This is a genomic window from Streptomyces sp. NPDC050704 (assembly GCF_040654355.1).
Lineage (GTDB): Bacteria > Actinomycetota > Actinomycetes > Streptomycetales > Streptomycetaceae > Streptomyces.
Genome location: NZ_JBFAHW010000010.1, coordinates 114216 through 169750 on the forward strand (window position 1 = coordinate 114216; position 55535 = coordinate 169750).

Annotated in this window: 49 protein-coding genes and 1 riboswitch (1 of these 50 only partly in view); of the genes, 26 read left to right on the forward strand and 23 right to left on the reverse strand. The window is 68.6% G+C overall.

Annotated elements, in window-relative coordinates; genetic code table 11:
- The 5 genes from AB0I18_RS08005 to AB0I18_RS08025 form a co-directional block, all read left to right on the forward strand.
- Nucleotides 1-366: the final stretch of a metal-dependent hydrolase gene (locus tag AB0I18_RS08005; protein ID WP_363104521.1), read on the forward strand. It extends 537 nt beyond the left edge of the window; the window shows 366 of its 903 coding nt (coding positions 538-903); its start codon lies beyond the left edge, outside the window; it ends in the stop codon at nt 364-366.
- Between the two features lie 65 nt (nt 367-431).
- On the forward strand, nt 432-1376 hold the full coding sequence (locus AB0I18_RS08010) for a MerR family transcriptional regulator (protein WP_363104522.1): 945 nt from the start codon (nt 432-434) through the stop codon (nt 1374-1376).
- A 212-nt stretch (nt 1377-1588) separates the two neighbouring features.
- A complete protein-coding gene (locus AB0I18_RS08015; protein WP_363104578.1) occupies nt 1589-2137 on the forward strand; it encodes an RNA 2'-phosphotransferase in 549 nt (182 codons plus the stop codon).
- A 104-nt stretch (nt 2138-2241) separates the two neighbouring features.
- On the forward strand, nt 2242-3153 hold the full coding sequence (locus AB0I18_RS08020) for an LLM class flavin-dependent oxidoreductase (RefSeq protein ID WP_363104523.1): 912 nt from the start codon (nt 2242-2244) through the stop codon (nt 3151-3153).
- A gap of 135 nt (nt 3154-3288) precedes the next feature.
- The gene (locus AB0I18_RS08025) at nt 3289-4176 is read left to right on the forward strand and encodes an HAD-IIB family hydrolase (protein WP_363104524.1); all 888 of its coding nucleotides are present in this window, start codon (nt 3289-3291) and stop codon (nt 4174-4176) included.
- 143 nt (nt 4177-4319) lie between these two features.
- Here the strand turns inward: AB0I18_RS08025 and AB0I18_RS08030 are convergent, their stop codons facing one another.
- From AB0I18_RS08030 to hisC, 6 genes are all read right to left on the reverse strand, one after another.
- A complete protein-coding gene (locus AB0I18_RS08030) occupies nt 4320-5366 on the reverse strand; it encodes a M23 family metallopeptidase (protein WP_363104525.1) in 1047 nt (348 codons plus the stop codon).
- Between the two features lie 171 nt (nt 5367-5537).
- Nucleotides 5538-7058: a GAF domain-containing protein gene (locus AB0I18_RS08035; protein ID WP_363104526.1), complete on the reverse strand. Its 1521-nt coding sequence runs from the start codon at nt 7056-7058 to the stop codon at nt 5538-5540.
- 95 nt (nt 7059-7153) lie between these two features.
- Nucleotides 7154-10660: a thiol reductant ABC exporter subunit CydD gene (cydD, locus tag AB0I18_RS08040; RefSeq protein ID WP_363104527.1), complete on the reverse strand. Its 3507-nt coding sequence runs from the start codon at nt 10658-10660 to the stop codon at nt 7154-7156.
- A 122-nt stretch (nt 10661-10782) separates the two neighbouring features.
- Nucleotides 10783-11787, reverse strand: coding sequence for a cytochrome d ubiquinol oxidase subunit II (gene cydB / locus AB0I18_RS08045; RefSeq protein WP_363104528.1), 1005 nt, complete (start codon nt 11785-11787; stop codon nt 10783-10785).
- A gap of 20 nt (nt 11788-11807) precedes the next feature.
- Nucleotides 11808-13313, reverse strand: coding sequence for a cytochrome ubiquinol oxidase subunit I (locus AB0I18_RS08050; protein ID WP_363104529.1), 1506 nt, complete (start codon nt 13311-13313; stop codon nt 11808-11810).
- A 275-nt stretch (nt 13314-13588) separates the two neighbouring features.
- On the reverse strand, nt 13589-14671 hold the full coding sequence (hisC, locus tag AB0I18_RS08055; protein ID WP_363104530.1) for a histidinol-phosphate transaminase: 1083 nt from the start codon (nt 14669-14671) through the stop codon (nt 13589-13591).
- Nucleotides 14672-15103: 432 nt separating this feature from the next.
- Between hisC and AB0I18_RS08060 the strand changes: the two genes are divergently transcribed.
- The 3 genes from AB0I18_RS08060 to AB0I18_RS08070 all read left to right on the forward strand — a co-directional run bounded on the left by AB0I18_RS08060 (nt 15104) and on the right by AB0I18_RS08070 (nt 18666).
- The gene (locus AB0I18_RS08060) at nt 15104-16216 is read left to right on the forward strand and encodes a LacI family DNA-binding transcriptional regulator (RefSeq protein ID WP_363104531.1); all 1113 of its coding nucleotides are present in this window, start codon (nt 15104-15106) and stop codon (nt 16214-16216) included.
- Nucleotides 16217-16407: 191 nt separating this feature from the next.
- Entirely contained in the window at nt 16408-17610 is a 1203-nt protein-coding gene (locus AB0I18_RS08065; RefSeq protein ID WP_363104532.1) for a metallophosphoesterase, read from the forward strand.
- 183 nt (nt 17611-17793) lie between these two features.
- Entirely contained in the window at nt 17794-18666 is an 873-nt protein-coding gene (locus AB0I18_RS08070) for a hypothetical protein (RefSeq protein ID WP_363104533.1), read from the forward strand.
- 444 nt (nt 18667-19110) lie between these two features.
- Here the strand turns inward: AB0I18_RS08070 and AB0I18_RS08075 are convergent, their stop codons facing one another.
- Both AB0I18_RS08075 and thiC read right to left on the reverse strand, forming a co-directional pair.
- Nucleotides 19111-20520 carry a VWA domain-containing protein gene (locus AB0I18_RS08075; protein WP_363104534.1) on the reverse strand — a complete coding sequence of 470 codons (1410 nt, stop codon included), beginning with the start codon at nt 20518-20520 and terminating at the stop codon, nt 19111-19113.
- A 134-nt stretch (nt 20521-20654) separates the two neighbouring features.
- Nucleotides 20655-22484: a phosphomethylpyrimidine synthase ThiC gene (gene thiC, locus AB0I18_RS08080; RefSeq protein ID WP_363104535.1), complete on the reverse strand. Its 1830-nt coding sequence runs from the start codon at nt 22482-22484 to the stop codon at nt 20655-20657.
- A riboswitch (TPP riboswitch) is annotated at nt 22477-22633 on the reverse strand. (Overlaps the previous gene by 8 nt.)
- Before the next feature lie 71 nt (nt 22634-22704).
- Here thiC and AB0I18_RS08085 point away from each other — a divergent pair.
- Nucleotides 22705-24192 (forward strand): YibE/F family protein, encoded by a 1488-nt coding sequence (locus AB0I18_RS08085; RefSeq protein WP_363104536.1) that lies wholly within the window; start codon nt 22705-22707, stop codon nt 24190-24192.
- A gap of 131 nt (nt 24193-24323) precedes the next feature.
- Here the strand turns inward: AB0I18_RS08085 and AB0I18_RS08090 are convergent, their stop codons facing one another.
- The 4 genes from AB0I18_RS08090 to AB0I18_RS08105 all read right to left on the reverse strand — a co-directional run bounded on the left by AB0I18_RS08090 (nt 24324) and on the right by AB0I18_RS08105 (nt 26648).
- The gene (locus AB0I18_RS08090) at nt 24324-24764 is read right to left on the reverse strand and encodes an SsgA family sporulation/cell division regulator (protein ID WP_363104537.1); all 441 of its coding nucleotides are present in this window, start codon (nt 24762-24764) and stop codon (nt 24324-24326) included.
- A 100-nt stretch (nt 24765-24864) separates the two neighbouring features.
- Nucleotides 24865-25659: an IclR family transcriptional regulator C-terminal domain-containing protein gene (locus tag AB0I18_RS08095; protein WP_363104579.1), complete on the reverse strand. Its 795-nt coding sequence runs from the start codon at nt 25657-25659 to the stop codon at nt 24865-24867.
- Between the two features lie 289 nt (nt 25660-25948).
- On the reverse strand, nt 25949-26161 hold the full coding sequence (locus AB0I18_RS08100) for a DUF5326 family protein (protein ID WP_363104538.1): 213 nt from the start codon (nt 26159-26161) through the stop codon (nt 25949-25951).
- 169 nt (nt 26162-26330) lie between these two features.
- Nucleotides 26331-26648: a cupin domain-containing protein gene (locus tag AB0I18_RS08105; protein WP_363104539.1), complete on the reverse strand. Its 318-nt coding sequence runs from the start codon at nt 26646-26648 to the stop codon at nt 26331-26333.
- A gap of 59 nt (nt 26649-26707) precedes the next feature.
- On the opposite strand from AB0I18_RS08105, the gene AB0I18_RS08110 reads away from it, so the two are divergent.
- The 5 genes from AB0I18_RS08110 to AB0I18_RS08130 all read left to right on the forward strand — a co-directional run bounded on the left by AB0I18_RS08110 (nt 26708) and on the right by AB0I18_RS08130 (nt 30368).
- On the forward strand, nt 26708-27085 hold the full coding sequence (locus tag AB0I18_RS08110; protein WP_363104540.1) for a phage holin family protein: 378 nt from the start codon (nt 26708-26710) through the stop codon (nt 27083-27085).
- 9 nt (nt 27086-27094) lie between these two features.
- Nucleotides 27095-27586 carry a low molecular weight protein-tyrosine-phosphatase gene (locus AB0I18_RS08115; protein WP_363104541.1) on the forward strand — a complete coding sequence of 164 codons (492 nt, stop codon included), beginning with the start codon at nt 27095-27097 and terminating at the stop codon, nt 27584-27586.
- Nucleotides 27583-28722, forward strand: coding sequence for a cystathionine gamma-lyase (locus AB0I18_RS08120; protein WP_363104542.1), 1140 nt, complete (start codon nt 27583-27585; stop codon nt 28720-28722). Before AB0I18_RS08115 ends, AB0I18_RS08120 begins: the two co-directional genes overlap by 4 nt.
- Nucleotides 28723-28937: 215 nt before the next feature.
- On the forward strand, nt 28938-29843 hold the full coding sequence (locus AB0I18_RS08125) for a LysR family transcriptional regulator (RefSeq protein WP_363104543.1): 906 nt from the start codon (nt 28938-28940) through the stop codon (nt 29841-29843).
- Nucleotides 29844-29885: 42 nt separating this feature from the next.
- Nucleotides 29886-30368 carry an NUDIX hydrolase gene (locus AB0I18_RS08130; RefSeq protein ID WP_363104544.1) on the forward strand — a complete coding sequence of 161 codons (483 nt, stop codon included), beginning with the start codon at nt 29886-29888 and terminating at the stop codon, nt 30366-30368.
- Nucleotides 30369-30381: 13 nt separating this feature from the next.
- Here the strand turns inward: AB0I18_RS08130 and AB0I18_RS08135 are convergent, their stop codons facing one another.
- Nucleotides 30382-32046, reverse strand: a complete 1665-nt coding sequence (locus tag AB0I18_RS08135) for a globin domain-containing protein (RefSeq protein ID WP_363104545.1) — start codon at nt 32044-32046, stop codon at nt 30382-30384.
- Between the two features lie 417 nt (nt 32047-32463).
- Entirely contained in the window at nt 32464-33096 is a 633-nt protein-coding gene (locus tag AB0I18_RS08140; protein ID WP_363104546.1) for an HAD-IB family phosphatase, read from the reverse strand.
- A gap of 76 nt (nt 33097-33172) precedes the next feature.
- Here AB0I18_RS08140 and AB0I18_RS08145 point away from each other — a divergent pair, with 76 nt between their 5' ends.
- Together AB0I18_RS08145 and AB0I18_RS08150 are read left to right on the forward strand one after the other, a co-directional pair.
- Nucleotides 33173-33709: a DUF2269 domain-containing protein gene (locus AB0I18_RS08145; RefSeq protein WP_363104547.1), complete on the forward strand. Its 537-nt coding sequence runs from the start codon at nt 33173-33175 to the stop codon at nt 33707-33709.
- Between the two features lie 5 nt (nt 33710-33714).
- On the forward strand, nt 33715-34581 hold the full coding sequence (locus tag AB0I18_RS08150) for a GNAT family N-acetyltransferase (RefSeq protein WP_363104548.1): 867 nt from the start codon (nt 33715-33717) through the stop codon (nt 34579-34581).
- A gap of 144 nt (nt 34582-34725) precedes the next feature.
- Here AB0I18_RS08150 and AB0I18_RS08155 read toward each other — a convergent pair whose 3' ends face one another.
- On the reverse strand, nt 34726-35934 hold the full coding sequence (locus tag AB0I18_RS08155) for an MFS transporter (RefSeq protein ID WP_363104549.1): 1209 nt from the start codon (nt 35932-35934) through the stop codon (nt 34726-34728).
- Nucleotides 35935-36075: 141 nt separating this feature from the next.
- On the opposite strand from AB0I18_RS08155, the gene AB0I18_RS08160 reads away from it, so the two are divergent.
- Both AB0I18_RS08160 and AB0I18_RS08165 read left to right on the forward strand, forming a co-directional pair.
- Nucleotides 36076-36540, forward strand: coding sequence for a MarR family transcriptional regulator (locus AB0I18_RS08160; RefSeq protein WP_363104550.1), 465 nt, complete (start codon nt 36076-36078; stop codon nt 36538-36540).
- Between the two features lie 33 nt (nt 36541-36573).
- Nucleotides 36574-37026, forward strand: a complete 453-nt coding sequence (locus tag AB0I18_RS08165) for a GNAT family N-acetyltransferase (RefSeq protein ID WP_363104551.1) — start codon at nt 36574-36576, stop codon at nt 37024-37026.
- Between the two features lie 140 nt (nt 37027-37166).
- Here AB0I18_RS08165 and AB0I18_RS08170 read toward each other — a convergent pair whose 3' ends face one another.
- Both AB0I18_RS08170 and dnaB read right to left on the reverse strand, forming a co-directional pair.
- Nucleotides 37167-38552 (reverse strand): serine hydrolase domain-containing protein, encoded by a 1386-nt coding sequence (locus AB0I18_RS08170; RefSeq protein ID WP_363104552.1) that lies wholly within the window; start codon nt 38550-38552, stop codon nt 37167-37169.
- A 58-nt stretch (nt 38553-38610) separates the two neighbouring features.
- Entirely contained in the window at nt 38611-40086 is a 1476-nt protein-coding gene (gene dnaB / locus AB0I18_RS08175) for a replicative DNA helicase (RefSeq protein ID WP_363104553.1), read from the reverse strand.
- A 454-nt stretch (nt 40087-40540) separates the two neighbouring features.
- Here dnaB and AB0I18_RS08180 point away from each other — a divergent pair, with 454 nt between their 5' ends.
- On the forward strand, nt 40541-41884 hold the full coding sequence (locus AB0I18_RS08180) for an MATE family efflux transporter (protein ID WP_363104554.1): 1344 nt from the start codon (nt 40541-40543) through the stop codon (nt 41882-41884).
- A gap of 210 nt (nt 41885-42094) precedes the next feature.
- Here AB0I18_RS08180 and rplI read toward each other — a convergent pair whose 3' ends face one another.
- The 4 genes from rplI to rpsF form a co-directional block, all read right to left on the reverse strand.
- Complete coding sequence (gene rplI, locus AB0I18_RS08185; RefSeq protein WP_363104555.1) at nt 42095-42541, reverse strand: 50S ribosomal protein L9; 447 nt, start codon at nt 42539-42541, stop codon at nt 42095-42097.
- 18 nt (nt 42542-42559) lie between these two features.
- Nucleotides 42560-42796 (reverse strand): 30S ribosomal protein S18, encoded by a 237-nt coding sequence (rpsR, locus tag AB0I18_RS08190; protein WP_003949403.1) that lies wholly within the window; start codon nt 42794-42796, stop codon nt 42560-42562.
- Nucleotides 42797-42853: 57 nt separating this feature from the next.
- A complete protein-coding gene (locus tag AB0I18_RS08195) occupies nt 42854-43477 on the reverse strand; it encodes a single-stranded DNA-binding protein (protein WP_363104556.1) in 624 nt (207 codons plus the stop codon).
- A gap of 78 nt (nt 43478-43555) precedes the next feature.
- Nucleotides 43556-43846 (reverse strand): 30S ribosomal protein S6, encoded by a 291-nt coding sequence (rpsF, locus tag AB0I18_RS08200; protein ID WP_028804085.1) that lies wholly within the window; start codon nt 43844-43846, stop codon nt 43556-43558.
- A 275-nt stretch (nt 43847-44121) separates the two neighbouring features.
- Between rpsF and AB0I18_RS08205 the strand changes: the two genes are divergently transcribed.
- From AB0I18_RS08205 to AB0I18_RS08215, 3 genes are all read left to right on the forward strand, one after another.
- Entirely contained in the window at nt 44122-44436 is a 315-nt protein-coding gene (locus AB0I18_RS08205; protein ID WP_363104557.1) for a hypothetical protein, read from the forward strand.
- A gap of 208 nt (nt 44437-44644) precedes the next feature.
- Nucleotides 44645-45766 (forward strand): peptidoglycan bridge formation glycyltransferase FemX, encoded by a 1122-nt coding sequence (femX, locus tag AB0I18_RS08210; RefSeq protein ID WP_363104558.1) that lies wholly within the window; start codon nt 44645-44647, stop codon nt 45764-45766.
- Between the two features lie 65 nt (nt 45767-45831).
- A complete protein-coding gene (locus tag AB0I18_RS08215) occupies nt 45832-46863 on the forward strand; it encodes an alanine racemase (RefSeq protein ID WP_363104559.1) in 1032 nt (343 codons plus the stop codon).
- 92 nt (nt 46864-46955) lie between these two features.
- Here the strand turns inward: AB0I18_RS08215 and AB0I18_RS08220 are convergent, their stop codons facing one another.
- Together AB0I18_RS08220 and AB0I18_RS08225 are read right to left on the reverse strand one after the other, a co-directional pair.
- Nucleotides 46956-48461, reverse strand: coding sequence for a glycosyltransferase 87 family protein (locus AB0I18_RS08220; RefSeq protein WP_363104560.1), 1506 nt, complete (start codon nt 48459-48461; stop codon nt 46956-46958).
- A 127-nt stretch (nt 48462-48588) separates the two neighbouring features.
- Nucleotides 48589-51312 carry a transglycosylase domain-containing protein gene (locus AB0I18_RS08225; RefSeq protein ID WP_363104561.1) on the reverse strand — a complete coding sequence of 908 codons (2724 nt, stop codon included), beginning with the start codon at nt 51310-51312 and terminating at the stop codon, nt 48589-48591.
- 374 nt (nt 51313-51686) lie between these two features.
- On the opposite strand from AB0I18_RS08225, the gene AB0I18_RS08230 reads away from it, so the two are divergent.
- The 4 genes from AB0I18_RS08230 to AB0I18_RS08245 all read left to right on the forward strand — a co-directional run bounded on the left by AB0I18_RS08230 (nt 51687) and on the right by AB0I18_RS08245 (nt 55422).
- Nucleotides 51687-52370, forward strand: a complete 684-nt coding sequence (locus tag AB0I18_RS08230; RefSeq protein ID WP_363104562.1) for a helix-turn-helix transcriptional regulator — start codon at nt 51687-51689, stop codon at nt 52368-52370.
- 44 nt (nt 52371-52414) lie between these two features.
- Nucleotides 52415-53497, forward strand: coding sequence for an inositol-3-phosphate synthase (locus tag AB0I18_RS08235; RefSeq protein ID WP_363104563.1), 1083 nt, complete (start codon nt 52415-52417; stop codon nt 53495-53497).
- 78 nt (nt 53498-53575) lie between these two features.
- On the forward strand, nt 53576-54841 hold the full coding sequence (locus tag AB0I18_RS08240; protein ID WP_363104564.1) for an MFS transporter: 1266 nt from the start codon (nt 53576-53578) through the stop codon (nt 54839-54841).
- Between the two features lie 116 nt (nt 54842-54957).
- Nucleotides 54958-55422 carry a hypothetical protein gene (locus tag AB0I18_RS08245; RefSeq protein WP_363104565.1) on the forward strand — a complete coding sequence of 155 codons (465 nt, stop codon included), beginning with the start codon at nt 54958-54960 and terminating at the stop codon, nt 55420-55422.
- Nucleotides 55423-55535 lie beyond the last annotated feature (113 nt).

The window sequence follows — 55535 nt, forward strand, 5'->3', positions numbered from 1 at the left end:
GTCGCCTTCGACATGTACCAGCACTGCGGCGGCGAGGGCCTGCCCCGGTACGCGCGCCGGGTGGCGGGCATGGCGGTCACGGCCCCCGTGATCCTCTACATGTGGGCGTGGGGCGCGGCCTATCTCATACGCCACGACCCGCGGCTCGCGGGCCGACTGCGTTACTCGCTCGGCGCGCACAACCGGGCGGTGCGCAAAGGACTGCTGCCCACGTGGCAGGAGCTCGGCTCGGCCGTTCCCCGCTATCTGCGACGGTCGTACCATCCGTCTCAGGAGGGCTCGATGCGCAGAGCGGTGGAGTATCTGGCGCGGTCGCCCGCGGCCAGGACCGCCGCGGGGGCGATCGGCCGGGCGGCGATCGCCTAGGCGGAAGCCGCGGGCGATCGGGCCGGCGGCGAGCGATCACGTAAGGGCTCGGGAAGGCAGGGACCGTGGACGACGAGTCGGGTGCCGTCGCGTACCGGATCGAGGACCTGGCGCACCACAGCGGCGCCACGGTCCGGACGATCCGTGCCTACCAGGACCGCGGGCTGCTCCCCCGCCCCGAGCGCCGCGGCCGCGCCAATGTGTACTCGGACGCGCATCTGGCCCGGCTGCGGCAGATCGCCGACCTGCTGGACCGCGGTTACACGCTGGCGTCCATCAAGGAGCTGCTGGAGGCCTGGGACGCGGGCCGGGGCCTCGGCGGCGTGCTCGGCCTGGTCGCGGAGGTCGACGGGCCGTGGACGGACGAGGAGGCGGTCCGCATCTCGCGGGCCGAGCTCGACGAGCGGTTCGGGGGCGACCCGGACGACGCGGCGGTGGCCGACGCCGTCGAGCTCGGCGTGCTCGAACGCGTTCCGGGACAGGAGGACACCTTCCTCGTCCCGAGCCCCCAAGAGCTGGCGGTGGCGGCGGAGTTGTACGAGGCGGGCGTTCCGCTCTCCGCGATCTCCGGCCATCTGCGGGAGTTGAGGACTCAGGTGGAGCACATCGCCGCGCGCTTCCTGGAGTTCACCACCGAGCACGTCTTCGCCCGCTATCTCGGCGAGCACCCGCCGACCGACGCCGAGGCAGCCGAGGCGGCCGCGCTCGTACGACGGCTCCGACCGCTCGCACAGCAGACCGTGGACGCCGAACTCGCCCGGGCCATGCGGCTGTTCGCCAACCGGGAGCTGCGTCGGCAGCTCGGCACGGGGGCGCCCCGGGAACGTACGGATGAGACGCGTTCGGTGGCTGTTCCGGTGGCGACAATGGACGCTGTGGAGGGGCTGGTTGGCGTGGAACACGCGGCCGAGTTCATCGCTGTGGCCGCCGAACGGGAGGTCCGGGCGCGGGCCTTGGACACACTTGCCCTAAATTATGGCAAGTCACTCAAAGTTGACGAACCATCGTAAACGGTCGACGAGTTGTCCACAGAAACATCAACTCGCCCTGTGGATAACGCACTTGGCTGTGGATCAAACCTCAGGGCCTAAATGAAATGCGTGATCAGCGTCTCGCCAGGCACTCTGACGGAATGAACGAGAACGACAGCAAGAACGACAGCAAGAACGACAACGAGATCGAGATCGAGATCGAGAACGAGAACGAGAACGAGAACGACATGATGGACGAGAGACGCACCGTGAAGGTGTCGAAGTACCTCTCGAAACATCTGCGGCATCAGCCCGAGCGGATCGGGCTCACGCTCGACGAGGGCGGCTGGATCGAGATCGAGACGCTGATGGCCGCGGCGGCGGCGCACGGTTTCCGGTTCAGCCGGGACGAGCTCGACCACGTGATCGTCCACAACGACAAGCGGCGCTTCGCGATCGAGGGCACCCGGATCCGCGCCAGCCAGGGCCACTCCGTCGAGGTCGACCTCGGCCTGCCTCCGGCGACCCCGCCCGCGTACCTCTATCACGGGACCGTCGCCCGCAGCCTGGACGCGATCCGCGCCGAGGGGCTGAGGCCCATGAACCGGCACGACGTGCACCTCTCGCGAGACCGCGAGACCGCGACCCGCGTCGGAGCCCGCCGCGGCCGCCCCGTCGTGCTCTCCGTGGACGCCGTCGCCATGCACCACGACGGCCACGTCTTCCGGGTCAGCGCAAACGGGGTCTGGCTCACGGCCGCCGTACCGCCGCGCTACCTCCGGTTTCCCGGCGCGCACTGACCGGCCGGCCACGCGCCACCTCACGGCCCGGCGGGGCCGGGCGGGGCCCAGCTCACTGACCGACCGCCCGGGCGCACCCCGTGGCTGCGCTTAGGCTCTGAGGCATGAGTCTGCGTCTGAGCACCGTGATCCTGCCGTACCTCCGCTGGCATGAGGGAGGGCGTGCCACCTGGCAGCGCGCGGAGCAGCTCGGGTTCCACACCGCTTACACGTACGACCATCTGGCGTGGCGGACATTCCGCGAGGGGCCGTGGTTCGGCGCCGTACCGACACTGACCGCCGCCGCGGGCGCCACCGACCACCTGCGCCTCGGCACGCTGGTGACCTCCCCGAACTTCCGGCACCCGGTGACCCTGGCCAAGGAACTGATCTCGCTGGACGACATCTCCGGTGGCCGGATCACGCTGGGCATCGGCGCGGGCGGCTCCGGCTTCGACGCCACGACGCTGCTGAGCGGCGGCCAGGAGCCGTGGACACCGCGCGAGCGGGCCGACCGCTTCGGTGAGTTCGTCCCGTTGCTCGACCGGCTGCTCACCGAGGACTCCGTGTCGTACGACGGCGAGTTCTACTCGGCACGCGACGCCTACAACATCCCCGGCTGCGTCCAGCGACCCCGGCTGCCCTTCGCGGTGGCCGCCACCGGGCCGCGCGGACTGAGGCTCGCCGCCGGGCACGGGCAGGCGTGGGTGACGACGGGCGACCCGAAGCTGTTCGAGACGGGCACTCCCGAGCAGTCGGTTCAGGCCATTCGCGGACAGGCCGAGAAGCTGGCCGCCGCGTGCGACGCGGTCGGCCGGGACGTGAACGAGCTCGACAAGATCCTGCTCACCGGCTTCACCCCGGACCGCGGCCGTCCGCTGGAGTCCCTCGACGCGTTCGTCGACTTCGCAGGCCGGCACATGGAGCTGGGCTTCACGGACATCGTGATCCACTGGCCCATCCCGGACTCGGATTTCGCGGCGGACGACAAGGTCTTCGAGCACATCGCGATGGAGGCGGTCGGGCAGCTGAACTGAGGTCGCCCCGGCGCGTACGCCTGCCACCTGAGCCGCCTTTCCACCTGCACCCTGTCCCGCAGCACAAGGCACAACGCCACAGGTGAGGGCCTACGTCTCTCACATGTGCGGACCGCCGCACGACCGTGCACGCATATGCGGGAGAATGGCGGCGTGACCTCAGTGACCCGACGGCCCGGTACCCCGGCCGCCCTCCTTCCGCCGCGGCTGATCGCCACGGACCTCGACGGCACCCTGCTGCGCGACGACAAGTCCGTCTCGCAGCGCACGGTCGCCGCTCTCGGCGCCGCCGAGGAGGCCGGCATCGAGGTCTTCTTCGTGACCGGCCGCCCGGCCCGCTGGATGGACGTCGTCAGTGACCACGTCCACGGCCACGGCCTTGCCATCTGCGGAAACGGCGCCGCCGTGGTCGACCTGCACGGCGGCCCCGGTGCTCACCGCTTCGTGAAGGTCCGGGAACTGGCGCGGGAGAACGCGCTCGACGCCGTACGGCTGCTGCGCGAGGCCGCGCCGGGGACCGTGTTCGCCGTGGAGCAGACGTACGGCTTCTACCAGGAGCCGGAGTATCCGAAACTGCACATGGAGACCCCCGACACCCTCGCGCCCGCCGAGAAACTCCTGGCACCGGACGCCCCCGGTGCCGACGAGCCGGTGCTCAAGATCCTCGCCTACCACGACCGGATCGCCCCGGACGCCTTCCTCACGGTCGCCCGCCTGGCCATCGGCGACCGGGCCAACGTCACCCGCTCCAGCCCCAGCGCGCTCCTGGAGATCAGCGGACCCGGGGTCTCCAAGGCCAGCACGCTCGCCCTGTGCTGCGCCGAACGCGGCATCTCGCACGAGGAGGTCGTCGCCTTCGGCGACATGCCCAACGACGTGGAGATGCTCACCTGGGCGGGCCGGTCGTACGCGATGGGCAACGCGCACCCCGACGTGATCGCGGCGGCCTCCGGACGCACGGTCGCCAACAACGAGGACGGGGTGGCGGTCGTGATCGAGCGGATACTCGCGGAGCGTCGGTGACAGCAGGTGCCCGTGGAGAGCGCCGGTAACAGGCGAGCACCTGGAGCCCACTCCATACCGCCCACTCCGTACTGGCCCTCTCCTGGACGTCTTCTGACGTCCTCTGACCTCGTATGTCCTCCTCTGTTCTCCTCCGTCCTCCTCTAAAGCCGGACACCCCGCTCGGCCAGCCACTCCCGTGGATCGACGCCCGACCCCAGCTGCGGTGTCAGGCGTACCTCGAAGTGCAGATGCGGTCCGGTCGAGTTGCCGGTCGTGCCCGACTGGCCCACCCACTGCCCCGGAGCCACCCGCTCCCCCTGCTCGACCGTGACGGCGGCAAGGTGGGCGTACTGCGTGTAGTAGCCGCCCGGATGCCCCACCACGACCTCGATGCCGAACGCGCCGCCACAGGACACCTTCACCACCCGCCCCTCGCCCACCGACCGCACCGGTGTGCCGATGTCCACCGCGAAGTCCTGCCCGGTGTGCCGGCTCGCCCAGCGCTCACCACCGCTGCCGAAGCCCGCGGAGAGTCCGTACGTCTCCACCGGCGCGACCCACGCCTGTGTGAAGCCCGTGCGCGGCTGGTCGAGCCGGACGGCGCCCCGGCACGCGCCTGCCGCGACGGAGGCGTCCGCCTGCCCCTGGAGCGCCCCCTGGGCCTCTTCGAGCTTCTGCTCGATCCCCCCCTTGATCTCGGCGAGTTCGCCGTTGCGCCGCTCCAGCACCTGCCAGGCCGACGCGGCCTTCTCCTCGTCCGTGGCGAGCCGCGCCTCGGCCCGGCGGCTCTTTGTGACGGCGTTGTTGACCGCCAGGTCCGCCTGCCAGATGGCACGCTGACCGCGCATCAGCTCCTCCGGGGTGTCCGCGAGCAGCAGCTGCGCCGTGTGCGGGAGCCCGCCGCCGCTGCGGTACTGGGCGCTGGCGATCCGGCCGAGGTCCCCGTGCAGCGCGGCGATGTCCTGCCGCTCGCGCGCCAGGAGCCGCTCCAGCCGCTGCGCCCGGCTCCGCTGCACCTCCGCCTCCCGGCGCCCCGCCTCGTACTGCCGCGTCGCCAGGGACGCCTCCTGGTACAGCCGCACCACCTCGGCGCCGACACCGCCCGAGCTGTCGGCGTCCCCCGTCGCCGCCGTGGGCCGGGCCGCCAGGACTGCCAGCGCGCACAGCAGCGCCGCGACGATCAGTGGACGGCGGCGAGGTGAGCGCATGACAAGGATCGTGTCGTGCGAGGCGGGCCCCGGTCCTGTTCAAGTCGTACACCTGGGGGACCTGTTGTCACGGATGGCGCACTGGGTTGGGCCGAACAGGGGCCTGGAGTGGAGCACTTCGGCGGGTCGCGCTGCTCGGCTTGCCCCTGTCTCTCTTGCTCCCGGCTTCGTTCAGAACGGCGCCTCCCACACCACCGACGTACCACCGCCGTCCGCACCGGCCACCGGCCCGTACCAACTGTCACCGCCCAGTGACTCCGCCCGCCGCTTCAGGTTCTTCAGGCCGCTGCGTCGGCCTCCATCCGGGATGCCGACACCGTCGTCCGCGACCGTCAGGCGTACGCCCGGCAGCCCGTCCGGCAGCCGGGCGGTCGCGTCCACGGTGACGTCGATGCGGGACGCCCTCGAGTGCCGGAAGGCGTTGGACAGGGCCTCGCGGAGAGCCGCGACGAGATTCTTTCCGGTGGGTTCGCCGACCACCGTGTCCACGGGGCCGACGAAGGAGTGTGCCGGTGTGAAGCCGAGCGGTACGGCTGCCATGTTGATCTCGCGCAGGACGCGCGTCCGCAGCCCCGGCAGAATGTCGGCCGGCTCCTGCTGGAGCGCGAAGATGGCGGTGCGGATCTCCTGGATGGTGACGTCGAGCTCGTCGACCGCCCTGCCGACGCCTCGTCGCACCTCGGGCACGACGGACCGCCGCTGCGCGCTCTCCAGCGTCATCCCGGTGGCGAACAACCGCTGGATGACGAGATCGTGCAGGTCGCGGGCGATCCGGTCACGGTCCTCGTACACCGCGAGCCGCTCCCGGTCGCGTTGTGCCTCGGCCATCACCAGCGCGAGCGCGGCCTGGGCGGCGAACTGCGTCGCCAGGGTGCGTTCGGTCCCGCTGAACGGACGGGCGTCCCGCACCCGGGCCATGACGAGGGCTCCCAGGACTCGGCCGTCGCTCCGGAGGGGCAGCAGCATCGTCGGCCCGTAGCCGCGGGCGAGATCGGTGGGCATGCGCGGGTCGTCGGCCGCGTCCTCGACGAACACGTCCTCTCCCGCCAGGAGTTCACCCAGGACCTCGCTCTCCGGCGGCACTGCCGGCCCCAGCGCGTTCGACGGCCGCTCGGACGCGACGGCGACGATCTCCAAGCCGCCCTCGGCCGCGGGCAGCAGCATGAGTCCGGCCGCCGAGTCCGAGAGCCGGCGGGCCTGTTCCGCGACCACCTGCAGTGCCTCGTCGGCGTCTCCTCCGGACAGCAGTGCGGTCGTGACGGCCACGGATCCGTCGATCCAGCGCTCACGTTGCCGGGCGGCCTCGTACAGGCGCGCGTTCCCGATGGCGATGCCCGCCTCCATGGCCAGTACCCGCACCATGTCGAGGTCGCGGTCGTCGAACGGTCCGCCGTCGCGCTTCTCGGCCAGGTGGAGAGTGCCGAAGAGCTCCCCCTGTACGCGGACGGGGATGCCCAGGAAGTCGCGCGAGCGCGGATCCTCGGCCGGTTCCGCGAGCCGCACGGGATTCCCGTCCGCCGCCACCATGCTGATGGCCGCGTACCGGGCGTCCGCCAGCTCCGCCGCGGTCTCGCAGATCCGGTCCAGCGTGGACTGCAGCTCCAGCCCGCCCCCGATGGCCTGCATCGCCTCCACCAACCGCGGCAGATCATCTGGGTTCGGAGCGCCATCAGGGTCCGATACGACTGACATGAAGCGAGCTTAGTAAGTCCCTTTTGTCATGGAAAGCCAGAACCTGTCATTCAGTCGTGTACCCGGGCGGGCCGCCCCGTCCGGACAGCGGAGCGCTACCTCACGGCGGCCAACAACTCCGCCGCGCTTTCCCGCTCCCCCATCTCCCGCACCGGCCCGTCCACGCCGGCCAGGTCCCCGTACGTGCCGCGCTGCACGACACGCCCCTCCGCCAGCACGATCACCTCGTCCACGGCCGCCAGCCCCGCCAGTCGATGCGTGATCAACAGCGTCGTACGCCCCTCGGTCGCGGCCAGCAGATCAGCGGTCAGCGCGTCGGCCGTCGGCAGGTCGAGATGCTCCGCCGGTTCGTCGAGAACGAGCACGGGGAAGTCGGCGAGCAGCGCACGCGCCAACGCCAACCGCTGCCGCTGCCCGCCGGACAGCCGCGCCCCGTGCTCCCCGATCAGCGTGTCGAGCCCCTCGGGCAACCCGTCGGCCCAGTCGAGCAGCCGCACCCTGTCAAGCACGTCCCGCAGTTCGCCATCGGTCGCCCCCTTCCGGGCGAGCAGCAGGTTCTCCCGCACCGAACTGTCGAAGAGGTGCGCGTCCTGGGCACAGAGTCCGACCAGCCGTCGTACGTCGTCACTGTCCATGCCGTACGCGTCCACGCCACCCAGCGTGTACGCCCCCGCGTCCGCGTCCAGGAACCGCAGCAGCACCTGGGCGAGGGTCGTCTTGCCGGACCCGGACGGCCCGACGACGGCGATCTTGCGCCCTCGTTCGAGCGTCAGGTCAACCCCGGCGAGCGCGTCCCGGTCCTGCCCGGCGTGGCGGGCGGTCAGGCCCTTCACCACGACGGGGAACGGCGACTCGGGCGCCTCATGCGGCCGCTCCGGTTCGCGTACGGGCTCGGGGGCGTCCAGGACCTCGTACACGCGCTCCGCGCTCCTGCGTACCCGTTGGCGGTACTGCACCGCGAGCGGCAGCCCCAGGACAGCCTCGAACGCGGCGAGCGGGGTCAGGACGACGACTGCCATCGCCACGCCGCTGAGGCGCCCGTCGGCCACCGCCTGGGCCCCGGCGAGAGCGGCGGCCGCCACGGTGAGCCCGGAGACGAGTGCGGTGAGTCCGTCACCGAGCGCGGTGGCGGTGGCGGCGCGCGAGGCGATGCGGGTGAGTTCGGCGTCGGCCCGCCGTGCCTCGGCGGTACGCGCGGGCAGGGCTCCCGCCACCGTCAACTCGGCCGTCCCGGTGAGGAGATCGGCCACGCGGGTCGCCAGCACACCGCGGGCGGGGGCCAGTCGGCGCTCCGCCCTGCGCGCGACGGCTCCGGTCACCAGCGGGACACCCACCCCGGCCGCCAGCAGACCGACGGCGAGGGCGGCACCGGCCTCGGGCAGCAGCCAGGCCGTGAACCCGACAGAGGCGGCGGACACGACGGCGGCGGCCGCGGCGGGCAGGAGCCAGCGCAGCCAGTAGTCCTGCAAGGCGTCCACATCGGCGACGAGCCGCGAGAGCAGATCGCCGCGGCGGGCGGTACGCAGTCCCGCGGGCGCGAGCCGTTCGAGCCGCCGGTACACGGCGACCCGGGTGTCGGCCAGCATCCGCAGCACGGCGTCGTGCGACACCAGCCGTTCGGAGTACCGGAAGACGGCCCGCCCGATGCCGAACGCCCGGGTGGCCGTCACGGCGACCATCAGATACAGCACGGGCGGCTGTTGCGAGGCCCTGGAGATCAGCCACCCGGAGGTGGCCATGAGACCGACCGCGCTGCCGAGCGCGAGACTCCCGAGCAGGAGGGCCAGTACGAGTCGCCCACGCCGGGCCCCGGCCGTGGAGCGCACACGCGCGAGTACGCCTCGCCGCCCCTCCGGCGGCAGGGGCGCCTCTTTCTCGCCCACCATGGGCACCGCCGCCAATGCGTCCACGTCGGCGCGACGCGTCCCCACACCGTCGGAGCGCACGGAACCTGACGCCTCGGCTGGCGTCGCCGGCTCCAGCCGCACCACCCGGTCCGCCACTCCCAGCAACGCCGGCCGATGGACGACGAGCAGCACGGTCCGCCCGACCGCCAGGCGCCGGACCGCCTCCACGACCTCGCCCTCGGTCGCCCCGTCCAGTGAGGCCGTCGGCTCGTCGAGCAGGAGCACCGGCCGGTCCGCGAGGAACGCCCGTGCCAGGGCGAGCCGTTGCCGCTGCCCGGCGGACAGCCCGGCACCGTCCTCGCCCAGCACCGTCAGCGCCCCGTCGGGCAGCGCGTCCACGAACTCGAGGGCCCCCGCATCGGCCAGGGCCTGCCGCACCGCGGAGTCGTCCGCCTCCGGCCTCGCCAGCCGTACGTTCCCGTCGATGGACCCGGCGTGCAGATGGGGCCGCTGCGGCACCCACGCGACCTGCGAGCGCCACTGCTCCAGGTCGGCCTCGGCGAGATCGACTCCCCCCACCCGCACCCGCCCCGACGCGGGCTCCACGAACCCCAACAACACGTTCAGGAGCGTTGACTTGCCCACCCCGCTGGGCCCGACCAGCGCCACCGTCTCCCCGGCCTCGACCGCGAAGGACACGTCCGACACCGCATCGGAGGACCGCTCGGAGTACCGGACGCTCACACCCTCGAAGCGCATCCCGCCGGAGGACGGCACGACACTGGTCCCGGACACCGGCACCGGCGTCTCCAGGACAGCGAAGATCTCCTCAGCGGCGGACAGCCCTTCCGCGGCCGCGTGATACTGCGCCCCCACCTGCCGCAGTGGCAGATAGGCCTCGGGCGCGAGGATGAGGACAACCAGGCCGTCGTACAGGGCCATCTCGCCGTGGACGAGCCGCATTCCGATGGTCACCGCGACCAGGGCGACCGAGATCGTGGCGAGCAACTCCAGTGCGAAGGACGAGATGAAGGCGATCCGCAGGGTCCGCATGGTCGCCTGCCGGTACTCCCCGGTGATCTTCCGGATCGACTCGGCCTGCGCCTTGGCCCGCCCGAACACCTTGAGGGTGGGCAGTCCCGCGACCACGTCCAGGAAGTGTCCCGAAAGCCGTGACAGCAGCCGCCACTGACGGTCCATCTGGGACTGGGTGACCCAGCCGATGAGCACCATGAAAATCGGGATGAGCGGCAGCGTGCCGACGATGATCGCCGCCGACACCCAGTCCTCGGTGACGATCCGTGCGAGCACCGCCACGGGCACGACCACCGCGAGCCCCAACTGCGGCAGATAGCGCGAGAAGTAGTCGTCCAGAGCGTCGACCCCGCGCGTGGCGAGCGCCACCAACGACCCCGTGCGCTGCCCGCTCAGCCACCCCGGACCCAGCGCGCCCGCACGTTGCAGCAACCGCCCCCGCAGCTCTGCCTTGACCGCCGCGCTCGCTCGGTGCGCGGCGAGTTCGGTGAGCCAGGAGACAAGTGCCCGACCGCCCGCGACCGCCACCAACAGCAGGAGCGGCGTGCGCAGTCCGGCGGCCGCCGACTCGTGCTGGAAGGCGCCGACCACCACCTCGGCGATCAGCATCGCCTGAGCGATGACCAGCGCCGCTCCGACGATTCCCAGGCCGACGACCGCAACCAGGAAGAGGCGAGTGGCGCGGGCGTACCGGAGCAGTCGCGGGTCGATCGGTTTCACGTGAAACACACCCTCGGTTCAAGCAGGTGTGTTTCACGTGAAACACACCATCTTCTCAATCAGCATGTTTCACGTGAAACATGCCAGTCGTGCCTGTCGTTCCTCGGCCTCAGTGCACGGTTTCAGTGCGCGGCCTCAGCGATGTGCTGCGTACCGATCCGCTTGCGGAACACCCAGTACGTCCAGCTCTGATAGAGGACCACGATCGGCGCCGCGATCCCCGCACACCAGGTCATGATCTTCAGCGTGTACGGGCTCGACGAGGCGTTGGTGACCGTCAGGCTCCAGTTCTCATTGAGCGAGGACGGCATGACGTTCGGGAAGAGCGTCAGGAAGAGCATCGCCACGGCGGCGACGATGGTGATGCCGGACAGGGCGAACGCCCAGCCCTCACGCCCCACCTGGTTCGCCCCGATCGCCGCGACCAGCGCCGCCACAGCCACGACCAGTGCGACCAGGCTCTTGCCGTCACCGTTGTCGGCCTGCGTCCAGCCCAGGAAGACGAGCGCGAGCACGGCCGTCGTCAGACCGAGTCCGAGCGCCAGCTTCCGCGCCCGCTCCCGGATGTCACCGAGCGTCTTCAGCGCCGCGAACACCGCCCCGTGGAAGGTGAACAGGGTCAAGGTAACCAGGCCGCCCAGGATCGCGTACGGGTTGAACAGATCCCAGAGGGTGCCCACGTACTCCATGTCCTGGTCGATCTTCACGCCCCGCACGATGTTGCCGAAGGCCACACCCCACAGGAAAGCCGGGAGCAGCGAGGTCCAGAAGATCGCGTGCTCCCAGTTGCGCTGCCACTGCTCCTCGGGCCGCTTCGCCCGGTACTCGAAGGCGACTCCGCGCACGATCAGGCAGACCAGGATGAGCAGCAGCGGCAGGTAGAAGCCGGAGAAGAGTGTGGCGTACCACTCGGGGAAGGCGGCGAAGGTCGCGCCGCCCGCCGAGAGCAGCCACACCTCGTTGCCGTCCCAGACCGGCCCGATGGTGTTGATCAGCACCCGCTTCTCGGCCCGGTTCCGGGCGAGCAGTTTGGTGAGCACGCCGATCCCGAAGTCGAAGCCCTCCAGGAAGAAGTAGCCGATCCACAGAACGGCGATGAGGACGAACCAGACGTCGTGAAGTTGCATGACTTGAGCGCTCCCTCGGCCTAGTAGGAGAAGGCCATCGGCTTGTCGGCGTCACGGGAGTCGCCGCCGATCTTCGTGGGCGGATTGAGGTCGGCCTCGGTGAGTTCGGGCGGTCCGGCCTTGACGTACTTCACGAGCAGCTTGACCTCGATGACGGCGAGGATGGCGTACAGCGTGGTGAAGGTGACCATCGAAATGAGGATCTCGGCCTGGGAGACACCGGGGGAGACGGCGTCCCGGGTCTGCATCACTCCGTACACGACCCACGGCTGGCGGCCCATCTCGGTGAAGATCCAGCCCCACGAGTTGGCGATCAGCGGGAACGCCATCGTCCAGAGTGCCAGGAGCCAGTACAGCCGGGTGAGCCTCGATCCGAGCGGCTTCCTCAGCAGCACCAGATGCGGTACCTCGTCCTCCCCCGTCCGCAGCGCGGACGGCAGCAGGAACTTCTTCCGCGTGAGCCACAGGCCCAGCAGTCCCAGGGAGAGGGATGCCATGCCGAAGCCGATCATCCAGCGGAAGCCCCAGTAGGCGACGGGGACGATGGGCTTGTAGTCACCGGGACCGAACTTCTCCTGCTCCGCCTTGTTGGTGTCGTTGATGCCGGGCACGTACGAGTCGAAGTCGCTGTGGGCGAGGAAGGACAGGAGCCCGGGAATCTCCAGGGCGACCTTGTTGTGCCCCTTGTCGACGTCGCCGTACGCGAACACGGAGAAGGGTGCCGGCTCCTCCCCGTCCCACAGCGCCTCGGCCGCGGCCATCTTCATCGGCTGCTGCTCGTACATGACCTTGCCGAGGGTGTCGCCGCTGATGGCGGTGAACATGCCGCCGACCGCGAGGGTGACCAGGCCGAGCCGGAGCGACGTCCGCATCACCGGGATGTGCTTCTTGCGCATCAGGTGGAAGGCGGCGATGCCCACCATGAAGGCGCCGCCGGTCAGGAAGGCCGCCGAGAAGCTGTGGAAGACCTGGTTGAGCGCGGTGTTCTGGGTCAGGACGAGCCAGAAGTCGGTGAGTTCGGCGCGGCCCTTCTGCTCGTTGATCCGGTAGCCGACGGGGTGCTGCATCCAGGAGTTGGCCGCGAGGATGAAGTACGCCGACAGGAGCGTGCCGATGGAGACCATCCAGATGCAGGCGAGGTGGATCTTCTTCGGCAGCTTGTCCCAGCCGAAGATCCACAGCCCGATGAAGGTGGACTCGAAGAAGAAGGCGATCAGCGCCTCGAAGGCCAGGGGAGCGCCGAAGACGTCACCGACGAAGCGCGAGTAGTCGGACCAGTTCATGCCGAACTGGAACTCCTGCACGATGCCCGTCACCACCCCCATGGCGATGTTGATCAGGAAGAGCTTTCCCCAGAACTTCGTCGCCTTGAGGTACTTCTCCTTCTCCGTCCGCACCCAGGCGGTCTGCAGGCCGGCGGTGAGCGCGGCGAGCGAGATCGTGAGCGGGACGAAGAGGAAGTGGTAGACGGTGGTGATGCCGAACTGCCATCGCGCCAGAGTCTCCGGCGCCAGAGCCAATTCCACGTCGTCAGTCTCCTTACATCCCCGTGGTGCAGCGGCAGTTTGACCCGCTTGTCACAGACATCACGGGATCAACCGGGACACGCTTGTGAACGCGTTCACATTCACAAGCAATTATGACGCATCCCCGTTCGAGTGTTGACAGGCGGGGGGTCCCTAAGCGCGCACCGCTGGGCCCCTGGCATGAAATGCCTGGTGGCGGTATGCGGCCGGGGCTGCGAGAGGCAGGCTGATTCCGGATCGCCGACCGCCCAGGAGGCGGTCGGCTCACCAACCGGTCAGAGCTCCTTGCGGAACCCCTCCGTCACGTTCAGGAAGATGTCGTTCGCCTCGGTCTCGCCCACGGTCACCCGGACTCCCTCGCCGGCGAACGGCCGCACGACGACCCCGGCCCGCTCGCACGCGGCCGCGAAGTCGAGGGTGCGCTCGCCGAGCCGCAGCCACACGAAGTTCGCCTGGGTGTCCGGCACGGTCCAGCCCTGCCCCCGCAGCGTCTCGAACACGCGCGTGCGCTCGGCCACCAGTGCGTCGACCCGGACGAAGAGCGCGTCCTCGGCGCGCAGCGAAGCGACCGCCGCGTCCTGCGCGAGCTGGCTCACACCGAAGGGCACGGCCGTCTTGCGCAGCGCCGCCGCCACCGGCTCATGGGCGATCGCGAAGCCGACCCGCAGCCCGGCCAGACCGTACGCCTTGGAGAACGTCCGCAGCACGCACACGTTCGGCCGCTCACGGTAGAACTCGATGCCGTCCGGCACCTCGGGGTCGCGCACGAACTCCCGGTACGCCTCGTCCAGGACCACCAGGACATCGCCCGGCACCCGGTCGAGGAACCGTTCCAGCTCGGCACGGCGCACCGCGGTGCCCGTGGGGTTGTTGGGGTTGCAGACAAAGATCAGCCGCGTCCGGTCGGTGATCGCGTCCGCCATCGCGTCGAGATCGTGCACATCCCCCGGCGTCAGCGGCACCTGCACCGCGGTCGCCCCGCTGATCCGGGTGATGATCGGGTACGCCTCGAAGGACCGCCACGCGTAGATCACCTCGTCGCCCGGCCCCGAGGTCGCCTGCAGCAGCTGCTGGGCGACGCCGACCGAACCGGTGCCGGTGGCCAGATGCGCGAGCGGCACCTCGTACCGGTCCGCCAGCTCGCTCATCAGCCCCGTGCACGCCATGTCGGGGTAGCGGTTGAAGGCCCCGACCGCCGCGGTCAGGGTCTCCATCACGCCGGGCAGCGGCGGATACGGGTTCTCGTTGGAAGACAGCTTGTACGCCACCGGCCCGTCGGCCGCCGCGGCGGGCTTCCCGGGCTTGTAGGTGGGGATACCCTCCAGCTCGGCACGCAGCTTGGGGCTCGTCTCGCTCACCGCAGTCCTCCTCGTGACCCTCACCGGCCCATGACCACCACCGGCTACCAATACTCCTCACCTTAAGAGGATTCGGCGCCGCTGCGTATGGCTCGGGACCGACCGGGTAGACCGCCCCCGGCATCCACGTACGTACTCCCGGGCATCAGCGCACGAAGGCGTACGAAACAGGGGGCGCGCCGCCCCTCAAGGCTCGCGCCGGTGGCTCGCGCCGTGGCGCGCATCCCTCGTGAAGGTGAGTTGAGACCTCTTCGAAACATGGCCCATTTGGCAGGCCCATGCGCGCCGACAAGTGACGTACTGCCATTGAAACGGTCAAGTGCCTTTATTTCAAAGGTACTTGGGTCAATATGACCTTGCAGAAACGTGCCTGTCAACGCGTGCATATGCGTCCGCACTACCCCACCGCATGAGCCCTACTATCGGCTCGCCATGACAGCAGCAGGGAAGCACCAGGTGAGCCGGTCCGAGACCTCCCGCCGAGGAGGCAGGCCAGGCCGGGCGGGCATCAGAGACGTGGCCGCGGCCGCCGGAGTCTCGATTACGACGGTGTCCGACGCCCTCAACGGCAAGGGGCGGCTCCCGGACGCCACCCGAAGCCATGTCCGCGAGGTCGCCGACCGGCTGGGGTATCGCCCCTCCGCCGCGGCCCGAACGCTCCGTACCGGAAAGTCGGGCCTCATCGGCCTGACCGTGACGACCTACGGGGATGAACCTTTCACCTTCACGGAGTTCGCGTACTTCGCGGAGATGGCCAGAGCCGCCACCTCGGCCGCGCTCGCCCGGGGCTACGCCCTGGTCATCCTCCCCGCGACATCGCGCCACGACGTGTGGTCGAACGTGGCCCTGGACGGGACGGTCGTCATCGACCCCTCCGACCACGACCCGGTCGTCAGCGAACTGGTCCGCCAGGGCTTACCGGTGGTCTCGGACGGCCGCCCGGCCGGCTCACTGCCGGTGACCGCCTGGGTGGACAACGACCACGAGGCCGCGGTCCTGGGCATCCTCGACCACCTGGCCGCCGCCGGGGCACGCAGGATCGGCCTGCTGACGGGGACGACCACGGACACGTACACCCACCTGTCCACGACCGCGTACCTCCGCTGGTGCGAGCGCGTGGGCCAGGATCCGGTGTACGAGGCCTATCCGGCGCACGATCCGTGCGCGGGGGCCGTCGCCGCCGACCGGCTGCTCGCCCGGCCCGACCGGCCCGACGCCGTGTACGGGCTGTTCGACCCGAACGGCACCGACCTCCTCGCGGCGGCCCGCCGTTACGGGCTGCGCGTACCGGACGACCTGCTTCTCGTGTGCTGCAGCGAGTCCACCGTCTACGCCAGCACCGAGCCGCCCGTCACGACGCTCTCACTCAAACCGCGCCGGATCGGCACGGCCGTGGTCCAACTACTCATCGACGCCATCGAGGGGGTCGAATCGGACCAACCGGTCGAGCAGGTGATACCGACGGAGTTGATCGTGCGTACGTCTTCCGAGCGACGGCCGCCGCGGACGACCGTCAGCCCGCCCCGCTCGCCGGAGAAGGGGTGACCTCAGGCGGGGAAAGCCCCTCCCAATTCGGGAGAAAACCATGGTGAACTGGGGCTCTGCGCCGATTCACCACCCCTGGGTCATCACATGGCGCGATCCGCATTCCTATGATGGGCGGACGACACCGCGGGCCGCTGCGACCAGGCAGTCCGACGCGGTGCAGATGCGGCGCGATGGTGGTGGAGGGGTCGATGACTCAGGGGGCCGGTCAGGGACCCGAGATGCGGACGCCGACGGTGCGCGATTTCCGCGTGCCGGCGTACGTCCACGAGGCCGGTCCGTACGCGCAGTCGCAGACGCAGTCCACCGGCCCGTACGAGCGGTCGCCCGACGTGTACGACCAGGCCGCCGACCCGTACGAGCCGGTCCCCGGTCCGTACGTCCCGGAGGCCGGCCCTTACGCCCAGGCCGGTCCCTACGCGCAGCAGACACCTCCCGGCGAGGCCCCCGGCCCGGCCGGGGAGCCGGAGGGCTACACGCCGACGCAGCGCGATCTGCCCGTCATCAACCGGGGTGACACGCTGCAGGTGGCGGTCGATCCCGAGGCCGGACAGGCCCCGCAGTCGGACGAAGGGCCGGGGCCGCTGTACGTCGTCGGCGACGTACACGGCTACCTCGACGAGCTCGTCGCCGCGCTGCGCGAGAAGGGGCTCATCGACATCGACGGCAGCTGGGCGGCCGGGACCTCGCGGCTGTGGTTCCTCGGCGACTTCACCGACCGCGGGCCCGACGGCATCGGCGTCATCGACCTGGTGATGCGGCTGTCCGCGGAGGCCGCCGCGGCCGGCGGCTACTGCAAGGCGCTGATGGGCAACCACGAACTGCTGCTGCTCGGCGCCAAGCGGTTCGGGGACACTCCCGTCAACTCCGGTGCGGGGACCGCCACCTTCCAGGCCGCCTGGCTGCTCAACGGCGGCCAGAAGACCGACATGGAGCGTCTCCAGGACCACCATCTGCAGTGGATGGCCCGCCTCGACGCCATGGAGGTGGCGGACGGACACCTCCTGGTGCACTCCGACACCACCGCCTATCTCGACTACGGCGACTCCATCGAAGCGGTCAACGACACCGTCCGCGAAACCCTCACGCGTAACGATGCCGACGAGTGCTGGGACCTCTTCCGCAAGTTCACCAAACGCTTCGCGTTCCGCGACGACGGGGGCGCGCAGGCCGTGCACGAGCTCCTCGACGTGTACGGCGGATCCCGCATCGTGCATGGTCACAGCCCCATTCCGTACCTCGTGGGCGATGTCGGCTCGGAGGACAGCGACGACTCCGCCAGGCCCGTGGTCGAAGGACCGCACGTGTACGCCGACGGGCTCGCCATCGCGATGGACGGCGGGGTGACCATGGCCGGAAAGCTGCTGGTCCAGCAACTTCCTCTGGATAGCTGAACGTTCACCGGGCATGCGCCCTTCGATGAAGGACAGTGGCGGACTAGGGGCAATTTCTGGAAACCCCCTGTCACCGCGTGCCGTCGCCGCTCTACCATCGGCTTATCCGTAGCAGGCTCCCCTCCGTTTCTGCCCGACGGCTCGTCAGCATGCCGAGCCACAAGCCCTACGGAGCATCGGGGGATGCACATGAACAGCGTTCCGCAGCACCTGCTGAGCGAGGACCGCCAAGAGTACGAGCGGATCCTCGATGAGGCGCTGCGCTCCGCCCCACACCGTCCGGAACTCGCCGCTGTCGGCCAGCGACTCAACCCCGAACAGCTGCGCACGATGGCGCTCAACGCCACCGCACTCATCACTGCGGCCGCGGCGACCGAGTACCAGCACTATGTGAAGGCCCGCGAGGAACTGCGCCAGCCGGCGCCGTCCGGCCCGCCCGTCCGCGAAGGTTCCACCGGGTCCACGGATCCGGCCACGGGCACGGTGGGACTCGCCACCACCATGGGAGAGGTCGCCGAGACTGCCGGGGCGGGCGCGGCCGCCGTCGTCGCGGTGCTCGCCCCCGTCCTCGCGGGCACGGCCGCGGCGATCTTCCTGCTCGTCGGCTACATCCTGAAGATGCTCGACCCCGAGCCGGGGATCGCCCAGACCCTCCTCAACACCGGGTGGATCTTCGGGGTGGTCACGGCGGTCGCGGTGCTGGTGGCCGCGGTCGGCCTCCTGCTCGCCGCCCTGCGCAACGGCGCAAGCTCTCTCCAGGCCGACGCGCACGGCGAGCGCAGCGAGGAGGTGTCCCGAGCCAGGGAAGCCTGGCGGGAGGCCCTCCTGGAGCGCGGCATCCTGCCGTTCCTCAGGGAGGCACTCGCCGACCCGGGCACGGCGGCCCTCGGCCGTACGAAGCCGACGGCGCCGACCAGCCGTATGCCGCAGCTCGGCTACAACCGCCCGGGCTTCAGCAGCCCCGACGGCGGCCCGGAGGCGGGCCCCCGCCCCAGTTTCTCCAGCCCGGACTTCTCCAGCCCGGACTACGGAGGGCCGGAGCACCAGCCGGACTGACCCGGTCCAAGGGTTCAAACAGGACGGGCGCGAACCCGGAGGCCAAGCGCGCCTCCGTTCGGACTGGCGTGACCAAGTCCGTACGGCACCCCGGCCCGCGACCATGAAGCCGCGGACCGGGGACCGGGGCGCGACCTGGGCTGCCCACGTCCGATCCGACTGCGCCTGGCGGATGGGGCCCGTGAACGTCGGGAGCGCAGCACACCCCCGGGGCCGGCCCATCCGATCGGTGCACGTGCCCCTTTCGGGTCACCTCCCTACGACGCCCAACTCCGAGCCGCCTGAATGCCGAGCTTCACTCAGACACGCCTACGTACCGGCGCCCGGGCCGATTCCACGCCTGGGACAACAGCCCGAGCACAAGCACGAGCACGCCTCGTCCCGGACTCCGGCCACCCGCCGCCTGAGCCCCAGCCCGCCAACGGCGGTCCTCAACAGGATCGGTCAGAGGATGCCCGCCTGGCCGGCGGCAGTGATCCATGCCGGGAACTCGGACAGCAGCCGGTCGTACAGCTCGGGGTCGGGGAGCGTGCTGATGTCGTCCACGGCAAAGAATCCGACGTTGTCGACGCGCCGGCCCGACAGGGTGTCGAGTCGCTCCAGCACGCCGTAGTTGGACCGCCCCAGACCCACGAACTGCCAGAAGATCGGTTCCTCTACCGCTTCCCGGAGCTCTCGCTCGATCTCGGCATTCCGGTAGACACCTCCGTCGGAGAAGAACAGCACCAGAGTGGGGGCAGCGGCCGGGTTCTCACGAACGTGGGAACGGACCTGGGCGATCACCTTCTGCTCCTCGTTCTGGATACCGACCGCCCGCATGTCCACCTGTCCGGCTTCCAGTCCCCTCCTCGCCTTCTTGCGGCGGAAGAGAGTCAGTTCGCCGACTCTGACATGGAGCCGCAGCCAGTCGGGCAGCTCCCCCAAACGCAGATCAGGCAGTCGGGCCGGCTGCGAGGCAAACGTCCAGGCCTGCATCTCACCGTCATCGTCCAACTGCGCGGCAACGGCAGCCATGCGCTCCACCACGTCGGTCACGATGCCCTTGTGATACAGGGAGGACATGGAGCCGGAAGCGTCGAGCACCAGGATGACGCGTGCGGTGACACCAGTTGCTCCGTGCTTGCTCAGACTGACCGCGACCTGCTCCTTGCGCAGGGACAGCCGCTTGCGCATGTCCACAGGCAACTGTTCCTCGCCCTTGATCAGGCGTGGACCGGGAGGCGCCGCGGACGGGGCGCTCGGTGACGCCGCCGGTACAGACGGGACGCTCGGTGACGCCGCGGGTGCGGCCGGCACGGTGGGCGCGGCTGTGGCCGAGGAATCATCGTCGACGCTGATACCGAAGTCCGTGGCCAGCCCGGCGAGCCCGGAAGCGTACCCCTGCCCGACCGCACGGAACTTCCATCGGCCGTCTCGCAGGTACAGCTCGCCCCCGATGAACGCCGTCTCCGTCGTGGCCTCCATCTCGAATCGCGCGAGCTCGGCCTGTGTCCCGGCATCGAGCAGCCTCAGCGTCAGCCCTGACATCTGCCCGAACGTCCCACCGTCGGCCGACGCACACAGCACGATCCGCTCGACAGCCGGTTCCAGCGAACGCAGGTCCACCTCGACCGTGTCGGTCGTGACGCCGGCAACTCGTTGTTTCCCCAGGTGCCTCACGGCGTTGGACACGTGCCGCGGCTGGTTGTAGAAGACGAAGTCACCGTCGTCCCGAACGCGTCCAGCCGCGGTGAGCAGCAGCGCCGACGCATCCGCGTCAGGCACACCGGGCCCTTCGGACCAAGCAAGCTCGGCGCGGACTACGGAAGACCCGACCGGAAGATTGGCGCCCTTGCTCATGGATCTCGCTGTCATACAGCCAGTGTGCCGAGCCCGGCGAGCCGAGGCCTCCCTTCCTCCAAGTCTCATCCGAGGTGATGCCCCAGCCCTCGTGGCCCAGGGCCCGGGCTCGGGCTCGGGGCATCACCGCTGCCTCGGTCGGCCCTGGCTCAGTCCGCCAGTGGCAGGTACACCCGATTTCCCGCGGCCGCGAACTCCTTCGACTTCTGCGCCATTCCCTCCTCGATCTCCGCCTGCGAATCACCGTGCTCGCGGCGGATGTCGTGTGAGATCTTCATCGAACAGAACTTCGGCCCGCACATGGAGCAGAAGTGCGCCGTCTTGGCCGGCTCGGCCGGGAGTGTCTCGTCGTGGAACTCTCGGGCCGTGACCGGGTCGAGGGCCAGGTTGAACTGGTCCTCCCAGCGGAACTCGAAGCGGGCGTCCGACAGTGCGTCGTCCCACTCCTGTGCGCCCGGGTGTCCCTTGGCGAGGTCCGCTGCATGGGCCGCGATCTTGTAGGTGATGACGCCGGTCTTGACGTCGTCACGGTTGGGCAGGCCCAAGTGCTCCTTGGGCGTGACGTAGCAGAGCATGGCCGTGCCCCACCAGGCGATCATCGCGGCACCGATACCGGAGGTGATGTGGTCGTACGCCGGCGCGACGTCCGTCGTCAGCGGGCCGAGCGTATAGAACGGAGCTTCATCACAGATCTCCTGCTGAAGGTCGATGTTCTCCTTGATCTTGTGCATCGGGACATGCCCCGGGCCCTCGATCATGGTCTGTACGTTGAAACGCTTCGCGATCCTGTTGAGTTCCCCGAGCGTCTCCAACTCGGCGAACTGCGCACGGTCGTTGGCGTCCGCGATCGAGCCGGGCCGCAGGCCGTCGCCGAGCGAGTAGGTGACGTCGTACGCGGCGAGGATCTCGCAGAGCTCCTCGAAGTTCTCGTACAGGAACGACTCCTTGTGGTGGGCCAGGCACCACGCCGCCATGATCGAGCCGCCACGCGAGACGATGCCGGTCTTGCGGTTCGCGGTGAGCGGGACGTACGACAGGCGCACGCCGGCGTGGACCGTCATGTAGTCCACACCCTGCTCGGCCTGCTCGATGACCGTGTCCTTGTAGATCTCCCAGGTCAGCTCCTCGGCACGGCCGTCGACCTTTTCCAGCGCCTGGTAGAGCGGGACCGTGCCGATGGGGACGGGGGAGTTGCGCAGGACCCATTCACGCGTCGTGTGGATGTTGCGGCCGGTGGACAGGTCCATGACCGTGTCGGCGCCCCAGTGGGTCGCCCAGGTCATCTTCTCGACCTCCTCCTCGATGGAGGAGGTGACCGCGGAGTTGCCGATGTTGGCGTTGACCTTCACCAGGAACCGCTTGCCGATGATCATCGGCTCGATCTCCGGGTGGTTGACGTTGGCCGGCAGCACGGCCCGGCCCGCGGCGATCTCCTCGCGTACGACTTCGGGCGAAACGTTCTCCCGGATGGCCACGTACTCCATCTCGGGCGTGATCTCACCCCGCCTCGCGTACGTGAGTTGCGTCACGGCTTGTCCGTCGCGGCTGCGCCGCGGCTGGCGCGGACGCCCGGGGAAGACCGCGTCGAGGTTGCGCAGTCCGCCGCGCGGCGAGGTGTGCTTGATCCCGTCGTCCTCGGGACGAAGGGGACGGCCCGCGTACTCCTCGGTGTCGCCCCGGGCGATGATCCAGTTCTCGCGCAGGGGTGCCAAACCCCTGCGTACGTCGGTGTCGACGGTCGGATCGGTGTACGGGCCGGAGGTGTCGTACAGGGTGACCGACTGTCCGTTGGTGAGGTGCACCTGACGGACCGGCACCCGCAGGTCGGGGCGCGAACCCTCGACATACGCCTTGTGCCAGCCGATGGACTTCCCGGTCTCGCCGCTCTCGGGTGAGGCGGACTCCCCACCGCTGTCGCCCGGAGCGAACGCCCCGTTTGTCTGGCTGGAGGCAGGCGTGCGTACGTCCTTGTTGGTCATGAGACCTACTCCCTACGCCGGCATTACCCGGTAACAGGTTCGGCGGTCGACGCAGCGGCTTCCGTCCGCCGATGTTTCATGTGAAACATCGCTGGGACGAAGGTCAGCGCCCTCTCAGCCCGGTGCTCCGAGCTCCCGCGTGTGCAAAGGTGACTCCACGCTAGCGTCACAATGGGCGCGGTGAACAGTGGGCCCCCGCCGTTCTTGCGATGATCGGTCGGTGACCACGACGCAGCAGCCCCCACCCCCACCGTCCGAACCACCGCACGGACGCGGCCCCGACGGCCATGGGCACGAGGGCGGACATGGACACGGAAACGACGGACCAGGACCGGGCGGCGGCGGTAACTGGTTCGGTGGCGGCAGCGGTGAGGGACCAGGCGGCGGGCACGGCCACTCGCACAGTCATGGGCCGGCCGCCCCTGTCTCGATGCACCTGCGAAAGGTCATCGCGGCGGTACTGATCCCCTTCGCCGCGGCGGTCATCGTCGGGCTCGCGGTGCTCTGGCCAGGCGGTGCACCGGGGCACGAACGCACGGGGGTCGGCTTCGACCGGCAGACCCAGCAGGCCACCGTGACCAAGCTCGACAAGGTGGACTGCAAGTCCGTGAACGCCTCGGGGGAGACCCCGACCGGTGACACCTCCACCGCCGAGGGCTCGTCGGCGCAGCAACAGGCAACCGGCACCTGCAAGAAGGCGACGATCCGCGTCGACAGCGGCAAGGACAAGGGCCGTACCTTCACGGAGATCGTCCAGCCGGACTCCTCGCGGCAGCTGAAGCAGGGCCAGGAGGTGATCGTGGCGTACGCGCCCGACGCCCCCGAGGAGCTCCAGTACTCGGTCACCGATGTGAACCGCAGGCTGCCGATGGCGCTGCTGGCAGGTATCTTCGCCGTCGCCGTGGTCGTGGTGGGCCGGTTGCGTGGCCTCATGGCGCTGATCGCGCTGGCCGTCAGCTTCCTCATCCTGACGTTCTTCATCCTGCCCGCGATCCTGCAGGGTTCGAACCCGCTGGTCGTGGCGGTGGTCGGGGCCAGCGCCATCATGCTGATCGCTCTCTACATGTGCCATGGGCTCTCGGCCCGCACGTCCGTTGCGGTAGTGGGCACACTGCTCTCGTTGCTGCTGATCGGGCTGCTCGGCTCGGTGTTCATCGGCTGGGCCGCGCTGACCGGCAACACGGACGACAACACCGGTCTGATCCACGGTCTGTATCCGTCCATCGACATGAGTGGTCTGCTGCTCGCGGGCGTCATCATCGGTTCGCTCGGTGTGCTCGACGACGTGACGGTGACGCAGACCTCGGCGGTCTGGGAGTTGCACGAAGCCAATCCGACGATGGGCTGGCGCGGTCTGTACCGCGCGGGCATCCGCATCGGCCGCGACCACATCGCGTCCGTCGTCAACACGCTCGTCCTCGCCTATGCGGGCGCCGCGCTGCCGCTGCTGCTGCTTTTCTCGATCGCCCAGAGCAGTGTGGGGACGGTGGCCAACAGCGAGTTGGTCGCGGAGGAGATCGTGCGCACGCTCGTCGGCTCGATCGGTCTGGTCGCCTCGGTGCCGGTCACCACGGCTCTCGCTGCGCTCGTGGTCTCCGCGGACCGCCCGGGGTCCTCGGCCCCGGCCGCGGCCACGCCCCCGGCACAGCCGCAGCCGGGTACCAAGGCGCCGCTGCGCGGTGGGAGCGGCCGCCGCCGCAAGCACTGAAGCCGGGCGCTCTCTCCCCGGCGCCGGTTGAGGAGAAGCGTTACGGCAACCCACGGTGCAGCGGAGGAAGCGTCACCGCGCAGCTGTCGAGCGGCGAGGGAGCGTTACTCCATCATGAGCTTCGTCATGCCTCATCCCGCGCTCTGCTCCTCCGCCAGGATGCGGTCCAGTGCCTCGTCGAGATGCGCGTCGAAGTCGGCGAGGGAACGCTCCTGCCCCAGCGGCACCAGCCGGTCCGTGCGGTCGAGAAACGCCACCAGCGGCGCCGTACCGCAGCGGAACAACGCCTGGTCACCACCCACCTGAAGCCGGATCAGTACGTCGCCGAATCCCTCGTTGTCAGCGGGTGCGATGTGTACATCGCCCTCCCCGCACGGCCTGCCCACTCCGTCGATCAGCAGTTCCCTGCCGAAAGCCCAGGTCACCGGGGCGTCGCCGGGCAGGTGGAAGGTCAGACGCACGGCATACGGATCACAGGTCTCATAGCGCAGCTCCACCGGGATTCGGAAGGAGAGCTCCTCCGACACGAGAAAGCTCATCATGATCTCTGCCTGTACTGCCGACTCGCGCATCGCCTACCCCGTCGTTCGCCCTCGACTGGCCGGGAATCATCCCCCTGAGCACTGCTGGCATCTTGCTTAAAGTACACACCAGATTACAAGGAGTGAGTTTTCAGATACTGATAGAGAGGGAGATTGTCCCCAGCAGCCTTCCGATCTCGCTCTGCAGCCGTCGTGCCGCGGGCAGCAGCCGGTCGGCCTGGTGGGAAGGCAGGGAGATGGCCATCGTGGCGACCGTGGCGCCCACGGTGATCGGGATCGCGGCGCAGACCGCACCCAGCGCGTACTCCTGACGCTCGGTCACGGGCTGCAGGCGTCGCGTCGATTCGAGGCGCCGCAGCAGGGCGCGATCGTCACGCACCGTGTATGGAGTGATGGACTGCACCGGATAGCGGTCGAGGTGGTCCCGCCGGGCCTCCTCATCGAGCTGGGACAGCAGGCACTGACCGATCGCGTGCGCGTGCCCCGTCTCCCGGAAGTCGGCCCATTCCTCGACCGCCGGGTTGCCCGGCGTGTCGGCGACGCACTGGACCTCGATCTCGCCGTCGCGGTAGACCGCGTAGTACACGGGCACACCGATCGAATCACGCCAGCGCGCAAGTGCGTCGACGACGGTGCTGCGACGTTTCTGCTGGGCACCGCTGCTGCTCAGCCGCTCGGCCGCCTCGCCGAGGAAGAACAGCCCCTTCTCCCGGCGCAGATAGCCCTCGTACGCCAGGGTGCGCAACAGGTGGTACGCCGTGGGGAGGGCGAGTCCGGTTTCGCGGGCCAGTTGTTTGGCCGGCGCCCCGTGCTCGTGCCGGGCGACGGACTCCAGGAGCCTCATCGCACGCTGGACGGATCCGATGAGAGTCGTGGGGTGCAGATCGGAGGAGGGGGTGTGCGGTCCTGCGGGTGCGGTGTCCACCGTGGCCAAGGGTCACTCCCGGAGCGCGAGGGGGGCCGCCCGTGCGGGGGTAACACGGGAGGGGTCAGTGCGCCGCTCGCGGGGATCAACCCCGCGTCGAGTTCCGGACTTTAACGGCCCGGGACCGCTCGCAGGCCGTCTGTACTGGAAACTTCCCTCGCCCGAGGGAACCGGAGATTCCTGTTACCGCCGCCAGGTTGCCGACCGACGGTTGTCGATCGGCCGCGGGCCACTGCCCGCGAGACCTGGCGGAAGCCTTCGTCCCCGCTCCCGCCCCTCCCCAACTCGCTTACCAGTCGCCCCTCGACGACGAGCTCGACATGAACTTCCGTACGACGTAGATCAGTCCGCCGACCAGCGCCACGAAGATCAGCACCTTGAAGAGCAGCCAGATCACAAAGCCGACGACGCTCATTATCAGGCCGCCGAACACGACCAGGGCGATGACCGGCACCGCGACCCACTTAACCCACCACGGCATACCCGCCAGAATGTCTCGCATCGCCCTTGTCCTTCTCTCTGCCCGTTTCCGAGTGCTGTCTCCGTCTGCTCCGAATGCTGACGGGGCTTGAATGTCCTGCCTTCGATGCTAGGCGCGGGAGGCTGCCGACGGGGGCCTCGCACCCCTTGTCCTCCCCTGACCGTTCCCCTAGGGAACCCTGAGGCGGACGTCAGCTCTCCGGGGGAGAGAAGACCACGAGAACCCTCAGGTCCTCGCTGATGTGGTGGAACTTGTGGGCGACACCCGCGGGCACGTAGACGACGCTGCCGCGCGCCACCTGGGTCGTCTCCATGCCGACCGTGATCGCGGCACGGCCGCTCACGACGAAGTACACCTCGTCCTGGCGGTGGGGCTGCTGCGGGTCCTGCTCGCCCGCGTCCAGCGCGTACAGGCCGACCGACATGTTCTTCTCACGCAGGAACTGGAGATACGCGCCGTCGTTGGCGGCGCGCTCCGCCTCCAGTTCATCCAGCCGGAATGCCTTCATCGCCGTTGTCCGCCCTTGCCCAGTGCTCGTCTGCGATCTCTTCTGTCACGATCAGACACATGAAGAATTTCGTAGTCAAGACGATCGCCAACGCCGGGGCCCTCGCCGTCGCCGTATGGCTGCTCGACAAGATCACCCTCACCGGTGAGGGCACCGGCAAGAAGGTCGGCACTCTGCTGCTCGTGGCGCTGGTCTTCGGGCTGGTGAACTTCCTGGTCAAGCCGGTCGTGAAGGTGCTCACCTTCCCGCTGTTCATCCTCACCCTCGGCCTGATCACCCTGGTGATCAACGCCCTGATGCTGATGCTCACCTCATGGCTGGCGGACAAGCTCGACCTGAGCTTTCACGTCGAGGGCTTCTGGACCGCCGTCATTGGCGGCCTGATCATCTCGATCGTCTCCTGGGCGCTGAACGTCGTCCTCCCCGACAAGGACTGAGCGGCCCTGATGCCCTATCGCGTGTGCTTCGTCTGCACCGGCAACATCTGCCGCTCCCCGATGGCCGAATCCGTCTTCCGCGCGCGCGTGTCGGAGGCCGGGCTCGACGGCCTGGTCGAGGTGGACAGTGCCGGTACCGGCGGCTGGCACGAGGGGAACGGCGCCGACCCGCGCACCGTTTCCGTACTGGAGACGAACGGCTACGAAAGCGGCCATGCGGCCCGTCAGTTCCGGGTCGACTGGTTCGCCCGGCTCGACCTCGTCATAGCGCTCGACGCCGGCCACCTGAAGGCACTGCGCCGCCTCGCCCCCACTGAGGCGGACGCCGGCAAGGTCCGGCTGCTGCGCTCGTACGACCCTGCCGCAAGCGGCGACCTCGACGTACCGGATCCCTACTACGGGGGCATGGACGGCTTCGAGGAGTGCCTTGGGATGGTGGAAGCGGCGAGCCCCGGCCTGCTCGCCGCCGTGCGGGAGCAAGTGGAAGGACAGCCGGCATGACAGATTCCGTCAGGGGCGCCGGTGACGGTACGCGCGCCGTGCGGGCCGGGCTGCCCGAGCCCGTCAAGCACGAGCCGACCCTCCCCGGCCCCGTCTTCGCCGCCCACTTCCATCTGCCGGGCGACCCCACCGGCCCGTACACCTACGGCCGCGACGAGAACCCGACCTGGACCCACCTGGAGCGCGCCATCGGCGAGCTGGAGGCACCGGATCGGGACGGCATCGAGACGCTCGTGTTCGCCTCCGGGATGGCCGCCACCTCCGCGGTCCTCTTCTCGCAGCTGCGCGCCGGCGACATCGCCGTGCTGCCCAGCGACGGCTACCAGGCGCTGCCGCTCGTCCGGGCACAGCTGGAGGGGTACGGCATCGAGGTACGCACCGCGCCGACCGGCGGCGACGCCCAGCTCGACCTGCTCGACGGCGCCAAGCTGCTGTGGATCGAGACCCCGTCCAATCCGGGGCTCGACGTGTGCGACGTGCGGCGGCTCGTCGAGGCGGCACACGCGCGTGGCTGCCTGGTGGCCGTCGACAACACCCTGGCGACTCCGCTCGGGCAGCGCCCGCTGGAGCTGGGCGCCGACTTCTCCGTGGCCAGCGGCACCAAGCAGCTCACCGGGCACGGAGACATCCTCCTGGGATACGTCACCGGTGGCGATGCCTCGGCGATGACCGCCGTACGGCGCTGGCGCAAGATCGTCGGGGCGATTCCGGGGCCCATGGAGGCGTGGCTCGCACACCGCTCTCTCGCCACACTCCAGCTGCGCGTCGACCGGCAGAACGCCAATGCGCTGGCGCTCGCCGAGGCCCTGCGCGACCGGCCCGAGGCTTTGGGGGTCCGCTATCCGGGGCTGCCCGGCGACCCCTCGCACGAGATCGCCTCGCGGCAGATGCGGCGCTTTGGATGCGTGGTGTCGTTCACGCTGCCCACGCGCGCGCGTGCCGACCGTTTTCTCGACGCGCTGCGCCTGGTGGACGACGCGACGAGTTTCGGCGGAGTACGGTCCACGGCCGAGCGGCGCGGCCGCTGGGGCGGCGACGCGGTGCCAGAGGGCTTCATCCGCTTCTCGGCCGGTGCCGAGGATCCGGAGGACCTGGTGGCGGATGTGCTGCGGGCGCTCGACGAGTCGGCGAAGTGAACGCTTTCTGAGCCACTGCTCAGTACACCGGCTACGTACAACGGACGGTCCGAGCCTCCCCCCTCGTGGCTCGGACCGTCCCGGTTCTGCGCGCGAAGAACCGCGCGAACAAGGCTAGTTGACTCTGTGTCAGTGTCCAATCACTGTAGCGACAGAGACCTATCGACTTATTTATAGTTGAGGGCTTCCGCAGAGCCGGGGAGGGTAGGAACGCCATGGATCTGGCCTTGCTGCGCACGTTCGTGACCGTGCACCGGGCCGGTTCCTTCACCCGCGCCGCCGCGCTACTGGGCCTCTCGCAGCCTGCCGTCACCTCCCAGATCCGCACCCTCGAACGACAGCTGGGGCGCCCGCTCTTCCTGCGTCAGGCCCGCGGAGTGACCCCTACGACGATCGGCGACGAGCTCGCCCACAAGGCCGCTCCGCATCTCGACGCCCTCGTGGAGATCGCGGAGACCGGCCTCGCCGAGACCTCCTCCGTACGTACCCTCCATCTCGCCGGGCCGCCGGAGTTCACCGCCGAGCGCGCCCTGCCCGCGCTGACGGAGCTGACCGGAGACGACGGCCAGGGTTTCGCCCTGCGTGCCTCGTTCGGCAACGCCGAGGAGACGCTGGAGGGGCTCGCTGCCGGGCATCACGATCTGGCCATCAGTACGGCCCGCCCGCGAGGCGCTCTACTCACCGCGACTCCGCTCTGCGACGAGGAGCACGTTCTGGTCGCCGCCCCGCGCTGGGCCGCCCGCACCGGCGCCGGCAAGATGCGCCGCAAGGGCCCGACCGCGCTGGAGAACTTCCCCGTGGTGGAGGTGCACGAGTCCCTGCCGTTCGTCGCCCGCTACTGGGCCTCCGTCTTCGACTCCCGCCCGGCCGCCTCGGGCACCGTCATCGCCCCGGACCTGCGCGCGGTCCTCGCCTGCGCCACCACCGGCGCGGGGCTCGCGGTGCTACCGCGCTATCTGTGCGCACCGGCCCTGGAGCGGGGCGAGGTGGTGGCGCTGATCGAACCCGCGGTACCTCCGCTTCGTACGTACTTCCTGGTCGTGCGCACTGGCACGCTGGCCATGCCGCATATCGCGCGGGCGCACGAGTGGTTGTTGCGCGCCGCCGCAGACTGGTCCTGACGGAGATGTTTCACGTGGAACCAACCGGGCCACATTTCTCCCATGACCGTCCGACCCGTGGTCAAGCGCACCGCCCGGGCCGTCCTCCTGGACGGCGATGACCTGATCCTGATCAAGCGGACCAAGCCCGGCGTCGATCCCTACTGGCTGACGCCCGGCGGCGGGGTCGAACCGGAGGACACGACTGTCGTCGACGCACTCCATCGTGAGGTCCACGAGGAACTCGGCGCCAAGATCACCGATGTGGTTCCGTGCTTCGTCGACACCGTCGAGCACATCGGCGCGGACAGCAGCACGACCGGCGTGAAGGTCCAGCACTTCTTCGTCTGCCGCCTGGGATCCATGGACCCCTCCCTGCGCCACGGCCCTGAGATCGAGGACCCCTGCGGCGACTACGAGATCGTGCGCATCCCCTTCACCAGAGTGGGCATCGCCTCCGTGCATCTCGTACCGCTGTCGCTGCGGCACTATCTCGACGGAAACATCGAGGGTGTACTGGCGCTGCATGCGCCTGACCTGGGCTGACGCCTCGCCGGAGTCAGTCTCGGGCGCCGACGAGCTCCTCCACCGAGTCGTGGCGGATCCGCTCCGACGGGATGCCGACGTCTCTCAGCGCGTCCACACCGCTGCGGATCATGCCGGGCGGGCCCGACAGATACGCGTCGTACTCGTTCCACGGCCCGTACTCGCGTACGGCGTCGGGAAGGTGCAGATGCGCCTGCTGGTCGACGATGGGGCGGACCGCGAGCCAGGGGTGGCTCTGCTGGAGCCGGAGCATGGTGTCGATGTCGTACAGGTCGTGATCGGTGCGAGCTCCGTAGAAGACCTCGACCGGGCGTCGCTCGCCGTGCTCGGCGACGTCCTCGACGAGCGCCTTGATGGGGGCTATGCCGGTGCCGCCGCCCAGGCAGAGCAGGCCGCTGTCGGTGGTGTGGTCCACCGTCATGGAGCCGGCCGGTGGGCCGAGGCGGATGATGTCGCCGGGCCGGGCGCGGTGCACCAGGGCATTGGAGACCCAGCCCGCGGGGACCGCCTTCACATGGAACGACAGCAGACCGTCGGAGCGGGCCGCCGAGGCGAACGAGTAGTGCCGCCAGATCCGCGGCCACCAGGGAGTCTCCAGGCTGGTGTACTGCCCGGCGAGGAAAGGATACGGCTGGTTGGGGCGGACCGTGACGACGGCGACGTCCGCCGTTCGGAGGTCGTGCGAGACCACCTCGGCCAACCACCAGGGCGGAGCGCGCAGTTCGTCCGCGGCCGCGGCGTCGATCATGACCTGCGAGATCGTCGTGTACGTCCGGACCCAGGCCGCCTCGGTCTCCTCGTCCCAGATCGCCTCGGCGAACCGGCTGAGCGAGCCGATGAGGCACTCGCCGACGGCCGGGTAGTGCTCGGGCCGCGTGCCGTACTTGCGGTGGCCCCGGCCCAGGTTCTTCAGATACGCGACCAGGACCTCGGTGTTGTCGATGTGCTCGGCCGCGGTCAGAAGCGCCTTGAGCAGCCGGTCCCGTTGGGTGTCCATCGCGGCGGGGAACAGCGGGCGCAGTTCCGGGTGGCGTACGAAGAGCAGCGCGTAGAAGTACGAGGTGACCTTGTCGGCGACAGGCCCCACCTCGGCCATCGTGCGGCGGATGAGGACGGCGTCGGGCGAGGCGGCCCGGACCGGCACGGGAACGGAGGCGGCGGCCCGCTGCTCCGGGACGCGGGGATCGTGGCTCGGCCTGGGTGGGACGGGCGGCTCGGCGGAGGCGAGCGCCGCGGGTATCGCCTCGGTCGGGCCTTGAGGGGCGGCACTCCGGTCGAGGGTGCCCGCAGGGGCGGGTCCGACACCGGATGTGCCGACATGGGCGGCGCCGGGATCAGCGGGGTGTGGGTCGGTGGCGCCGGCGTCAGCGTGGCCCGCGTGGAGGGCCCTGTCATCGGCGGAGGCCACGTGGGGGGCACTGCCGTCAGAGCTGGCGGCTTCGGCGGGGGCGGCGTCCGAGTCGGCTTCTGCGACCGGAGCCTTTCGGTGCCGCGCGGCTTCGCCGTCGCCCGCCGCGGGCCTGCCCACGGGGCGCAGCCCGGCCAGGCGGCTGCCCTCGGTCGTCCCCTGCTCGCCGCCCGCGGGCGGCTCCGGCGGCGTATGCGGCGTGAACCAGCCGCCCCCGTCGCCACCCCCTGAAGTGCCGTTGTCGGCCGACGTGGTGGTCGGAGCGTCCATGGTGTGCCTCGCCTCGAACATCTTTCGGTCGGTCTGCGCACTTCCTCGGTCGGAAGATGCCTGCTTTCCCCCGCAGACTGCTTTCTTTTCCCCCGTTTTGCCCCGTCGGCCCATGCGACCACGTTGATCCGTGAAATCCCGCACCCTACGGACAAGTAAGCCGAGAGTGTGACATTGGCCGCACTACCGCCATCGCAGCGTCCCACCGTGCGCCAACGCCCGGTCGCGTAACCGGAAATGCGAGTTTTTGATCTCTCCGTCCCGTTAGGCTGCGTTGTCCTGCGTTCGCCCTGGCGGGGTGCGTGGACATCACACCGGACGCGAACCGGAGTCGACCATACCGGTCACGGTCCGACAGACAAGTCCCGGCTTCCTTGCGCCAGGAATTGGCAGGGGCCGGACCATCAATTCCTTCAATTACCGGGTGCCCCGCACCAATTCATAGGCATCCCGCAGATCCAGCCCCACGTAGGAGTGCGTGGCGAGGCCTGCCACGTGCTGATCCGCATTGACCGCGACGGATACCGGCACCGCCCCGAACAGGTCCCTGTCCGACATCGAATCTCCGTACGCGACACAGTCGGCCCGCTCCACTCCGAACTCTTCGCACAGCCGGTCGGCGATCCGCACCTTGGCTGCCGCGCTCAGGATCCCCGCCGGGTCCACCGGCTCGGTGAACGGCACGGCGGGGAATCGTGATCCGTACGCCGCGTGCACGCCCCAGCCCGTCAGCCGCTCCACGAAGAAAGAGGGGGAGAGTGAGACGACGGCGCAGTAGTCACCCCGCCCCCTGATCTCCGCCCAGACGTCCTCGATTCCGGACAGCCAGGGCGCCCCGGCGAAGGCCGCCGCCACATGCGCCTCGGTGAGATCCGTCCAGAGGGCGTATACCTCTGCCGCATACTCCGGTGGGCCTATGAGCCCCGCGCCGACCGCCTCGTCGAGCGCCACCGTCTCGGCTTCCAGCCCGAGCTGCCGGGAAATCTCCACGGGCGCGGAGGTCCCGTGGAGCAACGTGCCGTCCAGATCGAAGAGATGAAGTCTCGCCATGTACGCCGAGGCTAGTACGCGAGGTTACTCCCGCTGTCAGACGTCCCCGACGCTCGCACCCGGCACGGTGTTTCACGTGAAACTAAGCCGCCCCGCACGCCGGGCCAACCTCATCGTCCATGTAGCCGCCTCCGCGAGCTGGCTCGGGCTCACGCTCGGGCTGCTCGCGCTGGCGGTCACCGCGACCACCACCGGGTCCGCGGTGACCGTGGAGGCCTCCGTCCGCGCCATGAAGCTCTTCGCCGACTGGCTCCTGATCCCTCTCGGGTTCCTCACGCTCCTCAGCGGCCTGGTGCTCTCCCTGGGCACGCCGTGGGGACTGGCGAGGCATCGGTGGGTCTACACCAAGTTCTGGCTGACGCTGGCCACGATCACGGCCACCACCTTCGCGCTGCGCCCAGGACTCGGTCCCACGGTCACCGCGGTCTCGGCGGGCGGAGCCCTGCCCGACCCGACTGACCTGCTGATGGGGCCGATCGTCTCGCTGTCCGCGTACGTCTTCATGACGGTGATCTCGGTCCTCAAGCCTTGGGGACTGACCCGACGCGGGCAAAGGATCCGTACGGCCGCCCGCAAACCGGTGGACGCCGAGCCCGCCCGTCAGACAGCCTGACCTGCGTGTCGACTCCATCCCCCGCCTCGCTGCCCATCCGCCGTCTGACGCCTCGCGACGTCTCCGCCTGCGCCGACCTCTCCGAGAACCGGGGTTGGCCCCGTGAGGACCACAAGTGGGGTCTGCTGCTCACGGCCGGCACGGGTTACGGCATCGACGACCCCGACGGCGGCCTCGTCAGCGCCTGCGTAGTGACCACGTACGGGCCTCAGGATCGCCCCCATCTGGGGGCGATCGGCATGATGCTCGTCGCTGAGCGGCATGCCCGCCAGGGCGTCGGGCGGCGCCTGATGCGGCATGTCGTCGCCGAGCTGGGCACCACTCCGCTGACCCTGCACGCCACTCCGTACGGCCGGCCCCTCTACGAGGAGTTGGGGTTCAAGGCCACCGGCCGGGCCGAGATGGTCCGCGGACACTTCGTGCCGGGCGGACCGAACCCTGAGGTTGCCACGCGTCCGGCCGCGGCAGAGGACCTCATCGAGATCCTCCGGCTCGACGAGGAGGTCTTCGGCACCGACCGGACGCACATGATCACGCGCCTGCCCGCCTTCGCCGACCAGCTGCGCGTCGCCGAGGAGGACGGCCGGATCATCGGGTACGCGGCGGCCTGGCCCAACATGACCAACCATGTCGTGGGCCCGCTGATCGCCCGGGACACGCGGACGGCGAAGGCACTCATCTCCTCGCTGGCCGCCCACACCGACCGCCTGTTGCGCACCGACATCGACGTGCGCCATGAGGAGTTGCTGACGTGGGTGAAGGAACGGGGGCTCGCTTCCGCGGGCTTCAACGCGGTCATGACGTACGGCATCGCGGAGCTGCCGGGCGACTGGACCCGGCGGTTCGCCCCGCTCACGGTGGCGGCGGGCTGAGCGGCCGACGAGAGGCCCGGCCGACGGCGGTCCCCTGTTCGTGCTGCATTGGTCGGCCGGTCGGACGCGGGGCCGCCCTGGCCTCGCACTTGACTTGATGCGGTCCGGACAGGGGGTCCGTGCTGGACAGCGGCCTTCGGCAGGTCAGTGGTGGACGGCAGTCTTCTGTTCCGAAAGCTCCGCATCGGCGACGACCTTGCTGGAGGCGTCAGCGCGGCGCTCCAGGACAGCCGAGAGCACGGCGAGCACCAGCGCGGCCGCGGCGAGGCCGGCGCCGACCCAGTTCGGAGCGGTGTACCCCAGGCCGCCCGCGATGACGAGACCGCCGAGCCAGGCCGAGAGGGCGTTGCCCAGGTTGAAGGCGCCGATGTTCACGGCTGAGGCAAGCGTCGGGGCGCCGTGCGCCTGGTCGAGCACCCTCTTCTGCAGCGGAGGCACGGTGGCGAACCCGAGGGCACCGATCAGCGCGATGGTCACGGCCGCCGCGATCTTGTTCTGTGCGGTGAGCGTGAACAGGGCGAGTACGACGGCGAGGGCGCCCAGCGAGACGTACAGCATCGGCATCAGCGCGCGGTCGGCGAACCTGCCGCCGACAAGGTTGCCGACCACCATGCCGAGACCGAAGAGGACGAGCAGCCAGGTCACGGAGCCGTCGGCGAAACCGGCCACGTTCGTCATCATCGGTGCGATGTAGGTGATCGCCGCGAAGACTCCGCCGAACCCGAGGACGGTCATCGCCATGGCGAGCAGCACCTGCACGTTCTTGAACGCGGCCAGTTCGTGGCGCAGGTGCACGCCTTCCGGCTTGGGCATGTCGGGGACGAGCCTGGCAACACCCGCCAGGCCGATGACGCCCAGGCCCGCGACGATTGTGAAGGTGACGCGCCAGCCGACGGACTGCCCGATGAGGGTGCCCAGCGGTACGCCGACGACGTTGGCGACGGTCAGTCCGGTGAACATCATCGCAATGGCCCCGGCCTTCTTGTCGGGCGCGACGAGGTCTGCCGCGACGACCGAACCGATACCGAAGAACGCACCGTGCGCGAGCGAGGCGACCACGCGGCCGACCAGCATGAGAGAGAAGTCGGGGGCGACGGCGGAGAGCAGGTTGCCGAGGATGAACAGCCCCATCAGCAGCATCAGCATCCGCTTGCGGGACATCCTGGTGCCGAGGGCGGTCATGAGCGGGGCACCGAACATGACGCCCAGCGCGTAGCCGGTCACGAGGAACCCGGCGGTGGGGATGGAGACCCCGAAGTCACCCGCCACCTCGGGCAGCAGGCCCATGATCACGAACTCGGTGGTCCCGATTCCGAAGGCCCCGATCGCGAGGGCCAAAAGCGCGAGAGGCATGCGGGGAGAACCTTCCCAGAAGATTGCAGGAGCGCCTTACGTGCTGCAACAATAATTGCAGACGCTGGCTAAATGCAAACGCGGGCTATTGCTGTTGTGCTCTACCCTGGTCTCAGCCGCTCCGGGACGGAGGAACACGCCATGACAGCGACAGACCCCGCGCTCACCGCCCTCGCCCAGGGCTGGTGCGCCCTCTCCTTGCTCCACGGGAGGATCGAGGCGCACATCGAACGCGCCCTGCAGTCCGGGCACGGGCTGAGCGTGCGCGAGTACTCCCTGCTCGACGTCCTCAGCCGCCAGCACGACGGCGACGGCGGTCATCTGCAGATGAAGCAGGTCGCCGACGCGGTCGTGCTCAGCCAGAGCGCCACCACGCGTCTGGTCACCCGACTCGAGGACCGCGGGCTGCTCGCGCGCTACCTGTGCCCGACCGACCGCCGCGGCATCTACACGAACGTCAGCGAGACCGGCCTCGAGCTCCTCGACGAAGCCCGCCCCACCAACGACACCGCCCTCCGCGAAGCGCTCGACGAAGCGGCCAAGAACCCCGAACTGGCCCCTCTGGTCCGCGTCGTGGAATCGGCAAGCGTGCCCACACCCGTGTAGGACCTGCCCACCGTGTCTGCGTAGCCTGCCGTCATGGGAGATCTCGAGATACGACCAGCCGTCGCGGACGACGTCCCCGCCATCGTCGCGATGCTCGCCGACGACCCGTTGGGCGCCCAACGGGAGTCACCGGACGACCTGAGCCCCTATCTGGCCGCGCTGGAGCGCCTGACCGGTGACCCGAACCAGCACCTTGTCGTCGCCGTGCGCGAGGGGCGCGTCGTGGGCACCCTCCAGCTCACGATCATTCCCGGACTGTCCCGCAAGGGCGCGACCCGCTCCATCATCGAAGGCGTACGCGTTCATGTCGACGAGCGTGGCAGTGGCCTGGGCACCCGGTTCATCGAGTGGGCCGTCGACCTGTCCCGGCGCGAGGGCTGCCGGCTGGTGCAGCTGACCTCCGACGTCACCCGCACCGATGCACACCGGTTCTACGAGCGGCTCGGATTCACCGCCTCACACGTGGGGTTCAAACTGCAGCTCTGAAGCGAAGCCCTGAAGGCAGTCGGTCCGAACGCCTTTGTGGCATGTAGGGGGTGTCCTGTTTCACGTGAAACAGGACACCCCCTCACCTCTTCACACAGGACGCCCTTCTTCGCACAAGACGTTTCCGGACGACAGAGCGCCTATCGGATCCCGCGCCACCCCTCGGGGTCCACCCCGCCCGGCACGGGAGCCTCTTCCTCGTACGGCTGCCGCGTGAACACGAACGACCCGAGGTCCAGGTGGCTGACCGACCCGTCAGCGCGCCGTACGGCCGTCAGGAGCTCGCCTGCGTAGTAACCGTCGAGCCCCGTCCAGGTCCCGTCTCCATCGGCCCTGAAGCGCGAGCGCCGGCCATTGCCGGACAAGGGCCCGAGCGAGACGCCCCCGTCGGCGGTGAGGCGCAGCGCGAAGGCGTTGGTCCCCCAGTACCACGGACCCGTCAACTCCAGTACGGACCTGTCGACTTCGGGCAGCGGTCGCCACGGCTCCGGAATCCGGGGTTCGGCCTCGGCGACGATGCGTACGAGATCGGCGGCGACTGTCGACACCAGCGGGCCGGAGGTGCAGTTGGTGAGAACCACGGCGGCCAGGTCGTCCTCGACGCTGATCATGAGACCGGCGAGGAAGCCCGGGAGGGAACCCCCGTGTCCCACGAAGGTCCGGCGACCTCGGTGCTGGATCTGCATCCCGAGGCCGTACGCTGCACCGGCCGCCACCTCTTCGGCTTCGGCCGGCGCGGCGGGCGTACGCATCTCCAGGACCGACTCCGCACTCAGCACCCGGTCGTCCCCCTTGGCAAGGAAGGCCGCGAAACGGGCCAAGTCACCTGAGGTCGACCAGAGTTGACCGGCAGGCGCCATCCGGCCCAGGTCTTCGATGGGCTCCGGGAGCATCACATCCGCCCAGGGATGCACGGCCCAGCCGCCTGCGTGAGGCGCCTGCGGGTGCCCGCTCGTACGGTGCAGTCCCAGCGGTTCGAGCACGTCGCTCCGCAGGACGTCCTCCCACCGGGCGCCCTTCAGCTCCTCGACCAGCGCGCCCAGCAACGTGTAGCCGGGGTTCGAGTAGTGGAACCGCCGTCCTACAGGGTGCCTGTGCGGCTGCTCGCCCAGCACGTCGGAGAGCTCGGGGCGCAGCGATCCGGGTGTGCGCTCCCACCAGGGCGCCGGCGATTCGGCCGCCAACCCGCCCGTATGCGCGAGCAGTTCGGCGATCGTCGCCTCCCCCGCACCCGTGCCTGGCAGATGCTTCTCCAGCGGATCACCCAGGTCCAGCAGGCCCTCGTCGCGCAGCCGCAGTACGAGGACGGCGGTGAACGTCTTGGTGATCGAACCGATCCGGTACTGCACGTTCTCGTCCGGCCCGTGCCCGTCCACCGAGGTGCGGGACCCGTGCCACACCGTCTCCCCGCCCCGGACGACCGCCGCCACCAGCGACGGTGACCTCCCCTCGGCCTGAGCGGTGGCGATCCGATGGAGCAGGGCACGGCGCGTGGCAGGAAGCAGCTCTTCCTGGGATGTCGTCATGGTCCAAGTCCACCTGGCCCGACGTCCTGCGTCGAGCGCATTTCGCCGCGGCAGACGATCAGGTCTGTGCCATGTCCACGAAACGCGAGTAGTGGCCCTGGAAAGCAACCGTGATGGTGGCCGTCGGGCCGTTACGGTGCTTGCCCACGATGATGTCCGCCTCGCCGGCGCGCGGCGACTCCTTCTCGTACGCGTCCTCGCGGTGCAGCAGGATCACCATGTCCGCGTCCTGCTCGATCGAACCGGATTCGCGCAGGTCGGAGACCATCGGCTTCTTGTCCGTGCGCTGCTCGGGGCCACGGTTCAGCTGCGAGAGTGCGATCACCGGCAGTTCCAGCTCCTTGGCCAGGAGCTTCAGGTTTCGCGACATGTCGGAGACTTCCTGCTGTCGGCTCTCGGACCGTTTGCCGCCGGACTGCATCAGCTGCAGATAGTCGATGATGACGAGCTTCAGGTCGCTGCGCTGCTTGAGGCGGCGGCACTTGGCGCGGATCTCCATCATCGACAGGTTCGGGGAGTCGTCGATGTACAGCGGGGCGGCGGAGACGTCCGGCATCCTGCGCGCGAGCCGCGTCCAGTCGTCATCGGTCATCGTGCCGGACCTCATGTGGTGCAGGGCCACGCGTGCCTCGGCCGACAGCAGACGCATCGCGATCTCGTTGCGGCCCATTTCGAGCGAGAAGATCACGCTCGGCATGTTGTGCTTGATCGAACAGGCCCGTGCGAAGTCCAGCGCCAGCGTGGACTTACCCATGGCGGGGCGGGCCGCGATGATGATCATCTGACCGGGATGCAGCCCGTTGGTCAGCTGGTCGAGGTCGGTGAAGCCGGTCGGCACACCAGTCATCTCTCCCGACCGCGAACCGATCGCCTCGATCTCGTCGAGCGCGCCCTCCATGATGTCGCCGAGCGGCAGATAGTCCTCGGTGGTGCGCTGCTCGGTGACCGCGTAGATCTCGGCCTGGGCGCTGTTGACGATCTCGTCCACGTCGCCGTCGGCCGCATAACCCATCTGTGTGATGCGCGTCCCGGCCTCGACCAGGCGGCGCAGCACCGCGCGCTCGTGGACGATCTCCGCGTAGTACTCGGCGTTCGCCGCGGTCGGGACCGTCTGGACCAGCGTGTGGAGATACGAGGCGCCGCCGACCTTGGTGATCTCGCCGCGCTTGGTGAGCTCGGCGGCAACCGTGATCGGGTCAGCCGGCTCACCCTTCGCGTAGAGGTCGAGAATCGCACCGTAAACGGTCTCGTGCGCCGGCCGGTAGAAGTCGTGTCCCTTGAGCACCTCGACCACGTCGGCGATGGCGTCCTTCGAGAGCAGCATGCCGCCGAGGACCGACTGCTCGGCGTCCAGGTCCTGCGGCGGCACCCGCTCGAAGGACGAGCCTCCACCGTCCCAGGCACCGTTGTCCGGACCTCGGTCGTGCTGATCGTCTCGACCCCGGCCACCGTCGCGGCGCTGACGGGAGGCAGGCAATCGATCACTGGGACCGCTGTCGGCCCAGGGGTCGTCCAAGGGCTCGGAAATACTCACCCGGGCCACCTCCTCCCGTCCGCCGAGCGGACCTCGCCGTGCCCCTCATTCCTACGGCACGACACTGACAAATGAGACGCCCAACTCCGGTTCTGACGCGTCGGTTTTGCGAGGTTTCCGCAGACGGAGGAGGAAGTAGGCGCCGCACCAAGGTAGGCCCGCCGGGACCGTCAGCCAATCTGGTTATCCACAGGCCATGTGGACGACGGCCCCGATGCTGTGGAGAACCCGGCAAAACCTGTGCACGACCCGGTGGACAGGCCTGTGAACAAGCCCTCAGCTCGCTTTCGACACTGCATCTGACCTGCATGTTTCCCGTCCACCGGCTGTGCAGAAGAAAAACTTTTCCGGTCGGACCAAGATCGGCTCGAACGGCACACGACGGCGCATTCGATGAGAGTGCAAGTAAGGGTCATGAGCTGCTTGCATCTCTTACCTGTGGAAGATTAGATTGATGTGCATGACACAGGCTCCCGCGGCGACCAAGGCCGCCCGGCGTCGGCACGACCGAGAGATCGTCGCGCTGGCCGTTCCGGCCTTCGGCGCTCTCATCGCCGAGCCTCTTTTTCTCTTGGCCGACACCGCCATCGTCGGCCATCTCGGTACCGCACAGCTCGCCGGTCTCGGCGTTGCCTCGGCCCTCCTCGTCACGGCCGTCAGCATCTTCGTCTTCCTCGCGTACGCCACTACGGCGGCAGTCTCCCGCCGGGTCGGCGCGGGCGATCTGAAGACTGCCATCCGCCAAGGCATGGACGGCATCTGGCTCGCCCTGTTGCTCGGCACCGCTGTTGTCGCCCTCGTGTTGCCCACGGCACCCGGCCTGGTGGAACTCTTCGGCGCCTCCGACACCGCCGCGCCCTACGCCATCACCTATCTGCGCATCTCGACGCTCGGCATCCCCGCGATGCTCGTCGTCCTTGCCGCCACCGGAGTCCTGCGCGGCCTGCAGGACACGAAGACACCGCTCTACGTCGCCGTCGCGGGCTTCGTCGCCAACGCCGCCCTCAACGTGGGCCTCGTCTACGGCGCGGACCTCGGTATCGCCGGCTCTGCCTGGGGCACCGTCATCGCCCAGTTCGGCATGGCCGCGGTGTACCTCCTCGTGGTCGTCCGCGGTGCGCGGAAACACGGGGCATCGCTGCGGCCGGACGCCGCCGGGATACGGGCCTGCGCGCAAGCAGGCGCACCACTGCTGGTCCGCACACTCTCGCTGCGCGCGATTCTGATGATCGCCACCGCTGTCGCCGCCCGTCTCGGAGACGCCGACGTCGCCGCCCACCAGATCATCTTGTCGCTGTGGAGCCTGCTCGCCTTCGCCCTCGACGCCATCGCCATCGCCGGGCAGGCCATCATCGGACGCTATCTCGGCGCGGACGACGCCCAGGGTGCTCGCGAGGTCTGCCGTCGCATGGTGCAGTGGGGCGTCGCTGTCGGCGTCGTGCTCGGCGGTCTGGTGATCGCCGGCCGCTCCCTGTTCCTCCCGTTGTTCACCAGCGACTCGGTCGTGCAGGACACGGCACTTCCCGCCCTGCTCGTCGTGGCGCTCTCGCAGCCGATCTGCGGGATCGTCTTCGTCCTCGACGGCGTGCTGATGGGTGCCGGAGACGGCCCGTACCTTGCGTGGGCGATGCTGCTCACTCTGGCTGTATTCGCTCCGGTGGCATTGCTCGTGCCCACGTTCGGCGGCGGACTGACCGCAGTCTGGGGAGCGATGACCTTGATGATGACCGTGCGGATGCTGACCTTGTGGCTACGCTCCCGCTCAGGCCGCTGGATCGTCACCGGCGCGACGCGCTGAGCAAACCCGGCTTCGGCGCTCCGGCTTCGACCGGATGCGTGAGCTCGCTACGTTTCACGTGAAACGACGGCCGATCCACGTGTTTCACGTGAAACAGCCCTCGCCCCTAATCGCCGTCAGAGGCGGTCGGGCCGCAAGAGACCCCGCCAAGCGTGTGGGGCCGCACCCCGAAGGGTGCGGCCCCACATACTGCTTCAGCAAGCGCAGCGCTTAGGCTGCGACGACCTCGATGTTGACCTTGGCGGCAACCTCGGGGTGCAGACGCACGGACGTCTCGTGAGCGCCCAGCGTCTTGATCGGCGAGCCCAGCTCGATGCGGCGCTTGTCGACCTCGGGGCCACCGGAAGCCTTGATCGCCGAAGCGACGTCAGCCGGGGTGACGGAACCGAAAAGACGACCGGCGTCGCCGGAGCGAACGGCCAGACGAACCTTCACGCCTTCGAGGCGGGCCTTGATCTCGTTGGCCTGCTCGATGGTCGCGATTTCATGGATCTTGCGAGCACGACGAATCTGCTCGACGTCCTTCTCGCCACCCTTGGTCCAGCGGATCGCAAAGTTCCGCGGGATCAGGTAGTTGCGAGCGTAACCGTCCTTGACGTCGACGACGTCGCCCGCGGTACCGAGGCCGGAGACCTCGTGGGTGAGGATGATCTTCATTTGTCGGTCACCCTTCCCTTATCGCGCGGTGGAGGTGTAGGGCAGCAGCGCCATCTCACGGCTGTTCTTAACGGCCGTGGCGACGTCACGCTGATGCTGCGTGCAGTTGCCGGTCACGCGGCGGGCACGGATCTTGCCGCGGTCGGAAATGAACTTCCGCAGCATGTTCGTGTCCTTGTAGTCCACGTACGTGACCTTGTCCTTGCAGAAAGCGCAGACCTTCTTCTTCGGCTTGCGCACAGGCGGCTTCGCCATGGGTGTTTCTCCTGTGTGATCAAGAAGTGTGGGTACGGCCCATCTTCGGCACTGTGCCTAGAAGGGGGGCTCGTCCGAGTAGCCGCCACCGGAGCCGCCGGAACCGCCGGAGCCGGAACCGCCAGAGCTTCCGCCCCAGCCGCCACCGCCACCGCCGCCGGCCGGGTTGCCACCGGCAGGAGCGCTGGTCGCCCAGGGGTCGTCGGCGGGAGCCCCGCCGCCCTGCTGCTGACCGCCGCCGGAGCCTCCGCCCCAGCCGCCGCCCTGCTGGCCGCCGCCACCGCCACCGCCGCTGTAACCGCCCTGGCCGCCTCGACCGGTGGTCTTGGTGACCTTGGCCGTGGCGTTCTTCAGGCTGGCGCCGACTTCCTCGACGTCCAGTTCGTAGACCGTGCGCTTGACGCCTTCACGGTCCTCGTAGGACCGCTGCTTCAGTCGGCCCTGCACGACGACGCGCATGCCTCGCTGAAGCGACTCTGCGACGTTCTCCGCCGCCTGACGCCAGACCGAGCAGGTCAGGAACAGGCTTTCGCCGTCCTTCCACTCGTTGGTCTGACGGTCGAAGGTGCGGGGGGTGGACGCGACACGGAACTTCGCGACCGCCGCACCGGAAGGGGTGAAGCGCAGCTCGGGGTCGTCGACAAGATTGCCGACTACCGTGATGACGGTCTCGCCTGCCATGGGGGAACCTCTCGGCGGGTTTGCTGCTGGCTGCTTGGTGCTGCTACTCGATGCCCGAGATCAGCTGAGCGGGAGAGCTCAGTGGGTCTCGGGACGGAGGACCTTGGTCCGGAGGACCGACTCGTTCAGGTTCATCTGGCGGTCGAGCTCCTTGACGACCGCAGGCTCGGCCTGCAGGTCGATGACCGAGTAGATGCCCTCGGGCTTCTTCTTGATCTCGTACGCGAGACGACGACGGCCCCAGGTGTCGACCTTCTCGACCTTTCCGTTGGCCTCACGGACAACGGAAAGGAAGTTTTCGATCAGCGGAGAGACAGCGCGCTCTTCGAGATCGGGGTCGAGGATGACCATCACTTCGTAGTGACGCATGTGGAACCCACCTCCTTTGGACTCGGCGGCCACGGTCGTTCCGTGGCAGGAGGGTTGTTATGCGTACGCAACGGTATCGGCAGCCACTGACAATCGGCCCTCCGAACAGCGAACTGAGCGGGGGATCGCGCCATGGCCTGGGCATACACCGGTGCAGACGCTACAGACTACCCGCACCCCGGCCTCCGGTTGAAATCCGGGGCAGGTGAGCGTCAATCTGTACACGTCGGGTGTGTATGGCGCTACGATGCGCCGCCTTCCGCAGGAGGTGCCCCATGGCACAGGCATTGCGACCCAACCCCGTCGGTTCCCTGTTCGCCACCGACCACAAGCCCCATCCGCTCCAGGACACCCTGCTCGCCGTAACGCTGGTGCTCGGGGTGACGTCTTTCGTGACGGCGATGTTCCACAACCTCCATCTGCTCAGCTCATGGACGGGACTGGTGGGCATCCTCACCGGAGCGGCCGGACAGTACCTCTCGGAGACGACCCGGGAACGCTTCGGGCTGATCCTGGGCCTCGGTGCCGCGGGCATCGGCTTCTTCCTGGGCATGGCGCACGGCGGCCTCTTCGGCGGCGTCATCGGCTGACCCCCCGACGGTCGGGGACCGCCGGCCCCCGGCCTGTCCAACACCCGGCACGGTAGCCGGACAACACCGCCAGGCGTCCGGCCGCGTATCCGGTCGGGGTCGAGGTTCCATACGGCCAGACGAGGCGCTCACAGGGCGCAGTAGGCTTCGGCGCGAGAGCCGGAGCCCCTGTACCCATGGGGACACACCAGCCCGAGGAGCGCCCCGAATGAGCCTGACCCTGAGGACCATCAGCCGAGAGCAGCATCTGGCGTACATCCAGAGCCTGCCCGCGGCGAGCCACATGCAGGTCCCAGCCTGGGCCGATGTCAAGGCGGAGTGGCGCTCCGAGAACCTCGGATGGTTCGACGACAGGACCGGCGAGATGGTCGGTGCGGGTCTTGTGCTGTACCGGCAGCTGCCCAAGATCAAGCGCTATCTCGCCTATCTGCCCGAGGGCCCGGTCATCAACTGGTTCGCGCCGAATCTGACCGAGTGGCTGGATCCGATGCTCGCCCACCTCAAGCAGCAGGGCGCCTTCTCTGTGAAGATGGGCCCGCCGGTGATCATCCGGCGCTGGGAGGCCGCTTCGATCAAGAAGGGCATCCAGGACCCGGACGTGAAGCGCCTGCGCGACATCGAAGCCGACTTCATCGAGCCGCGCGCTTTCGAAGTCGCCGACCGGCTGCGCCGCATGGGCTGGCAGCAGGGCGAGGACGGCGGGGCCGGCTTCGGCGACGTACAGCCTCGCTACGTCTATCAAGTGCCGCTCGCGAACCGCTCGTTGGAAGACGTCCACAAGGGCTTCAACCAGCTGTGGCGGCGTAACATCAAGAAGGCTGAGAAGGCCGGCGTCGAGGTCGTCCAGGGCGGCTACCAGGACCTGGAGGAGTGGCAGCGCCTCTACGAGATCACCGCCGCGCGCGACCACTTCCGGCCCCGCCCGCTCTCGTACTTCCAGCGCATGTGGACAGCCCTCAACACTGAGGACCCGAACCGCATGCGGCTCTATTTCGCGCGGCATGAGGGCGTGAACCTGTCCGCCGCGACGATGCTGGTCGTCGGCGGGCACGTCTGGTACTCCTACGGTGCCTCCGACAACATCGGGCGCGAGGTCCGGCCCTCGAACGCGATGCAGTGGCGGATGCTGCGCGATGCCTACGCGCTCGGCGCCACCGTCTACGACCTGCGCGGCATCTCCGACTCCCTGGATGAGACCGATCACCTCTTCGGTCTCATCCAGTTCAAGGTGGGCACGGGCGGGCAGGCCGCCGAATACCTCGGTGAGTGGGACTTCCCGCTCAACAAGCTGCTCCACAAGGCGCTCGACATCTACATGTCGCGCCGCTGACGCCCCAGAATGTGCCTTCATACCTCTGATACACCGCTGCCACCAGAAAGGTTCCAGGTCCGGCCATGGCGCTCACCCTCTACGTCGACACCGCGCGCTGGCGGGCGCACCACAAGCACGTCTCCGAGCAGTTCCCGGGGCTCGTCCCCGTCTGCAAGGGCAACGGCTACGGCTTCGGCCACGAGCGGCTTGCTGACGAGGCCACACGTCTGGGCTCCGACGTCCTCGCCGTCGGCACGACGTACGAGGCGGCGCGGATCAAGGACTGGTTCGGCGGCGACCTGTTGGTGCTGACGCCCTTCAGACGGGGCGAGGAGCCCGTACCGCTGCCCGACCGGGTCATCCGCTCCGTGTCGTCGATAGACGGCGTCTACGGCCTCGTGGGCGCCCGCGTCGTCATCGAGGTCATGTCCTCCATGAAGCGGCACGGGGTGAGCGAACAGGATCTGCCCCAGCTCCACGCCGCCATAGAGAACGTGCGGCTCGAGGGCTTCGCCATCCACCTGCCGCTGGACCGCACCGACGGCTCGGACGCCGTCGAGGAGGTCATCGGCTGGATGGACCGGCTGCGTGCGGCCCGCCTGCCGCTGCACACGATGTTCGTGAGCCATCTCAAGGCCGCTGAACTCGCCCGGCTGCAGCAGCAGTTCCCGCAGACCCGCTTCCGCGCCCGCATCGGCACGCGACTGTGGCTGGGGGACCATGAGGCCACCGAGTACCGCGGTGCCGTCCTGGATGTCAGTCCCGTCGCCAAGGGTGACCGTTTCGGCTACCGCCAGCAGAAGGTCGCCTCGGACGGCTGGCTGGTGGTCGTGGCGGGCGGCACCTCGCACGGGGTCGGCCTGGAGGCCCCGAAGGCACTGCACGGCGTCATGCCGCGCGCCAAGGGCGTCGCCCGGGCCGGTCTGGCCACGGTCAACCGGAACCTTTCGCCGTTCGTCTGGGGCGGCAAGCAGCGCTGGTTCGCGGAGCCCCCGCACATGCAGGTCTCGATCCTCTTCGTGCCCTCGGACGCCCCGGAGCCCAAGGTCGGCGAGGAGCTGGTGGCCCATCTGCGGCACACCACGACGCAGTTCGACCGCATCGTCGAGCGCTGACCGCGGAGGGCCTGAGCCCACGGACAGAAACGAAAGGCCGTACACGGACTCCGTGTACGGCCTTTTGCGTAGCGCGCCTACGCCCTGTTCGCTCAGGGCGAACTGTCGCCCGCCTGACCGTTCCGGCTGCCCCACTCCACCGTCGGCCCGTCGATGTGCGCCGCGTGCCGCGGCGGACGAGCTGCGGCGCCCAGGACGAAGACGTCTCCCGCGCCGTCCAGAACTCCGCCCGACGGATCGTCGTCACCGGAGCGGCGCACCGCGTCCCGCTCCGGCATGAAGATGTCGCGCACGACCACGGCGCACAGATACAGCGTTCCCAGCAGGTGGGCGGCGATGGCCATTTGATAGCCCTCCTGCGGAAGCCCCTTGTGAGCATCGCCGCTGGTCGTGTACGCGAGATACATCCAGATCCCGATAAAGTACGCGACCTCGCACGCCTGCCAGATCAGGAAGTCCCGCCACTTCGGGCGGGCCAGCGCCGCGAGTGGGACCAGCCACAGTACGTACTGGGGCGAGTAGACCTTGTTGGTGAGGATGAAGGCCGCGACGATCAGGAATGCCAGCTGGGCGAAGCGCGGTCGGCGCGGAGCGGTCAGCGCGAGTGCCGCGACGCCCACGCTGGAGATCAGCATCAGCACCGTGGCGGACGTGTTGACGGTGTCGGTGGCGAGCGGTGTATCCATCCGCTGGGAGAGGATCAGCCAGAAGGAGCCGAAGTCGACGCCGCGTTCCTGGCTGAACGTGTAGAACTTCGACCAGCCCTCGTGCGCGAGCAGCATGACCGGAAGATTCACCACCAGCCAGGCGCCGGCCGCGCCGAGCAGGGCGGTGCCGAACTCCCGCCACTTGCCCGCGCGCCAGCACAGCACGAGCAGCGGCCCGAGCAGCAGGACGGGGTAGAGCTTGGCGGCCGTGGCGAGCCCCAGCAGGACACCGAAGGCAAGAGTGCGGCCCCGCGACCACATCAGCATCGCGGCGGCCGTCAGAGCGACGGCCAGCAGGTCCCAGTTGATGGTGGCCGTCAGGGCGAAGGCGGGTGCCAGAGCGACCAGCAGACCGTCCCAGGGCCGCCGCCGGTGAGTGCGGGTCACGCAGACGGCGATGACGGCAGCACACACCATCAGCATCCCGGCGTTGACCATCCAGTAGACCTGTTCCCGGTCCTGGATGCTCCCGCTGCCCGGCGTCAGCCAGGAGGCCGCCTCCATGAACACACCGGTCAGCACCGGGTATTCGAGGTACTCCATGTCGCCTTCGAGCTTGTCGAAGTACGGCACGAGCCCGTCGGCGAAACCCCGCCCCTGGTAGAGATGCGGGATGTCCGAGTAGCAGGCGTGCGTGTACTGCGAGCTTGCCCCGAAGAACCAGCCGCCGTCGTAACAGGGCAGCTTCTGCACCATCCCGAGGGCGAACATGCCGATCGCGACGAGTGCGATGACGCGTACGGGAGTCCACCAGGACACCCCGAGCAGGGCGCGCCGTCCGATGGGGCCGCCGAACAGTTCGCTGCCGGTCGCGGCGACCGGGTCCTCCTTGGTCGGCCGTACCGTCTCTGGCTCGTGCGCGCTCGCTCGCGTCGTCTCTGCGCTGGGCATGCCGCACATCCTGCCGTACGCGGCTGGGAATACGCCGAGGGCCGTCGCACCGAGTCGGTGCGACGGCCCTCGTTTCTCGTGAAACACCCCACTCGGGATGTTTCACGTGAAACACCCACAGTGGCGGCTACCCCGTTCCTCCGAAGATGCCGCCGTTGCCGTTGCCTCTGCTGTTGCCGGTCTCGCTCTCCGTCGGAGAGGCCGTCACGCCTCCGTCTGTACCGCCTGCGTCCGTTCCGCCCGTATCGGTACCACCCGTGTCTGTGCAGGCGGGGTCGAACGGGTTGTTGCAGATCTCGCTCTCCGAGGGCGAGGGAGAGGGCTCGGGCTCGCTGGGAGTGGGAGTCGGGGACGGGGTCGTCTCCTCTTCCTCCTCCGTCTGGGTGGGCGTGGGGATCACGCTCGGGCTCGGGACGTCGTTGACGACCTCACCGATGGGCTCGGGCGTCGGGAACTTCTCCACCTTCGTGTTCTTGAGCGCCTGCTCCATGTAGTCGTGCCAGATCTCGGCCGGGAACGAAGCACCGTGAATCTTGTTCTGGCCACCAGTTCCGTACATCTCCAGGAACTCGCGCTTCTTGTTGGACTCGTCGTCGTCCATGCGGTACATGGAGATCGCGGTCGAGAGCTGCGGGGTGTACCCGACGAACCAGGCGGACTTGTTGCCGTCGGTCGTACCGGTCTTGCCCGCCACCGGCCGGCCGTCCAGCTTGGCCGCGGTACCGGTGCCGTCGTCCACGACGGTCTTGAGGACGTCGGTGACGTTGTCGGCGACCTGCGGGGTGAATGCCTGCTTCGTCTTGGCCGTGTCCGCGTGCTTGAAGACCGTTCCGTCCTCGTTCGTGATCTCGTCGACCGAGTACGGGTCGTTCTGCTTGCCGCTTTCCGCGAAGGTGGCGTACGCACCGGCCATACGGATCGCACTGGGGTCGGAGGTACCGAGGGAGAAGGACGGGAAGTTGGCGCTGGCCAGGGTGCCTTCCTTGATGCCCGCGTCCAGGGCGGACTCCTGGACCTTGTCCAGGCCTACGTTCATACCCAGTTGAACGTAGGCGGAGTTGGCGGAAACCCTCATCGCCTCACGGAGATCGATCTGGAAGCTGGGCGGGTTGTACGACTCGTCGCCGTCGTTCCGCTGCAGCCACTCCTTCTCGTCCTTGTCCTTCCAGATGTCCCCGTTGTAGTCCTTGATCTTGAGCTTGTTCTTGCCGCTGAAGAGGCTCTCGGGAGAGACCTTGGTCCTCTCGTCCTGTGCCTGAGTCGGCCCGAGGTCCTCGTCGCGTACTCCCCACTTCATGGCAGCCGCCAACACGAACGGCTTGAACGTCGAACCGACCTGGGCACCGGTCTGGTCGGCGTTGTTGGTGAAGTGCTTGGTCGCGTCCTCACCGCCGTAGATGGCCTCGATGGCACCGGTTTCCGGGTTCACCGAGGCTCCGCCGAACTGGACGTGCTTGTCCGTCTTCGGGCGCTGTTCAGGCTTGATGTTCTCCTTGCGGACCTTCTTCACCGCGTCTTCGAGCTGCTTGACCTTCTTCTTGTCGAAGGTCGTGTGGATCTCGTAGCCGCCCTCTCGAAGATCCTTTTCAGTGATCCCGGTCTTCTCGGTGTTGTTGACGATGTACGCCTTGGCGAGGTCGACGAGATAGCCGATCTGGCCGCCCAGCTGCGCGTTCGACCGCGGGCTCTGGAGCTTGGGGAACTCGGGGTACTTGGCCCGCTCCGCTTGCTTCAGGTGACCGTCCTTGACCATCTCGCCAAGGATCCAGCGCCACCGGGTCTCCGCTCGCTCACGGTTGGCAGCGGGCGTGGCTGCGGGGTCGATCGATTCCGCGCCTGCCGGGTCGTAGTACGTGGCTCCCTTGAGCACCGCCGCCAGGAAGGCACACTGGCTCGGGTTGAGCTCCTCGGCCTCCATGTCCGTGCCGAAGTACGCGCGCGCCGCCGCCTGGAGTCCGTAGGCGCCGCGGCCGTAGTAGGCGGAGTTCAGGTAACCGGCCATGATGTCTTCTTTGGAGACGTCGGCCCCGACCTTGATGGAGACGAAGAGCTCCTTGAACTTGCGCGAGACCGTCTGCGACTGATCCTCCAGCATCGCGTTCTTCACGTACTGCTGGGTGATCGTGGAGCCGCCCTGGGTGTCGCCGCCCTTGGCCATGTTGAACAGGGCGCGGCCGATGCCCATGGGGTCGACGCCCTTGTCGTTCTCGAACGTCTTGTTCTCCGCGGAGATGACGGCGTAGCGCATCGCCTTGGGGATCCGCGAGTAGTCGATGATCTGGCGGTTGGTCTCACCGCCGGTGGCGACCATCTGAGTGCCGTCGGCCCAGTAGTAGACGTTGTTCTGCGCCTCCGCCGTCTTGGCGACGTCCGGGATGCCCACCAGTGCGTACGCGACCCCCGCGACTGCCATCATGCTGCCGAAGAAGCCGATGAACAGTCCCGTCACGAGCTTCCACGAGGGCACCCAACGTGCCGCCCCGTACTTGCCCGCGCGTGGATAGTCGATGATCCGCTTCTTCGGCGGGACGGACCCACGCCCTCGGCCCCGGCCGGGCCCGCTCGGCCCGCCGGGACCACCACGGCGGCCGCCACCACCGTGACCGCCGCGCCCCGCACCGTCGGCCGCTCTGCGCCGGCCGCCGCCGCTGCTTCTCTGTGCGGCCCGTCGGGCCTCGGCACGGCTACCGAACGGGCTCTCCTCACCTCCCGAGTCATACGAGCCGGAAGGAGATCCTGTAGCGCCTCGCGGTGCCGCACGGCTACCGGAGGACGAACCGGTCTGGCCGCGTCGGGCCGCGGCACGTCCGCCGCCCTGCGGCTGCGGCGGTTTGCGACGGTGCTCGCTCATCGAACGATTACTCCTCGGGCAGGCGCACCTTGGCACGCCTGGAAACGGCAGCTGGTTTCCGGTCCCCCCGAAGTACGGATGCGGTCGTTCCCGCATTCATCCGTACTGCACCGAGGACCAGGACGTCCCCAGGCGTCACTCGGTTCCCGGTGGTTTGCATGGCGCACAGACTACGCACCGTCAAAACCCTCCTAGGGCCGAAGTTCACCCCAAAACAGGCAACTCGCTTCATGAGAATCGATGATGTGACGCCGTTCACCGCGCCCCCTCTTGTCGCAGGTGACGGACCGATCTATCGTGCTGATGTATCGAGTCGATACATCAGCTCGGCATAAAGACCGTCACGGCAGGGCCGCGGCAGAGAGGAGGCGACGATGAGCCGGCGTTCCGGGATCCTCGAGTTCGCCGTCCTCGGGCTGCTCCGCGAGTCCCCGATGCACGGCTATGAGCTGCGCAAACGACTCAATACGTCACTGGGTGTGTTCCGTGCCTTCAGCTACGGGACGCTCTACCCCTGCCTCAAGACGCTGGTCGCCAACGGCTGGTTGATCGAGGAACCGGGGAACGCCCCTGAGGACGCGCTCGCAGCGCCACTCACAGGACGTCGCGCCAAGATCGTCTACCGGTTGACGGCGGAAGGTAAGGAGCACTTCGAGGAACTGCTCTCACAGACGGGTCCCGACGCGTACGAGGACGAGCACTTCGCGGCTCGTTTCGCCTTCTTCGGGCAGACGTCGCGGGACGTACGGATGCGGGTCCTCGAAGGCCGCCGCAGCCGTCTCGAGGAGCGCCTGGAGAAGATGCGCGTCTCTCTGGCACGCACCCGGGAGCGCCTCGACGACTACACCCTTGAGCTCCAGCGCCACGGAATGGAGTCCGTGGAGCGCGAAGTGCGCTGGCTGAACGAGCTCATCGAAAGCGAGCGGGCCGGACGGGACCAGCGGCGTCCCGGATCCGACGGCTCCGCTCAGCAGGACAGCACATCTGGGGAGTCGGGCGGCCTGCCCCGGCCCGGGGGTACCCCCGGGCCGGATCCGTCCGATGACACTGCCACGTGAAGTCCGCTCAGGGCTTCACCGAGTACACACAGGGAGCAACCGGAATGGGTTCGGTTCGCGTAGCCATCGTCGGCGTGGGCAACTGCGCCGCCTCGTTGGTGCAGGGCGTCGAGTACTACAAGGACGCCGACCCGGCGTCCAAGGTGCCGGGCCTGATGCACGTCCAGTTCGGCGAATACCACGTGGGTGACGTCGAGTTCGTCGCCGCCTTCGACGTCGACGCGAAGAAGGTCGGCCTCGACCTCTCGGACGCCATCGGCGCCAGCGAGAACAACACCATCAAGATCTGCGACGTCCCCAACAGGGGCATCACGGTCCAGCGGGGCCACACCCTCGACGGCCTCGGCAAGTACTACCGCGAGACCATCGAGGAGTCCGACGAGACCCCGGTCGACATCGTCCAGATCCTCAAGGACAAGCAGGTCGACGTCCTCATCTGCTACCTGCCCGTCGGCTCCGAGGACGCGGCGAAGTTCTACGCCCAGTGCGCCATCGACGCCAAGGTCGCCTTCGTCAACGCCCTTCCGGTCTTCATCGCCGGCACGAAGGAGTGGGCGGACAAGTTCACCGAGGCGGGCGTCCCGATCGTCGGTGACGACATCAAGTCGCAGGTCGGCGCCACCATCACGCACCGTGTGATGGCGAAGCTGTTCGAGGACCGCGGTGTCCGTCTCGAACGCACCATGCAGCTGAACGTCGGCGGCAACATGGACTTCAAGAACATGCTGGAGCGCGACCGCCTCGAGTCCAAGAAGATCTCGAAGACGCAGTCCGTCACCTCGCAGATCCGCGACCGCGACATGGGCGCCGACAACGTCCACATCGGCCCGTCCGACTACGTCGCCTGGCTGGACGACCGCAAGTGGGCGTACGTCCGCCTCGAGGGCCGTGCCTTCGGTGACGTTCCGCTGAACCTGGAGTACAAGCTCGAGGTCTGGGACTCCCCGAACTCCGCGGGTGTCATCATCGACGCCCTGCGCGCCGCGAAGATCGCCAAGGACCGCGGCATCGGCGGCCCGATCCTCTCGGCGTCGAGCTACTTCATGAAGTCCCCGCCGGTTCAGTACTACGACGACGAGGCCTACGACAACGTCGAGAAGTTCATCAAGGGCGAGGTCGAGCGCTGAGACCGTTTGCGCTGAGCTCTGTTGAGGGTCCCCGGGTCACAGGCCCGGGGACCCTCCCCGTATGTGAGGCTGTGCTCCATGGCTGTCGTGCGTGACCTGCGCGTACTCCTGCGTGTCCGGAACTTCCGGCGTCTGCTCGCCGTCCGGCTGCTGTCGCAGGGCGCCGACGGGGTCTATCAGGTCGCGCTCGCCACGTACGTCGTCTTCTCGCCGGAGAAACAGACCTCGGCGGCCGCGATCGCCTCCGCCATGGCGGTACTGCTGCTGCCGTACTCACTCGTCGGTCCCTTCGCCGGCGTCCTGCTCGACCGCTGGCGGCGCCGACAGGTCTTTCTGTACGGCAACCTGCTGCGGGCGCTGCTTGCCTCCCTGACGGCCGTGCTGATGCTGAGCAGCGTGCCGGACTGGCTCTTCTACGCGTCCGCGCTGTGCGTCACCGCGGTCAACCGGTTCGTCCTGGCGGGCCTGTCCGCCGCGCTGCCCCGCGTCGTCGATTCCGAGTGCCTGGTGATCGCCAACTCCCTTTCGCCCACGGCTGGAACGCTCGCCGCCACCCTCGGCGGCGGTCTCGCCTTCGTCGTGCGACTCTTCGCCTCGGACTCCGATGCGGCGGTCGTTCTCGTCGGGGCGGCTCTGTACGTGTGCTCCGCGCTCGCCGCGCTGCGCCTGGCACCGGAACTGCTCGGACCCGACCGGGAGTTGGTCCAGCCCCGGCTGAAGGCGGCACTGGCCGGCACGGCACACGGTCTGGCGGCAGGAGTACGTCATCTGGCCGAGCCACCACGGCGGGAGGCTGCCTGGGCCCTGACCGCGATGACGCTGATGCGGTTCTGCTACGGCGCCCTGACGGTCATGGTGCTGATGCTCTGCCGGTACGCCTGGTCATCCGGCCCGGACGACGACGGGCTCGCCCTCCTCGGCCTTGCCGTGGGCATCTCCGGAGCGGGCTTCTTCGCCGCGGCCGTGCTGACTCCGGCGGCGGCCGGCCGACTGGGCGCCGGCGGCTGGATCATCACTTGCGCCGCATCCGCCGCGGTCCTGGAACCCGCGCTCGGCCTGCCGTTCGCCGAAGTCCCCATACTGATCGCGGCCTTCGTTCTGGGCCTGACCACGCAGGGGGCGAAAATCGCCACGGACACCGTGGTCCAGTCGTCCGTCGACGACGGCTTTCGTGGCCGGATCTTCGCGGTGTACGACGTGCTGTTCAACGTCGCCTTCGTCGGCGCCGCCGGTGTAGCGGCCCTGATGCTGCCTCCTGACGGCCGCTCAGTCGCGCTGGTGGTAACGGTGGCCGTTATTTACGGGGCGGTTGCTGCGGCTATGGCCCGCTTTGAACTGCAGTAAGTGTCACATCAAGGCCACAGAGCCCCTTTGGACTACAGAGTTGTCAGCGGTGGCCGATAGTTTACGTCCGTCTTATTTCGCGCCACGCGCTCCTACATCCAAGGGGGACCCCCAAAGTGACCACTCCGCCACCCCAGGGCCAGAATCCGTACGCTCAGCAGCCCACCCCTCCCCTGGGGCAGCCGGGAGTCCCCGCGCAGCAGCCCTACCCGCCCTTCCAGCAGGGCGCTCCGATGCCGCCGCCTCCCGCGCCGCCGGCCAGGCGCGTGAGCAAGACGATGCTGCGCATCGGCGCGTTCATAGTCGTCGCGATACTCATAGCCGTCGGCAAGTGGTGGTTCGGTCAGAGCGACGCCGAGACCACCTCCGTGGGCAGCTGCATGCACAACGAGGGCTCGCAGAGCACCCCGGACCTCAAGACGGTCGACTGCTCCTCGAGCGATGCCGAGTACAAGGTCGTCGAGAAGTTCGAGGACACCAGCGACAGCAAGAAGTGCGAGACCGTCAAGAAGGCCACGATCTCCTACTACCAGACGGGCGATGGCCACGACGTCGTCCTCTGCCTGAACGAAGTCAAGTAAGGCGAGCGACATACGTCGAGGGCCGTTGTTTCACGTGAAACAACGGCCCTCGACGTATTAGGCACTAGAGGCGGGGGGGGGATATTTATAAGTAAAAAGAAAACCGCCCAGGG

Coding starts and splice junctions, on each gene's coding strand:
- AB0I18_RS08015 (WP_363104578.1), top strand. CDS start 1,589: ATGGACGAGAGACGCACCGTGAAGGTGTCGAAGTACCTCTCGAAACAT.
- AB0I18_RS08020 (WP_363104523.1), top strand. CDS start 2,242: ATGAGTCTGCGTCTGAGCACCGTGATCCTGCCGTACCTCCGCTGGCAT.
- AB0I18_RS08025 (WP_363104524.1), top strand. CDS start 3,289: ATGCGGGAGAATGGCGGCGTGACCTCAGTGACCCGACGGCCCGGTACC.
- AB0I18_RS08030 (WP_363104525.1), bottom strand. CDS start 5,366: ATGCGCTCACCTCGCCGCCGTCCACTGATCGTCGCGGCGCTGCTGTGC.
- AB0I18_RS08035 (WP_363104526.1), bottom strand. CDS start 7,058: ATGTCAGTCGTATCGGACCCTGATGGCGCTCCGAACCCAGATGATCTG.
- cydB (WP_363104528.1), bottom strand. CDS start 11,787: ATGCAACTTCACGACGTCTGGTTCGTCCTCATCGCCGTTCTGTGGATC.
- AB0I18_RS08060 (WP_363104531.1), top strand. CDS start 15,104: ATGACAGCAGCAGGGAAGCACCAGGTGAGCCGGTCCGAGACCTCCCGC.
- AB0I18_RS08065 (WP_363104532.1), top strand. CDS start 16,408: ATGACTCAGGGGGCCGGTCAGGGACCCGAGATGCGGACGCCGACGGTG.
- AB0I18_RS08070 (WP_363104533.1), top strand. CDS start 17,794: ATGCACATGAACAGCGTTCCGCAGCACCTGCTGAGCGAGGACCGCCAA.
- AB0I18_RS08075 (WP_363104534.1), bottom strand. CDS start 20,520: ATGACAGCGAGATCCATGAGCAAGGGCGCCAATCTTCCGGTCGGGTCT.
- thiC (WP_363104535.1), bottom strand. CDS start 22,484: ATGACCAACAAGGACGTACGCACGCCTGCCTCCAGCCAGACAAACGGG.
- AB0I18_RS08090 (WP_363104537.1), bottom strand. CDS start 24,764: ATGCGCGAGTCGGCAGTACAGGCAGAGATCATGATGAGCTTTCTCGTG.
- AB0I18_RS08100 (WP_363104538.1), bottom strand. CDS start 26,161: ATGCGAGACATTCTGGCGGGTATGCCGTGGTGGGTTAAGTGGGTCGCG.
- AB0I18_RS08105 (WP_363104539.1), bottom strand. CDS start 26,648: ATGAAGGCATTCCGGCTGGATGAACTGGAGGCGGAGCGCGCCGCCAAC.
- AB0I18_RS08110 (WP_363104540.1), top strand. CDS start 26,708: ATGAAGAATTTCGTAGTCAAGACGATCGCCAACGCCGGGGCCCTCGCC.
- AB0I18_RS08115 (WP_363104541.1), top strand. CDS start 27,095: ATGCCCTATCGCGTGTGCTTCGTCTGCACCGGCAACATCTGCCGCTCC.
- AB0I18_RS08120 (WP_363104542.1), top strand. CDS start 27,583: ATGACAGATTCCGTCAGGGGCGCCGGTGACGGTACGCGCGCCGTGCGG.
- AB0I18_RS08125 (WP_363104543.1), top strand. CDS start 28,938: ATGGATCTGGCCTTGCTGCGCACGTTCGTGACCGTGCACCGGGCCGGT.
- AB0I18_RS08130 (WP_363104544.1), top strand. CDS start 29,886: ATGACCGTCCGACCCGTGGTCAAGCGCACCGCCCGGGCCGTCCTCCTG.
- AB0I18_RS08135 (WP_363104545.1), bottom strand. CDS start 32,046: ATGGACGCTCCGACCACCACGTCGGCCGACAACGGCACTTCAGGGGGT.
- AB0I18_RS08140 (WP_363104546.1), bottom strand. CDS start 33,096: ATGGCGAGACTTCATCTCTTCGATCTGGACGGCACGTTGCTCCACGGG.
- AB0I18_RS08155 (WP_363104549.1), bottom strand. CDS start 35,934: ATGCCTCTCGCGCTTTTGGCCCTCGCGATCGGGGCCTTCGGAATCGGG.
- AB0I18_RS08160 (WP_363104550.1), top strand. CDS start 36,076: ATGACAGCGACAGACCCCGCGCTCACCGCCCTCGCCCAGGGCTGGTGC.
- AB0I18_RS08165 (WP_363104551.1), top strand. CDS start 36,574: ATGGGAGATCTCGAGATACGACCAGCCGTCGCGGACGACGTCCCCGCC.
- AB0I18_RS08170 (WP_363104552.1), bottom strand. CDS start 38,552: ATGACGACATCCCAGGAAGAGCTGCTTCCTGCCACGCGCCGTGCCCTG.
- AB0I18_RS08180 (WP_363104554.1), top strand. CDS start 40,541: ATGTGCATGACACAGGCTCCCGCGGCGACCAAGGCCGCCCGGCGTCGG.
- rplI (WP_363104555.1), bottom strand. CDS start 42,541: ATGAAGATCATCCTCACCCACGAGGTCTCCGGCCTCGGTACCGCGGGC.
- rpsR (WP_003949403.1), bottom strand. CDS start 42,796: ATGGCGAAGCCGCCTGTGCGCAAGCCGAAGAAGAAGGTCTGCGCTTTC.
- AB0I18_RS08195 (WP_363104556.1), bottom strand. CDS start 43,477: ATGGCAGGCGAGACCGTCATCACGGTAGTCGGCAATCTTGTCGACGAC.
- rpsF (WP_028804085.1), bottom strand. CDS start 43,846: ATGCGTCACTACGAAGTGATGGTCATCCTCGACCCCGATCTCGAAGAG.
- AB0I18_RS08205 (WP_363104557.1), top strand. CDS start 44,122: ATGGCACAGGCATTGCGACCCAACCCCGTCGGTTCCCTGTTCGCCACC.
- femX (WP_363104558.1), top strand. CDS start 44,645: ATGAGCCTGACCCTGAGGACCATCAGCCGAGAGCAGCATCTGGCGTAC.
- AB0I18_RS08215 (WP_363104559.1), top strand. CDS start 45,832: ATGGCGCTCACCCTCTACGTCGACACCGCGCGCTGGCGGGCGCACCAC.
- AB0I18_RS08220 (WP_363104560.1), bottom strand. CDS start 48,461: ATGCCCAGCGCAGAGACGACGCGAGCGAGCGCGCACGAGCCAGAGACG.
- AB0I18_RS08225 (WP_363104561.1), bottom strand. CDS start 51,312: ATGAGCGAGCACCGTCGCAAACCGCCGCAGCCGCAGGGCGGCGGACGT.
- AB0I18_RS08230 (WP_363104562.1), top strand. CDS start 51,687: ATGAGCCGGCGTTCCGGGATCCTCGAGTTCGCCGTCCTCGGGCTGCTC.
- AB0I18_RS08235 (WP_363104563.1), top strand. CDS start 52,415: ATGGGTTCGGTTCGCGTAGCCATCGTCGGCGTGGGCAACTGCGCCGCC.
- AB0I18_RS08240 (WP_363104564.1), top strand. CDS start 53,576: ATGGCTGTCGTGCGTGACCTGCGCGTACTCCTGCGTGTCCGGAACTTC.